At 70.0% G+C, this 56,685-nt stretch carries 57 protein-coding genes and 1 pseudogene (2 of these 58 only partly in view); 23 read left to right on the plus strand and 35 right to left on the minus strand.

Translation table 11 applies throughout. The features are described from left to right. Positions 1–730, minus strand: partial view of a succinyldiaminopimelate transaminase gene (gene dapC / locus BLT23_RS26050; RefSeq protein ID WP_218133903.1) — the 5' portion only. It extends 362 nt beyond the left edge of the window; 730 of the gene's 1,092 nt are visible here — the first part of the coding sequence; its start codon is at positions 728–730; its stop codon lies off the left edge, out of view. A 2-nt stretch (positions 731–732) separates the two neighbouring features. Further along, a complete protein-coding gene (fdxA, locus tag BLT23_RS40180; protein ID WP_218133895.1) occupies positions 733–1,059 on the minus strand; it encodes a ferredoxin in 327 nt (108 codons plus the stop codon). A 200-nt stretch (positions 1,060–1,259) separates the two neighbouring features. On the opposite strand from fdxA, the gene BLT23_RS26060 reads away from it, so the two are divergent. Beyond that, positions 1,260–1,934 carry a GNAT family N-acetyltransferase gene (locus BLT23_RS26060; RefSeq protein WP_425434415.1) on the plus strand — a complete coding sequence of 225 codons (675 nt, stop codon included), beginning with the start codon at positions 1,260–1,262 and terminating at the stop codon, positions 1,932–1,934. Here BLT23_RS26060 and BLT23_RS26065 read toward each other — a convergent pair. The 9 genes from BLT23_RS26065 to typA form a co-directional block, all read right to left on the minus strand. Further along, positions 1,910–2,341, minus strand: a complete 432-nt coding sequence (locus BLT23_RS26065) for a hypothetical protein (protein WP_090053317.1) — start codon at positions 2,339–2,341, stop codon at positions 1,910–1,912. The two genes, BLT23_RS26060 and BLT23_RS26065, sit on opposite strands and share 25 nt — an antisense overlap. Then, the gene (gene mshB / locus BLT23_RS26070) at positions 2,338–3,168 is read right to left on the minus strand and encodes an N-acetyl-1-D-myo-inositol-2-amino-2-deoxy-alpha-D-glucopyranoside deacetylase (RefSeq protein WP_090053321.1); all 831 of its coding nucleotides are present in this window, start codon (positions 3,166–3,168) and stop codon (positions 2,338–2,340) included. The genes BLT23_RS26065 and mshB overlap by 4 nt, the downstream gene beginning before the upstream one ends. 153 nt (positions 3,169–3,321) lie before the next feature. After that, on the minus strand, positions 3,322–4,314 hold the full coding sequence (locus BLT23_RS26075) for an ABC transporter ATP-binding protein (RefSeq protein WP_090053324.1): 993 nt from the start codon (positions 4,312–4,314) through the stop codon (positions 3,322–3,324). Beyond that, on the minus strand, positions 4,311–5,474 hold the full coding sequence (locus BLT23_RS26080) for an ABC transporter ATP-binding protein (RefSeq protein WP_176946929.1): 1,164 nt from the start codon (positions 5,472–5,474) through the stop codon (positions 4,311–4,313). The genes BLT23_RS26075 and BLT23_RS26080 overlap by 4 nt, the downstream gene beginning before the upstream one ends. Before the next feature lies 1 nt (position 5,475). Further along, positions 5,476–6,408 carry an ABC transporter permease gene (locus tag BLT23_RS26085; RefSeq protein ID WP_245744178.1) on the minus strand — a complete coding sequence of 311 codons (933 nt, stop codon included), beginning with the start codon at positions 6,406–6,408 and terminating at the stop codon, positions 5,476–5,478. Then, positions 6,401–7,399, minus strand: coding sequence for an ABC transporter permease (locus BLT23_RS26090; protein WP_090053327.1), 999 nt, complete (start codon positions 7,397–7,399; stop codon positions 6,401–6,403). Before BLT23_RS26090 ends, BLT23_RS26085 begins: the two co-directional genes overlap by 8 nt. A 95-nt stretch (positions 7,400–7,494) precedes the next feature. Further along, entirely contained in the window at positions 7,495–9,273 is a 1,779-nt protein-coding gene (locus BLT23_RS26095; RefSeq protein ID WP_090053828.1) for an ABC transporter family substrate-binding protein, read from the minus strand. 301 nt (positions 9,274–9,574) lie between these two features. Continuing rightward, positions 9,575–11,239: an ABC transporter family substrate-binding protein gene (locus tag BLT23_RS26100; protein ID WP_090053330.1), complete on the minus strand. Its 1,665-nt coding sequence runs from the start codon at positions 11,237–11,239 to the stop codon at positions 9,575–9,577. A gap of 280 nt (positions 11,240–11,519) precedes the next feature. Next, complete coding sequence (gene typA / locus BLT23_RS26105) at positions 11,520–13,415, minus strand: translational GTPase TypA (protein WP_090053333.1); 1,896 nt, start codon at positions 13,413–13,415, stop codon at positions 11,520–11,522. Between the two features lie 168 nt (positions 13,416–13,583). Between typA and BLT23_RS40185 the strand changes: the two genes are divergently transcribed. Further along, complete coding sequence (locus tag BLT23_RS40185) at positions 13,584–13,736, plus strand: hypothetical protein (RefSeq protein WP_218133908.1); 153 nt, start codon at positions 13,584–13,586, stop codon at positions 13,734–13,736. A gap of 227 nt (positions 13,737–13,963) precedes the next feature. Here the strand turns inward: BLT23_RS40185 and BLT23_RS26110 are convergent, their stop codons facing one another. Then, a complete protein-coding gene (locus BLT23_RS26110; RefSeq protein ID WP_090053336.1) occupies positions 13,964–14,266 on the minus strand; it encodes a YciI family protein in 303 nt (100 codons plus the stop codon). Between the two features lie 171 nt (positions 14,267–14,437). On the opposite strand from BLT23_RS26110, the gene trpS reads away from it, so the two are divergent. Then, positions 14,438–15,361 carry a tryptophan--tRNA ligase gene (trpS, locus tag BLT23_RS26115; RefSeq protein WP_090053340.1) on the plus strand — a complete coding sequence of 308 codons (924 nt, stop codon included), beginning with the start codon at positions 14,438–14,440 and terminating at the stop codon, positions 15,359–15,361. On the opposite strand, the gene BLT23_RS40975 is transcribed toward trpS, so the two are convergent. Genes BLT23_RS40975 through BLT23_RS26130 form a run of 3 tightly spaced genes read right to left on the minus strand, consistent with a single transcriptional unit; the run spans position 15,354 to position 18,082 of the window. Next, positions 15,354–16,127 (minus strand): (deoxy)nucleoside triphosphate pyrophosphohydrolase, encoded by a 774-nt coding sequence (locus BLT23_RS40975; RefSeq protein WP_176946930.1) that lies wholly within the window; start codon positions 16,125–16,127, stop codon positions 15,354–15,356. The genes trpS and BLT23_RS40975 overlap by 8 nt on opposite strands. A 9-nt stretch (positions 16,128–16,136) precedes the next feature. Beyond that, positions 16,137–17,396 (minus strand): sensor histidine kinase, encoded by a 1,260-nt coding sequence (locus BLT23_RS26125; RefSeq protein ID WP_090053343.1) that lies wholly within the window; start codon positions 17,394–17,396, stop codon positions 16,137–16,139. Next, a complete protein-coding gene (locus tag BLT23_RS26130) occupies positions 17,393–18,082 on the minus strand; it encodes a response regulator transcription factor (protein WP_090053345.1) in 690 nt (229 codons plus the stop codon). Before BLT23_RS26130 ends, BLT23_RS26125 begins: the two co-directional genes overlap by 4 nt. Positions 18,083–18,328: 246 nt before the next feature. Between BLT23_RS26130 and BLT23_RS26135 the strand changes: the two genes are divergently transcribed. The 3 genes from BLT23_RS26135 to BLT23_RS26145 are packed head-to-tail and all read left to right on the plus strand — an operon-like array spanning position 18,329 to position 21,185. Then, positions 18,329–19,387 (plus strand): LolA family protein, encoded by a 1,059-nt coding sequence (locus tag BLT23_RS26135; protein WP_090053348.1) that lies wholly within the window; start codon positions 18,329–18,331, stop codon positions 19,385–19,387. After that, positions 19,384–20,388 (plus strand): ABC transporter ATP-binding protein, encoded by a 1,005-nt coding sequence (locus BLT23_RS26140; protein WP_090053350.1) that lies wholly within the window; start codon positions 19,384–19,386, stop codon positions 20,386–20,388. The genes BLT23_RS26135 and BLT23_RS26140 overlap by 4 nt, the downstream gene beginning before the upstream one ends. Continuing rightward, positions 20,385–21,185, plus strand: coding sequence for an ABC transporter permease (locus BLT23_RS26145; protein ID WP_090053352.1), 801 nt, complete (start codon positions 20,385–20,387; stop codon positions 21,183–21,185). Before BLT23_RS26140 ends, BLT23_RS26145 begins: the two co-directional genes overlap by 4 nt. 195 nt (positions 21,186–21,380) lie before the next feature. Here the strand turns inward: BLT23_RS26145 and BLT23_RS26150 are convergent, their stop codons facing one another. The 4 genes from BLT23_RS26150 to BLT23_RS26165 form a co-directional block, all read right to left on the minus strand. Continuing rightward, positions 21,381–22,136, minus strand: a complete 756-nt coding sequence (locus BLT23_RS26150; protein WP_425434412.1) for an SDR family oxidoreductase — start codon at positions 22,134–22,136, stop codon at positions 21,381–21,383. 11 nt (positions 22,137–22,147) lie between these two features. Further along, positions 22,148–23,101 (minus strand): ABC transporter ATP-binding protein, encoded by a 954-nt coding sequence (locus BLT23_RS26155; RefSeq protein ID WP_090053357.1) that lies wholly within the window; start codon positions 23,099–23,101, stop codon positions 22,148–22,150. Beyond that, a complete protein-coding gene (locus tag BLT23_RS26160) occupies positions 23,101–24,654 on the minus strand; it encodes an ABC transporter permease (protein ID WP_090053832.1) in 1,554 nt (517 codons plus the stop codon). The genes BLT23_RS26155 and BLT23_RS26160 overlap by 1 nt, the downstream gene beginning before the upstream one ends. Before the next feature lie 65 nt (positions 24,655–24,719). Next, entirely contained in the window at positions 24,720–25,724 is a 1,005-nt protein-coding gene (locus BLT23_RS26165; RefSeq protein ID WP_090053359.1) for a thiamine ABC transporter substrate-binding protein, read from the minus strand. 138 nt (positions 25,725–25,862) lie between these two features. On the opposite strand from BLT23_RS26165, the gene BLT23_RS26170 reads away from it, so the two are divergent. Beyond that, complete coding sequence (locus BLT23_RS26170) at positions 25,863–26,159, plus strand: 4a-hydroxytetrahydrobiopterin dehydratase (protein ID WP_090053361.1); 297 nt, start codon at positions 25,863–25,865, stop codon at positions 26,157–26,159. On the opposite strand, the gene BLT23_RS26175 is transcribed toward BLT23_RS26170, so the two are convergent. From BLT23_RS26175 to BLT23_RS42090, 5 genes and pseudogenes are all read right to left on the minus strand, one after another. Next, positions 26,149–27,348: a mannosyltransferase gene (locus BLT23_RS26175; protein WP_090053363.1), complete on the minus strand. Its 1,200-nt coding sequence runs from the start codon at positions 27,346–27,348 to the stop codon at positions 26,149–26,151. The genes BLT23_RS26170 and BLT23_RS26175 overlap by 11 nt on opposite strands. Positions 27,349–27,628: 280 nt before the next feature. Next, positions 27,629–27,784 carry a DUF6131 family protein gene (locus tag BLT23_RS40980; protein ID WP_089949693.1) on the minus strand — a complete coding sequence of 52 codons (156 nt, stop codon included), beginning with the start codon at positions 27,782–27,784 and terminating at the stop codon, positions 27,629–27,631. Between the two features lie 45 nt (positions 27,785–27,829). After that, a complete protein-coding gene (locus BLT23_RS26185) occupies positions 27,830–30,550 on the minus strand; it encodes an AfsR/SARP family transcriptional regulator (RefSeq protein ID WP_090053366.1) in 2,721 nt (906 codons plus the stop codon). Between the two features lie 35 nt (positions 30,551–30,585). Continuing rightward, a complete protein-coding gene (locus BLT23_RS26190; protein WP_090053368.1) occupies positions 30,586–31,722 on the minus strand; it encodes a Fic family protein in 1,137 nt (378 codons plus the stop codon). Between the two features lie 102 nt (positions 31,723–31,824). Beyond that, a pseudogene (locus BLT23_RS42090) lies at positions 31,825–31,911 on the minus strand (DUF933 domain-containing protein); the annotation flags it as partial. Positions 31,912–32,530: 619 nt separating this feature from the next. Here BLT23_RS42090 and BLT23_RS40190 point away from each other — a divergent pair. Continuing rightward, complete coding sequence (locus BLT23_RS40190) at positions 32,531–33,016, plus strand: hypothetical protein (RefSeq protein WP_143036046.1); 486 nt, start codon at positions 32,531–32,533, stop codon at positions 33,014–33,016. A gap of 176 nt (positions 33,017–33,192) precedes the next feature. Here BLT23_RS40190 and ychF read toward each other — a convergent pair whose 3' ends face one another. Next, positions 33,193–34,272 carry a redox-regulated ATPase YchF gene (gene ychF / locus BLT23_RS26205; protein ID WP_090053372.1) on the minus strand — a complete coding sequence of 360 codons (1,080 nt, stop codon included), beginning with the start codon at positions 34,270–34,272 and terminating at the stop codon, positions 33,193–33,195. 80 nt (positions 34,273–34,352) lie between these two features. On the opposite strand from ychF, the gene BLT23_RS26210 reads away from it, so the two are divergent. Beyond that, entirely contained in the window at positions 34,353–35,645 is a 1,293-nt protein-coding gene (locus tag BLT23_RS26210; protein WP_090053374.1) for a bifunctional transcriptional activator/DNA repair enzyme AdaA, read from the plus strand. Further along, positions 35,642–36,148: a methylated-DNA--[protein]-cysteine S-methyltransferase gene (locus BLT23_RS26215; protein ID WP_090053376.1), complete on the plus strand. Its 507-nt coding sequence runs from the start codon at positions 35,642–35,644 to the stop codon at positions 36,146–36,148. Before BLT23_RS26210 ends, BLT23_RS26215 begins: the two co-directional genes overlap by 4 nt. 227 nt (positions 36,149–36,375) lie before the next feature. On the opposite strand, the gene BLT23_RS42095 is transcribed toward BLT23_RS26215, so the two are convergent. From BLT23_RS42095 to BLT23_RS26225, 3 genes are all read right to left on the minus strand, one after another. After that, the gene (locus BLT23_RS42095) at positions 36,376–36,501 is read right to left on the minus strand and encodes a hypothetical protein (protein WP_281248896.1); all 126 of its coding nucleotides are present in this window, start codon (positions 36,499–36,501) and stop codon (positions 36,376–36,378) included. Positions 36,502–36,886: 385 nt separating this feature from the next. Beyond that, positions 36,887–39,763: an AAA family ATPase gene (locus BLT23_RS26220; protein ID WP_090053378.1), complete on the minus strand. Its 2,877-nt coding sequence runs from the start codon at positions 39,761–39,763 to the stop codon at positions 36,887–36,889. Next, the gene (locus BLT23_RS26225) at positions 39,760–40,899 is read right to left on the minus strand and encodes an exonuclease SbcCD subunit D (protein ID WP_090053380.1); all 1,140 of its coding nucleotides are present in this window, start codon (positions 40,897–40,899) and stop codon (positions 39,760–39,762) included. Before BLT23_RS26225 ends, BLT23_RS26220 begins: the two co-directional genes overlap by 4 nt. A 98-nt stretch (positions 40,900–40,997) precedes the next feature. Here BLT23_RS26225 and BLT23_RS26230 point away from each other — a divergent pair, with 98 nt between their 5' ends. Next, positions 40,998–41,909: a DNA recombination protein RmuC gene (locus BLT23_RS26230; protein WP_090053382.1), complete on the plus strand. Its 912-nt coding sequence runs from the start codon at positions 40,998–41,000 to the stop codon at positions 41,907–41,909. Positions 41,910–41,998: 89 nt separating this feature from the next. Beyond that, complete coding sequence (locus BLT23_RS26235) at positions 41,999–42,796, plus strand: DUF6542 domain-containing protein (protein ID WP_090053384.1); 798 nt, start codon at positions 41,999–42,001, stop codon at positions 42,794–42,796. A 57-nt stretch (positions 42,797–42,853) separates the two neighbouring features. Here the strand turns inward: BLT23_RS26235 and BLT23_RS26240 are convergent, their stop codons facing one another. Further along, positions 42,854–43,798: a 4-hydroxy-3-methylbut-2-enyl diphosphate reductase gene (locus tag BLT23_RS26240; RefSeq protein ID WP_090053386.1), complete on the minus strand. Its 945-nt coding sequence runs from the start codon at positions 43,796–43,798 to the stop codon at positions 42,854–42,856. 63 nt (positions 43,799–43,861) lie between these two features. Here BLT23_RS26240 and BLT23_RS26245 point away from each other — a divergent pair, with 63 nt between their 5' ends. From BLT23_RS26245 to BLT23_RS26275, 7 genes are all read left to right on the plus strand, one after another. Beyond that, the gene (locus BLT23_RS26245) at positions 43,862–44,410 is read left to right on the plus strand and encodes a lipid droplet-associated protein (RefSeq protein WP_090053388.1); all 549 of its coding nucleotides are present in this window, start codon (positions 43,862–43,864) and stop codon (positions 44,408–44,410) included. Then, positions 44,407–45,669, plus strand: a complete 1,263-nt coding sequence (gene xseA / locus BLT23_RS26250; RefSeq protein WP_090053390.1) for an exodeoxyribonuclease VII large subunit — start codon at positions 44,407–44,409, stop codon at positions 45,667–45,669. The genes BLT23_RS26245 and xseA overlap by 4 nt, the downstream gene beginning before the upstream one ends. Then, positions 45,659–46,003, plus strand: a complete 345-nt coding sequence (locus BLT23_RS26255; protein ID WP_090053392.1) for a hypothetical protein — start codon at positions 45,659–45,661, stop codon at positions 46,001–46,003. Before xseA ends, BLT23_RS26255 begins: the two co-directional genes overlap by 11 nt. Further along, positions 46,000–46,233 carry an exodeoxyribonuclease VII small subunit gene (locus tag BLT23_RS26260; RefSeq protein ID WP_090053395.1) on the plus strand — a complete coding sequence of 78 codons (234 nt, stop codon included), beginning with the start codon at positions 46,000–46,002 and terminating at the stop codon, positions 46,231–46,233. Before BLT23_RS26255 ends, BLT23_RS26260 begins: the two co-directional genes overlap by 4 nt. Before the next feature lie 65 nt (positions 46,234–46,298). Then, positions 46,299–47,339, plus strand: coding sequence for a class II fructose-bisphosphatase (gene glpX, locus BLT23_RS26265; RefSeq protein WP_090053398.1), 1,041 nt, complete (start codon positions 46,299–46,301; stop codon positions 47,337–47,339). Positions 47,340–47,471: 132 nt separating this feature from the next. Continuing rightward, a complete protein-coding gene (locus BLT23_RS26270; RefSeq protein WP_090053400.1) occupies positions 47,472–48,239 on the plus strand; it encodes a S1 family peptidase in 768 nt (255 codons plus the stop codon). Positions 48,240–48,374: 135 nt separating this feature from the next. Beyond that, the gene (locus tag BLT23_RS26275) at positions 48,375–48,899 is read left to right on the plus strand and encodes a L,D-transpeptidase (protein WP_245744179.1); all 525 of its coding nucleotides are present in this window, start codon (positions 48,375–48,377) and stop codon (positions 48,897–48,899) included. 15 nt (positions 48,900–48,914) lie between these two features. Here BLT23_RS26275 and BLT23_RS26280 read toward each other — a convergent pair whose 3' ends face one another. Further along, positions 48,915–49,856 (minus strand): Glu/Leu/Phe/Val dehydrogenase dimerization domain-containing protein, encoded by a 942-nt coding sequence (locus tag BLT23_RS26280; RefSeq protein ID WP_090053404.1) that lies wholly within the window; start codon positions 49,854–49,856, stop codon positions 48,915–48,917. A 109-nt stretch (positions 49,857–49,965) separates the two neighbouring features. On the opposite strand from BLT23_RS26280, the gene BLT23_RS26285 reads away from it, so the two are divergent. Then, entirely contained in the window at positions 49,966–50,427 is a 462-nt protein-coding gene (locus BLT23_RS26285) for an Lrp/AsnC family transcriptional regulator (protein WP_090053406.1), read from the plus strand. Positions 50,428–50,431: 4 nt separating this feature from the next. On the opposite strand, the gene BLT23_RS26290 is transcribed toward BLT23_RS26285, so the two are convergent. Continuing rightward, positions 50,432–51,400: an NAD(P)/FAD-dependent oxidoreductase gene (locus tag BLT23_RS26290; RefSeq protein WP_090053408.1), complete on the minus strand. Its 969-nt coding sequence runs from the start codon at positions 51,398–51,400 to the stop codon at positions 50,432–50,434. A gap of 61 nt (positions 51,401–51,461) precedes the next feature. On the opposite strand from BLT23_RS26290, the gene BLT23_RS26295 reads away from it, so the two are divergent. Then, on the plus strand, positions 51,462–52,856 hold the full coding sequence (locus tag BLT23_RS26295; protein WP_090053410.1) for a class II fumarate hydratase: 1,395 nt from the start codon (positions 51,462–51,464) through the stop codon (positions 52,854–52,856). Positions 52,857–52,892: 36 nt separating this feature from the next. On the opposite strand, the gene BLT23_RS26300 is transcribed toward BLT23_RS26295, so the two are convergent. Together BLT23_RS26300 and trhA are read right to left on the minus strand one after the other, a co-directional pair. After that, on the minus strand, positions 52,893–53,294 hold the full coding sequence (locus tag BLT23_RS26300; RefSeq protein ID WP_245744180.1) for an NUDIX hydrolase: 402 nt from the start codon (positions 53,292–53,294) through the stop codon (positions 52,893–52,895). A gap of 11 nt (positions 53,295–53,305) precedes the next feature. After that, a complete protein-coding gene (trhA, locus tag BLT23_RS26305) occupies positions 53,306–53,977 on the minus strand; it encodes a PAQR family membrane homeostasis protein TrhA (RefSeq protein ID WP_090053412.1) in 672 nt (223 codons plus the stop codon). A gap of 77 nt (positions 53,978–54,054) precedes the next feature. On the opposite strand from trhA, the gene BLT23_RS26310 reads away from it, so the two are divergent. After that, positions 54,055–54,837, plus strand: a complete 783-nt coding sequence (locus BLT23_RS26310; RefSeq protein ID WP_090053414.1) for an isoprenyl transferase — start codon at positions 54,055–54,057, stop codon at positions 54,835–54,837. A gap of 54 nt (positions 54,838–54,891) precedes the next feature. Here the strand turns inward: BLT23_RS26310 and BLT23_RS26315 are convergent, their stop codons facing one another. After that, entirely contained in the window at positions 54,892–55,167 is a 276-nt protein-coding gene (locus BLT23_RS26315) for a hypothetical protein (RefSeq protein WP_245744181.1), read from the minus strand. 90 nt (positions 55,168–55,257) lie between these two features. Beyond that, a complete protein-coding gene (locus BLT23_RS26320) occupies positions 55,258–55,560 on the minus strand; it encodes a hypothetical protein (protein WP_090053416.1) in 303 nt (100 codons plus the stop codon). Between the two features lie 213 nt (positions 55,561–55,773). Between BLT23_RS26320 and BLT23_RS26325 the strand changes: the two genes are divergently transcribed. Next, positions 55,774–56,685 carry the 5' portion of a DUF885 domain-containing protein gene (locus BLT23_RS26325; protein ID WP_090053419.1) on the plus strand. 339 nt of this gene lie beyond the right edge of the window, so only the first 912 of its 1,251 coding nucleotides appear in the window; it begins with the start codon at positions 55,774–55,776; its stop codon lies beyond the right edge, outside the window.

Raw genomic sequence — 56,685 nt, forward strand, 5'->3', positions numbered from 1 at the left:
GTCCCGCGACCAGTTCCGGGTCACCGGCGACGAACCCGGCGCGGTACCCGGCCAGCGACGACGACTTCGACAGCGAGTGCACGGCGAGGACGCCGTCGAAGGAGTCCACGACGGACGGGTGCAGCACGGACACGGGCGAGGAGCCCCAGGGCAGCGACAGGTAGCACTCGTCCGACGCGACGACGGCCCCGACCTCGCGGGCGGCCGCGACGGCGGCGCGCAGTTGCTCGGCCGACAGCACCCGGCCCGTCGGGTTGGACGGCGAGTTCAGCCACACCAGCTTCGTGCCGGCGGGCGGCGGCTCCCCGTCGGCGAGCCGCACGACGGTCGCCCCCGCCATCAGCGCGCCGACCTCGTAGGTCGGGTACGCCACGGACGGCACGGCGACGACGTCACCCGGCCCGACCCCGAGCAGGGTGGGCAGCCAGGCCACGAGCTCCTTGGAGCCGATGGTCGGCAGCACGGCCTCCGGTGCCAGCCCGGTGACCCCGTACCGGCGCTCCACCGCGGCGACGACGGCGGCGCGCAGCTCCGGGGTGCCGTGCGTCGTCGGGTAGCCGGGGACGTCCGCGACGGACGACAGCGCGGCCTGGATCACGGCGGGCACCGGGTCGACGGGCGTGCCGACCGAGAGGTCGACCACGCCGCCGGGGTGCGTGCGCGCCTTGGCGGCGTGGTCGGCCAGGGAGTCCCACGGGAAGTCGGGCAGCCCCGGGCCCCGGCGTCGGATGATCAATGCTCCGCGGCCTGCGGCGGGAGAGCCTTCACGAAGCTCGGGTCCGCGCTGACCTTGCCGACCTTGGACGCGCCACCGGGCGAGCCGAGCTCGTCGAAGAAGTCGACGTTCGCCTTGGTGTATTCCTTCCACTCGTCCGGGACGTCGTCCTCGTAGTAGATGGCTTCCACCGGGCACACCGGCTCGCACGCACCACAGTCCACGCACTCGTCGGGGTGGATGTAGAGCATCCGGTCGCCTTCGTAGATGCAGTCGACCGGGCACTCTTCGATGCACGCCTTGTCGAGCAGATCCACGCACGGCTGGGCGATCACATAAGTCACTGCGCTCTCCAACTTCATCTGGTCACACCGCGCAAGCCGGAGAGTACGCGGCACGTTCGAGTATCCCCCGGCCAGGTTTGCCTTAGCTGCACGGTGTGCCACGTCACAACACCCGGCCGGACAAACTCCCGACGACCGGACAGGATGAACGCGTGCACACCGTCGACCACCTGGAAACGCTCTGCGCGCGAGCATGGCCGGTGCCGGCAGAAGTTCCGCTAGGAGACTGGTTGATGCGCGCCGCCGACGGGTTCACCGGCCGCGCCAACAGCACCCTGACCTGCGGCGACCCCGGAGTTCCCATCCGGGAGGCGTTGGCGGCCGCCGAGAGGTTCGCGCTCCGGCACGGCATCGCGCCCACGGTCCACGTGGTCGTGGGCTCCGAGCACGAGCCCGCCATCGCGGACGCGGGCTGGCGGGTGAACCTCGACCACCCCGGCGGGGCGGAGTCGCAGGTGATGACCGGTCCGCTGGAGAAGTTCGCGTCCGGCGTGGCGGTCAGTCGTGATCTTCCCGGATGGTGGGACATGACGACCGGATCCGAGGTGACCGCCGCCCAGCGGCACGTGCTCGGCAGCGGCGGCAACGTCTGCTTCGCGAGCCTCACCGACAACGGGACCGTGGTCGCGGCCGTGCGCGGCGCCGTCGTCGAGGACGTCCTGCACGTCGCCCGCCTCGCCGTGCGGCCGTCACACCGCCGTCAGGGCCTCGCACGGCGGCTCATGGGCGAAGTGGCCGGCTGGGGCCTGGAGCGGGGCGCCACGACGTGCGCGTTGCAGGTCGCCGTGGACAACCAGGCGGCGATCGGGCTGTACGAGGAGCTCGGCTGCACCGAGCACCACCGCTACCGCTACTGGACGCCCGCGGGCTCGTAACGGCCGGGCCGGTTCGCGGCGTTGCGGGCCATCACGGCCCCCACGGCCACCGCACCCGTCAACGCGCCGCCCGCGAGCAGCAGCAGCCCGCGCCAGTCCTGCAACAGCACGATGGTCTCCCTCGTGCTGCCCGGCTCCATGTAGCCGAAGACCATCAGCGTGAGGAACCACACGATCAACGGCATCGCCGCCGACACGACGCTCTCGGACAGCGAAGCCGCCCACGACACCAGCAGCGGCGTCATGACGGCGGCCACCGCGATCACGACCGGGAACGGGAAGTCCCCCAGCTCCGGCAGCAACGTGCCGTCGAAGCGCAGGGGCAGGAACATCGTTTCGAGCACGGCGAGCACCGCTGCCTCGACGTTCAGGAGCAGCAGCAGGACCACTCGCGTGCCACCGGTCACCCGAGCCCTCCGAACAGGTCTGTCTCCGCCCCGGCCGCGGGGCCCTTGGCGATCACGTAGTACTCGGCGCCGACCAGCGGCTGCGCGATGTCGTTCGACAGCGCGTATCCGCCGTCCCACACACTGACCTGCGTCGAGTGTGCACGCAAAGCACGCCGCTTGGCCGTGAGGTGCTCGGACACGTCCACAACCGTTGTGATCTCTTCATCCGGCGTCACCGGCAGCTCACCGGGCTCCGGCAGCCGGAACGACTCCGGCACGTCCTCCAGCGCCGCCACACCCTCGTTCGTGGCGTCGCGGGACGTGACGGCGTAGAAGACCCGTTCGACCTCGGAGACCTTGGCGCAGGCGGCCATCGTGATCTCGTGCGCACGGATGTGGTCGGGGTGCCCGTACCCGCCGAACGCGTCGTAGCTCACGACCACCTGCGGCTTGACCTCGCGCAGGATCTCGGCCAGCTGCGCCGCCTGCTCCTCGACCTCGCCCTGGATGAACGCCCGCGGGTGCGCGTTGGACGGCACGTCGACCATGCCCGAGTCGCGCCACCTGCCGATGCCACCGAGGAACCGGTGGTCCGTCACCCCGAGCGCCGCACAGGCCGACCGCAGCTCGCCGACGCGGTACCCGCCGAGCTGGTCGGCCTCCGCGGCCGCGAGGCGGGCCAGTGCGGGCGGGATGATCTCGCCCTCCTCGCCCAGCGTGCAGGTGACGACGGTGACGTGCGCACCCGCCGAGGCGTAGCGCGCGATGGTGCCGCCGGTCCAGAGACTCTCGTCGTCCGGGTGGGCGTGCACGAAGAGCAACCGTGGTGGGGCAGTCAGCGTCACCGAATCAGAGTAAAGCTGTGCATATGGCCCCTGCTGCGCAGGGGCGGCGAAATCGCCGGTATGTCCGCCGGGAGTTCCGCACCGGTAAGCCGAAAGGCCGCGGCCCGTGGCGAACCACGGACCGCAGCCTCGGTGAAAAATAACGCGGAACCCTTACACCACAGCGCGTTCTTCGGCGAAGTGGCACGCGGACAGCGTTCCGTCCGGTCCGCCGCGCAGCTCCAGCTTCGGCTCCTCGGTGGCGCAGATGTCCTGCGCCTTCCAGCAGCGGGTGCGGAAGCGGCAGCCCGACGGCGGGTTCACCGGTGAGGGCACGTCGCCGGTCAGCACGATCCGCTGGCGCTTGCGCTCCTGCTTCGGGTCCGGCATGGGGACCGCGGACAGCAGCGCCTGCGTGTACGGGTGCATCGGCTTGGTGTAGATGGTCTCGCGCTCGCCCATCTCGATGATCTTGCCGAGGTACATGACCGCGACCCGGTCCGAGATGTGCCGGACGACCGAGAGGTCGTGCGCGACGAACAGGTACGCCAGGTCGAGGCGTTCCTGCAGCTCCTCCAGCAGGTTCACGACACCGGCCTGCACCGAGACGTCCAGCGCGGACACCGGTTCGTCCAGCACCAGGAACCGCGGGTTGAGCGCCAGTGCCCGCGCGATGCCGATGCGCTGCCGCTGACCGCCGGAGAACTCGTGCGGGTAGCGGTTGCGGTGCTCGGGGTTCAGGCCGACGAGCTCCAGCAGCTCGTTGACCCTGCGCTGCACGCCGCCCTCGAACCCGTGGATCTGCAGGGGCTCCGCGATGATGTCGTTGACCTGCCACTTGGGGTTCAGCGACGCGTACGGGTCCTGGAAGACGATCTGGATGTCCTTGCGCAACGGCCGCAGCTGCTTGGTGCTCATGGAGGTGAGCTCCCGGCCCTCGAACTTCACCGAGCCCGAGGTCGGCTTGTGCAGCTGCAGGATCGCGCGGCCGGTCGTCGACTTGCCGCAGCCGGACTCGCCGACCAGGCCCAGCGTCTCACCGGGGTGCAGCGTGAACGACACACCGGACACGGCCTGCACCGTGCCGACGTTGCGCGGGATGATCCCCTTGCCGCGCACGGGGAACTCCTTGACGAGGTCGGTGACCTCCAGCAGCGGAGCGGTCACTTCGCCTCCTCCTCGGACACCAGGGTGCCGTGCACGGCGGTCACTTCGAGCGACTCGTCGGGGTTGGCCTGCGCGAACGCGGCGGGGTTCTCGACGGTGCCGATCTCGTCGTGCAGGAACAGCTTCTGCGGCTGCTCGACGGTCGCGAGGTGCTCCCAGCGGTGACAGCGCGTCTTGTGGTTGACACCGGCCTCCTCGAGCTCCGGCTCCCACTCGTGGCACGTCTGGACGACGAGCGGGCAGCGCGGGGAGAACGAGCACCCCGTCGGCAGGTTCACGAGCGAGGGCGGTGCGCCCTTGATCGGCGTGAGCCGCTTGCCCAGGGTCGCCGGGTTCGGCACGGAGCCGAGGAGTCCGACGGTGTAGGGCATCCGCGGCTGTTCGAAGACGTCGTCGACGGGGCCGGACTCGACGACCGTGCCGCCGTACATGACCTGCACGCGGTTCACCATGCCCGCGACGACGCCGAGGTCGTGCGTGATCATGACGATCGCCGCGTCGGTCTCGGACTGCAGCCGCAGCATCGTGTCGAGGATCTGCGCCTGCACCGTCACGTCGAGCGCGGTGGTCGGCTCGTCGGCGATGATCACGCTCGGGTCGTTGATGATCGCCATCGCGATCACCACGCGCTGCCGCATGCCGCCGGAGAACTCGTGCGGGTACTGGGCCGCGCGCTTGTCCGGCTGCGGGATGCCGACCAGTTCCAGGGCCTCGACCGCCTTGGCCCACGCCGCCTTCTTGGACACGTCGTGGTGCGCCCGGTAGGTCTCGGCGAGCTGCCACCCCACGGTGTACACGGGGTTCAGCGACGTCATCGGGTCCTGGAAGATCATCGAGATGTGCTTGCTGCGGAACGGCTGCATCTGCTTGTAGGAGCGGCCGTTCAGCTCCTCACCGCGGTAGCGGATGGAGCCCTCGACGCGGGCGTTCTTGGGCAGCAGGCCCATGATCGCCATGGACGACACGGACTTGCCGGAGCCCGACTCGCCGACGATGCCCAGCACGTCGCCGGGGTTGAGGTCGAACGAGACGTTGCGCACGGCGCGGACGTCGCCGTCGTCGGTCGGGAACGTGACCGACAGGTCCTTCACCGAGAGCAGCGGCGCGGTGGTGTCACCGGAGGACAGGAAGTCCTCCGGCCGTTCGGAAACAGTGGTCATCTCAGGCACGCACCTTCGTCTGCCTCGGGTCGAACGCGTCGCGCAGGCCGTCACCGATGAAGTTGACGGCGAGCGAGAGCGACACGAGCACGATGAACGGACCCCAGAACAGCCACGGCCGGTTCAGGAACTGCCCGTAGTTCTCGAGCACGATCACGCCGAGCGAGGTGTCGGGAGGCTGGACGCCCAGGCCCAGGAACGACAGCGCCGCCTCGGTGAGGACGGCCGCCGCGATCGCCAGCGTCGCGTTGACCGTGATGCTGCCGATCATGTTCGGCACGAGGTGCTTGAAGATGATCCGCGGCGTCGAGGCACCGCAGGCGCGGGCCGCCTCGACGAACTCGCGCTCGGACAGCGAGAGCGTCTCACCGCGGGTGATGCGGGCGATCTGCATCCAGGCGAACGCGGCGAGCACCAGCGCGACGACGTACCAGCTGCCGGAGAACCCCTTGACGACGATCGCGGCGACCGCGATCTGGGGGATGATCAGCAGCAGGTCGACCAGGCGCATCAGCGCCGTGTCGACGATGCCGCGCAGGTAGCCCGCGAGCGCGCCGAAGGTCACGCCGATGGCGGTGGCGAGCGCGGCCACGATCAGTGCGATCTGCAGCGAGTAGCCGGTGCCGCGCATGAGCAGCGCCAGCATGTCCTTGCCGACCTGGGTGGTGCCGAGCGGGTGCTCGCCGCTCATCGGCAGGTACGACTTGCTGCTCACGTCCTCGTAGTCGTAGGTCCAGACGAACGGGCCGAGGAACGCGAAGAGGATCAGGAAGACGAAGACGCCGAGGCTCACCATCGCGAGCCGGTGGCGCAGGAAGCGCCGCAGGACGAGCTGGCCCTGCGTGCGGGTCTTGGCGGCGTCGAACTCGTGCGAGTCGGGCTGAGGAGCGCTCGCGACCACGCCACCCCCGGACGCCATGTTGATGTCAGCCAAGGCGAATCCTAGGGTCGAGGAAGCCGTACACGACGTCCGCCAGCAGGTTGAACAGCACGACCAGGGTGGCCGTGACGGCCAGCCAGCCCATCAGCATGGGCGGGTCGAACTGCCGCACGGAGTTGACGAGCAGCGTACCCATGCCGGACCAGCCGAAGACGGTCTCGGTGATGATCGCGCCGGACAGCACGGCGCCGAAGTTCAGCGAGAACAGCGTGGAGACAGGGATGAGGGCGTTGCGGAACGCGTGCTTGAAGATCACGCGGCTCTGCGAGATGCCCTTCGCCCTGGCGGTCCGCACGAAGTCGGAGTGCAGGATCTCGAGCATCGACGCGCGCTCGAACCGGCTGTAGGCCGCGAAGCTGATCAGCATCAGCGCGACGGTCGGCAGCAGGAACGTGCCGGTGTACTTGAAGATGACCTCGCCGAAGCTGCCGCTGAAGCCACCGGGCCGGGGGCCCGCGGTGGTGAGCCAGCGGTCCAGGCCCATCGACTCCAGGACGTTGTTGAACTGGATGCCGTAGTTCTTCACGATGACCGCGACGCAGAAGATCGGCATCGAGAACATCAGGAACGCGGTGCTGGTGGCGAGGTAGTCGAAGATCGAGTACTGGCGCACGGCGGCGAGCACGCCGACCGAGACGCCCAGCGTCAGAGCGAGGAGCTCGGCGCCGATGACGAGACGCCCGGTGGTCCACAGCGCGTCGGTGACGGCCGGGAAGACAGCTGTCTTGGCCTGGCCGAGGGCGATGCTCTGCCCCCAGTCGCCGGTCAGGAAGTCGGTGAGCCAGTCCCAGTAGCGCAGGGGGATCGGCTTGTCGAGGCCCAGGGAGATCTCCGCGGCCTTGATGTCGGCCTCGGTGACGCCGGGCCGGAACCGCATGTCAGCCAGGGGGTTGCCGGCTTTGGAGACGAGGTAGTAACAGGCGAAGCTGCCGATCAGCAGGATGGGTATGGAGATCAGCAGGCGCCGGATGATGTAGCGAATCACGGGCGGGCTCCTAGGGAACAACCCGGCCCGGGCGGGGCCGGACTCGTGGTCCGGCCCCGCCCGGGTTCAGGCGTTGCGCACTTCAGCTATGGCGATTACTTGGTCTGCCACTCGTTGGCGTTCCACAGCGCGCCGTAGTAGCTCTGGAAGTACACCCGGTCCAGGCCCTTGAAGGCCCACATGTTCGGCATCTGGAACAGCGGCAGCGACGCGTACGCGCCGGCCAGCGCCTCGTCGGCCTCGGCCCAGTACTTGAGCGAGTCGGAGATCGCGGTCTGCGAGACGGCCTGCTTCATGGCCTCGTCGGCCTTCGGCACCGTCAGGTTCTGCCAGTTCTGGCCACCGCCGGTCTCGTAGATCGACTTCTTGCTGCCCTTGAACGGCGAGCCGGACCACGCGAAGAGCGCGACGTCGTAGTCACCGTCGGAGACGCGCTGGTCGAGGAAGTTCGGGTCGGTGTCGTCCTTGACCTCGATGCCGGCTTCCTTGCACTGGCCCTGGATCAGCTCGACGGTCTGCTTGCGGCGCGGGATGTCGGTGTGGCTGATCCGGAAGGAGGCGCGGACGCCGTCCTTCGCGAACACGCCGTCGGCACCCTGCGTCCAGCCCGCCTCGGTGAGGATCTTCTTGGACTCGGCCGCGTCGCCCTTGGCCTTCTCGCCGTAGACGTCCTTGTAGCCCTCGTCGGTCGGGAAGAAGACCAGGCTGCCCATCGGCTTCGCGTCCGACTGCACCTCGGAGATCAGCTTGTCGATGATGTCCTGGCGCTTGATGCACATGAAGAACGCCTTGCGGATTTCTTCCTTCGACAGCACCGGGTGGCTCATCTGGATGTCCAGGTGCTCGAACGACAGGCCGGGGCCCGCGCCGAAGGTGACGCCCTGGGCGCTCAGGCTCTTGAGCTTGGTCGCCGCGTTGGCGTCCGGCTGCGCGAAGGAGTTGACGGCGAGCTCACCGTTCTCCAGCGCCTGCGCCTGCGCGACGGGGTCCGGGATCGCCTTCAGGATGATCTTGGCGGGACCACCGGGCTTGCCGACCCACTTGGGGTTGCGCTCGAGGGTCACCGACTGGTTCGGCTCGAAGCCGGTCAGCACGTAGGAGCCCGCACCGGGCATGAGCTCCTTGGTGAAGCCGTTCCACTTCTCGTTCCAGAAGTCGGCGGCCTTCTGGATCTCCGCCGGGTCGCTGTCCTTGGACAGCTTGGTGATGTCGGCGATGCCGGCGTTCTTCTCGAGGATGTGCGCCGGGAGGACGTCGCTGTTGAACATGTCCTCGTAGTCCGGGTACGGAGCGGTGAACGTGCCGACGAACGTCTGGTCGTCCTTGCACTCACCGGTCATCAGGTTGTACCCGGTCGTACCGGCGGCCTTGAAGAACTTGCCGCCGTCGGCCTTCTTGGCCGAGTCGCTCTGCGTGAACCACGCCATGTAGAAGTCGTCGCAGTCCCACGCTTCGCCGTCGGACCAGCTGACGCCCTTCTTGAGCTTCCACTCGACGACCTGGGGGTCCTTCGAGGTGACCTCGACACCCTCCATGACGTCCTTGTTCAGGATGACCTTGTTGTTGCCGTTCAGCAGGTGCGCACCAGGCTGCACGAGCGTCAACGCGAACGTGTTGTAGGACTGGTTGGCGTCCTCGGTCGCGTTGTTGTACGAGGTGAACGGCTTGTCGGTCGACACGACGACCTGGTCGCTCTGCTTCGTCTCCGGTGCGGTGTAGCCGTCCGCGGACTCACCGCGGGCGGTCGCCATCTCCGCGATGGAGGCGTCTCCCCCATCGGCGTCGCTCGTTCCGCCGCCACCACCGCAGGCACCCAGCACGAGAGACGCGCTGGCGACCAGCGCGATCGCCGGAATGGCTTTGGTTCTCCTCATCGACACGTGCCCTCCTAGCACTGGGCGGCCGTGGCCAGGTCGGCCGGCACGCCCATAACCGTGATGTGCCATACGCGCCCCGAACCGGCACATCGTGGGCAGCACCGTAGAAACCCGTTGAGGGGGCGGTCACTACCTGAGAGGGTGATCGTGACCCAATGGAAACGAGTTGTAGCAGGCCGCAATGGCCCGATTACCGGGCGCCAGCGTTCGTTGACCGGGCGAGAAGAATTCTGTCAACAACAGCGGCCGAAAGTAGCAACGCCCAAACGGTCCGCGCAACGGCTTTCTCACCCGTTGGCTACTTGTCCAGACGCCGCCATTCGGGCGCTCCGCTGAGCACGCCCGCCAGGGGTGCCCCGGCGTCGACTCCCGAAACCTCCGAGGGCAGAACGGCGAGCAGATCGACCACCTGGAACAGCGGCACGGCGACCGCCTGGGCCGCGATCAGCGGCTCGATCCTGGCCAGCGCGTCGGCCAGCAGGACCTTCCCGTTCAGCGCGGCCTCGACGTCCGCCTGGATCGCCGGGTCGCAGAACCCGGCCGCGTTCGCCGGGGCGGGCGTCGCGCCGTCCGGGGCGTCATCGGTGCAGCCGTAGGCGCTCGCGAGCCCGGCGGCCGAGTCGCCCGCGTCCACTCTGGGCACGACCGCGATGTCCACGTCGGACTCGGTGAGCTGCTTGCCGAACAGGTCCTCGGCGTTCGGCGTGACCACCTCGGAGTCGATGCCGCGTTCCGCGAGCTGCGTCCTCACCCGGTTCGCGAGGGTCACGTACGGCTCGACCTTCTCCGGCGCGGCGATGCGCAGCTTGAGCGCCTTGCCGCCCTTCTGCCACACGCCCTCGGTCCTCGCGTAGCCCGCCTCGGTGAGCAGGTGCTCGCTGGCGGCCGGGTCGAGCGTGTTGCCCGTGATCGTCGCCCGGTACCCGGCGCGGCTGGGCGGCACCACGTAGGAGTCGGCGCGGAACTGCGCGCTGGGCCCGCTCTGCGTGCCGGCCGCGATGAGCGCGTCCCGGTCGAGCGCGGCCACGACCGCCTTGCGGGTGGTGACGTCGGCGAGCTGCCTGCTCGCGGGCCGCAGCAGCACCTGCGCCACCTCGTTGCGCGGCACGGGCTTCGTCGTGAGGCCCTCGACGGTGCCCATCAGGTTGACGTCCGCGGCGTCGGCGCGCAGCAGCACGGCCTGGTTGTCCCCTTTGGACAGCGACTCGGCCATCGCGCTGTGCGTGGCCCTGCGGATGACGACCCGGTCGAGCGTGGTCGGCACCTCCCAGTACCGGTCGCTGCGCTCCAGGACGACCTCGCCGCGCGGCTCGTCGAGGCTGCGCACCTGGAACGGTCCCGCGGTGGCGGGGAAGCCGGTGGCGAGCACGTTCGACCAGGTGCCGGGCGCGTCCTTGAGCAGGTGCGCCGGCAGCAGGTTCGCGAAGAGGCTCCGCCAGCCGGGGAACGGCTTGCCGAACTCGACCTCGACGACCTTGCCGCCCTCGCGGGCGCTGATGTTGTTGATCAGCCGGTAACCTGCCGGATCCACAACGCCGGGCTCGGTGCGCATACGCTGCCAGAGGTAGTAGAAGTCCTCGGCCGCGATCGGCGCGCTGTCCGACCAGCTGGCGTCCTTGCGGATGGTGTAGGTGACGGTGAACGGCTCCGCCTCGGTGACCTTGGCGCTGACCATGAGGTTCCGGTCGAGCTGCGGCGTGCCGTCGCCGCCCGCGCGGAAGACCGAGGGCAGCAGCAGCGAGCCGAGCGCCGTCGTGATGGGGCTCTGCGCCGCGAGCGTGTGCGGGTTGTAGCCGCCCGCCACGTCGTCCACGCCGACGACGACCTCGGTGACCTTCGGTCCCGTCGTGGTGATGACGGGCGCCTCGGAGGCGGGGACCAGCGGCGGGGGCGGGGCGTTCGTGCACGCCGCGGCGGCGCCGCAGAGGACGGCGGCGGCCAGCAGTCCCCCAAGTCGCCTCATGGTCCTCACATTGCCAGAACGGTCGTGGTGGCGTTCGGGCAACCCAGGTTTTGTCACCCGCACCACTACGTCGGACGTGTGGTGCCGTGCCGGGGTTGCTCATCCAGTGAGTAGTACGGCTCACCTGGTCGAGTGGTTCGGCGTGAGGATCGGCTGATTCCACGAGGGTGAAACACCCACCGCGAGGTGGTTCGCCGTCTCACCTCGCCCGAAAGTCCCCGGCACGACGAAGGGCGGCCGGGCCGTCGGCCCGGCCGCCCTCCTCAGGCGTTTCGTCGGATCAGCCGCGCTGCTTGAGCCGCGAGCGCTCGCGGCCGCGCAGGTTGGCGTCCAGCGTGACCTTGCGGACGCGGATGACCTCCGGGGCCACCTCCACGCACTCGTCGGACGCGCAGAACTCCAGCGCCTCCTCCAGCGAGAGCTTGCGGGGGCGGGCCAGCGTCTCCATCACGTCGGCCGTGGAGGAGCGCATGTTCGTGAGCTTCTTCTCGCGGGTGATGTTGACGTCGAGGTCCTCGGCGCGCGGGTTCTCGCCCACGACCATGCCCTCGTACGCGTCGGCGCCCGGCTCGACGAAGAACGTGCCGCGGTCGGCCAGCTGGATCATCGCGTAGGCGGTGATGGAGCCGGTGCGGTCGGCGACCAGCGAGCCGTTGTGGCGGGTGCGGATCTCGCCCGCCCACGGGCCGTAGCCCTCGGAGACGGCGTTCGCGATGCCGGTGCCGCGGGTCTCGGTGAGGAACTCCGTGCGGAAGCCGATCAGGCCGCGCGACGGGACCACGTAGTCGAGCTTGATGCGGCCGGTGCCGTGGCCCGACATGTTCTCCATGCGGCCCTTGCGGTTCGCCAGCAGCTGCGTGACGGCGCCCAGGTGCTCCTCTGGGCAGTCGACGGACAGGCGCTCGAACGGCTCGTGGACCTTGCCGTCGACCACGTGCGTGACGACCTGGGGCTTGCCCACGGTCAGCTCGAAGCCCTCGCGGCGCATCTGCTCGACCAGGATGGCGAGCGCCAGCTCACCGCGGCCCTGCACCTCCCAGGTGTCCGGGCGCTCGGTCGGCAGGACCTTCACCGACACGTTGCCGACGAGCTCGGCGTCGAGGCGGGCCTTGAGCACGCGGGCGGTGAGCTTGGTGCCGCCGTTGCGACCGGCCAGCGGCGAGGTGTTCACACCGACGGTCATCGAGATGGCCGGCTGGTCGACCGTGATCCGCGGCAGCGCCTCGGGGTTCTCGGCGTCCGCCAGCGTGTCGCCGATGGTGATGTCCGGGATGCCGGCGATGGCGACCAGGTCACCCGCGCGGGCGAGCTCGGCCGGCTGGCGGTCGAGGGCCTCGGTGATCAGCAGCTCGGTGATGCGGACCTTGACGGGCTCGCCGTTCTCGCGGCACCACGCCACGGTCTCGCCCTTGCGCAGCGTGCCCCGGTGGATGCGGCACAGCGCGATGCGGCCGAGGAACGTCGAGGCGTCGAGGTTCGTGACCAGCGCCTGGAGCGGGCCGTCGACGTCGACGTGCGGGGCGGGGATGTGCTCGAGCAGCACCTGGAACAGGGTGTCGAGGTTCTCCTCGTCCGGCAGGCCGCCGTCCTCGGGCTGGGTCAGCGAGGCGCGACCGGCGCGGGCGGAGGCGTAGACGACCGGCAGGTCCAGCACGGAGTCGTCCGCGCCGACCTCGGTCGCGAGGTCCAGCAGCAGGTCGTGGGCTTCCTCGACGACCTCGGAGATCCGGGCGTCGGGGCGGTCGACCTTGTTGACCAGCAGGATCACCGGCAGACCGGCGGCCAGGGTCTTGCGCAGCACGAAGCGCGTCTGGGGCAGCGGGCCCTCGGACGCGTCGACCAGCAGGACGACGCCGTCGACCATGGACAGGGCCCGCTCGACCTCACCGCCGAAGTCGGCGTGGCCGGGGGTGTCGACGACGTTGATGATCACGTCGCCGTCCGGCGTGTGCCTGCGCACCGCCGTGTTCTTCGCGAGGATCGTGATGCCCTTCTCGCGCTCCAGCTCGCCCGAGTCCATGACCCGGTCGACGAGCTCGGCACGCGCGGAGAAGGCGCCGGACTGGCGCAGCATGGCGTCGACCAGGGTGGTCTTGCCGTGGTCGACGTGCGCAACGATCGCGACGTTTCGCAGGTCGGTGCGCGTCTGAAGGGCAGACGCGGTGGCCGTGGGCACGCAGAACTCCTATGAGCTTCGAAGGCGTTGGAGGGGCTCGCGCCGGAACACGTCGATGCGCACAGCCGTTTCGAATACTACCGGCCGGAGCGGCATTACCACACAGGTGTGCCCAGTGAAGTGAGCCTCACCTACTCTGGTGACAGGTGTCGGAGTGGAGAGCGACCTGTGGCGAAAAAGCTCAAGAAGAAGTGTTGCCGGTCCACGCCCCGATGCAAGCGCTGTCCGGTCCCGTTCCTGCTCAAGGAGCGTGACAAGGCCCGCAAGAAGGCAGCGAAGAAGGCCGCCAAGGCGGCCAAGAAGGCGCAGAAGAGCTCTTGAGCACGACGACCCGCCGGTGCCTGGACACGGCGCCGGGCCTGCTTGAGCTTCACTCGATGGAGCGCGCGCACGTCGATCGGCCCCGTTTCACGTGCGCAAGCTCACGCCGAAATCGCCGGTGCGGAGGCTCCCGCCGACGCGCACGACGCCATCAGGGCCGTCGTCACGGCACCGGGCAACCCGCACACCCGCCTGTCCGGCCTTCCCCGGCATCCAGCGCCGGAACGTCAGTGCTGGAGAACGGCTTCGTTCAGCTTCACCAGCTCCGGCGCCGTCCGGGTCGCCTCGAACTCGCAGATCTCGTACGTCACGAGCTTCTGCACGGCCCACGGGTCCGTGGCGAGCAGCGCCTCGAGCTTGCCCCTGGGCATGGGCCGCGTGATGATCACACCTCCCGTCCTCGGCACCTGACGCCCCGAAGCGAGGAAGAGACCCCGCTCGTACTGCTTCTCGACCCACTCGCGGTGGTCGGGGAGGGCGTAGTCGATCTGTTCCAGCGGCGCGGCGTACTTCAGCAGCACGATGAACATGCTTCGACGGTAGCCCTATACTCGCGAACGTGCGCACGATGAACTCCCGCTGGCAGGCCGCTCTCAGGCGGCCGTGACAGCAGTGCGCTGACGCGAACACAGGCCGCCCGGAAGGGCGGCTTTTCTGTGCGTTCACACCGGGCGGTCTCCACTCGAAGGGACCGTTCCACCATGATCCGCTTGTCCGCCATCACCCCCTCCGGCCAGGTCCACCTGGGCAACTACCTCGGCGCCCTGCGGACGTGGGCGCGTGAGGGCACCGCGGAGGACGTGTACTTCATCAGCGACCTGCACGCGATGACGTCCTCGCACAACCCGCAACGGCTGCGATCACTGACGCGCGAACAGCTCGCGGTGCTCGTCGCGGCCGGCATCGACCCCGCCAGCGTGTGCGTGCAGAGCGACCTGATCCGGGAGCTGGGAGCGCTCAACTGGGTGCTGGAGTGCACCTGCACCTACGGCGAGGCCGCGCGCATGATCCAGTTCAAGGAGAAGTCGCTCGGCCGCGACTCGGTGCGGCTCAGCCTGCTCACCTACCCGGTGCTGATGGCGGCGGACATCCTGTTGCAGGGCACCGCCGAGGTCCCGGTCGGCGAGGACCAGCTGCAGCACGTCGAGCTGGCCAGAGCTCTCGCCCGGCGGTTCAACCACGCCTACGGCGAGGCGTTCATCGTGCCGGCGGCGGTGGTGCCGAAGGTCGGTGCGCGGATCAAGGACCTGTCGGACCCGGCGCGGAAGATGGACAAGTCCGCACAGAGCTCCGCCGGTGTCGTGTTCGTGCTCGACGACCCCGATCTGGTGCGGCGCAAGGTGAAGCGGGCCGTCTCGTCGACGGAGGGCATCACGAACCTGACCGAGATCCTCTCCTCCTGCACCGGCAAGGAGCCGGAGGACTACGCGGGGCGGTTCGCCGAGCTGAAGAACGACGTGGCGGACGCCGTGGTCGAGGAGCTGCGCCCGGTGCGCGCCCGCACGCTGGAGCTGCTCGCCGACCCGGCCGAGCTGGACCGCATTCGCACGGCGGGCGCGGACCGGGCGCGCGAGCGGGCGCGGCACCGGCTGGCGGGGGCGTTGCGCCTGGCCGGGCTCAGCTGAGGAGCTCCTGAAGGGCGGGCACCAGCACCCGGTCCGCCGGCAGCCAGTCCACACCGGGCAGCTCGGCGGCGGTGAGCCACCGGACGGCGTTGTGCTCCAACGCCTCCGGCTCACCGCCGCCGAGCTGTGCCGCGAAGATCCGCAGCACCAGCTCACCTCGCAACGGCACGTCCGGCCCGACCTGGTCGCCGACCACGACGGAAACGCCCAGCTCCTCGACGCACTCGCGGGCGAGCGCCTCCTCCGGCCGTTCGCCGGACTCGACCCGTCCGCCCGGCAGTTCCCACTGCCCCGCATGGCTTTCCGGATAGGAGCGCTGCTGCGCGAGCAACCGTCCATCCCGGACGATCGCGGCACCGACGACCACCTCGCCGTCCCGCAGCTCCGCGCACCGCGCGGCGAGCAGCTCCGACCGCTTCCGCAGCACCCGCAACGCGATCGACCGCGCGACGGTGACGTCCGCGAACCGCCCGACGACCCCGCGCACGGTCTTCCAGCCGACCCGGTCGACCACCAGCGTCCCGGCCGCGGTGACGACGAGGTCCGTGTGCAGCTCCAGGAAGTCCCCCGCGGCCGACAGCCCGGACAGGTCCGCCCGCGTCACCTCCAGCCGCACGCCGAACGGCCCGGTGAGCACGTCCCCGAGCCCCAGCAGCGGCCCCGGGACCTTCACCCCGAACGCGCTGATCAGCGCGGTGTCCAGCAAGGCTCCGGCAACAACGGCAACAGGCGCGTCAACCAGTGCCGACGCTCGCAACTCTGGCACCGGAGTTGCCTACCAGGACGGCCAGCGGATCTCCAAACGCGCACCACCGGCGGGCGACTCGGCGGCCAGCACCGACCCGCCGCGGCGCCGCACGAGGTGCGCCACCAGCGCGAGCCCGAGCCCGAACCCGCCGGAGCTCCGCCCGCGGTCCTCCTCCACCCGGTAGAACCGGTCGAACACCTTGCCGCGGTGCTCGGCGGGAATCCCGTGCCCGTCGTCGTCCACGAGCAACCGCACGTCCCGCCCGACCGGCACGAGCGTCAGCGTGATCGTCGAGTACGCGTACCGCGCCGCGTTCCGCAACAGGTTGTCCAGCACCAGCTCGACCTCGGACCGCGTCGCCGACACCAGACAGGCCGCGGGCGGCGCGTTCAACCGCACCAGCAGCTCCGTGCCCAGCCGCGAGATGGCCGACTCCGCCTCCAGCACCAGGTCCACGGCCTCGGCCCGCGGCGGCGCCCCGGTGTCGGCCCGAGCCAGGATCAGCAACGCGTCCACCAGCGCGCTGAGCCGGATCGACTCCTCGACCACCGACTCCAGCACCTCGATCGAGAAGTCCGGGTCCGGGTGCGCCACCGCCACCTCGGCCTGCGCCCGCACCGAGGCGACCGGCGACCGCAGCTCGTGCGCCGCGTCCCCGGTGAACCGCCGCAACCGGTCGGTTGCCTCGTCCCGCCGCGCCAGCAACCCGTTCAACGCCTCCGCCAACGCGCGCAGCTCGTCCCGCGCGAGAGGCACCGGCAACCGCTCCCCGTGCGGCAGCTCCCCCGCCGCGACCCGCATCCGTTCGACGGGCCGCAACGACGACCGCACCGAAAGCCACGTGGCGATCCCGACCAGCCCGGCCACCAGCACAGCCGCGAACGCCAGCCACCGAGTCCCCAGCGTGTTGGCGTTCTCGTAGCCGAGCAACGTGCTCCCGTACACCTCCAGCCGAGGCGTCCCGTCCTCCGAGAACACGACCCGCCCCCGGAACCGGTGAGCGGACGCCCCCTCCACCCGCAACACCGGCTCCCCGGACCGCAACGCCCGGATGTCTTGAGCGGTCAGCGAAAGCGCGGGCAACCCGTCCACCGGAACCCCGGACACGTCCAGCACCCGGGGCGCCGCCTTGGCCAGCTCCTGGTCCACCGCCGAGATCTGGATCCGCCCGATCAACGCGGGCGCCAGCCCCGTGAACGCGACCAGGCACAACAACGCCACCCCGGTGGCCACCACGGTGATCCGGAACCGCAACGTCCGCCGCAGCCACCAGCGGCGAGGACTCACTTGTTCCCCAACGCACTGTCAAGGTCCGAAGTGGACGCGATGTACCCGTGCCCCCGGATGGTCCGCACGACCTCCCCGGCCCCCACAGCCTCCAGCTTGCGCCGCAAGTACCCGACGTACACCTCGACAGCATTGCGCGTGGCCGCCTGCTCGTCCCCCCAGACAGCCCGCAACAGCTCGTCCTTGGTGACAACAGACCCGGCCCGGGAAGCCAGCACGTCCAGCACCGCGTACTCCCGGGGCGACAGGGACACGTCCTGCCCGTCCCACCGAACCTCACGCAACCCGCGGTCGACAACGAGCTTCCCCAACGTCAACCGCCGCCGAGCCCCACCCCCACGCCGCAACAAAGCCCGGACCTGAGCCACCAGCACCACAAAGCTGAACGGCTTGACCAGATACCCGTCAGCCCCCAGATCCAGCCCGTCGGCCTGGTCGATCTCCCCGTCCTTGGCCGACACCATCAACACAGGCGTCCGAACCCCGTCGGCCCGCATCCGCTGCAACACCCGGTACCCGGACAGCCCGGGCAACATGATGTCCAGCAACACAACGTCGAACGCCCCGGTCAACGCCACCCGCAACGCGGTGGGGCCATCAGCCGCCGTGACGACTTCCATCCCCTCGGCGGCAAGCCCACGCTCCAACGCCCGACGCACGCCGACTTCGTCGTCCACGACCAGCACCCGAGGCTTCACCCCCACAGCATGCCGCCCCACCCACCCCGGCGCCCGCAACCCCTCAGCCGACTCTCAGCGAAGCCGAAGGCGAGGCGGGCCGCCCGCACGGCGACCACCCGCGCGGTGACCCCGTCCAGCCCGCCGAAACGATCACCTCACCCGCCAGACCCGCAGGTAGAACCGGTCTCAGCACCATCTCAGCAACCCACCCCCAAGCTGTAACCACAAGCCCTTGGAGGAGGGGACCAGAAGATGAACAAGCGAAAGGCGTCCCTGGCCGCGGCAGCGGCCGGTGTGGTCGCCGGTGCGGCAGGTCTCAGCCTGCTCGCCATGCCCGCAGGCGCAGGTCAGCCGCCGTCCCTGCCGGACGTCTCCCCGGAGTCGCTGGTCGAGCAGGTGCTCACGAGCAAGCCGGGTGCGTTCGGCGGCACGGTGGAGGTCGACAACCAGCTCGGCCTTCCCGCCATCGCCGAGATCCCGCAGCTCGCGGACGGCAAGCACAGTGCGAGGGTCTGGACGGACGGTGCCGGCAAGGTGCGGCTCGCCCTGCCGAACGGGCAGTCCGAGCAGACCATCGTGAGTGACGGCACGACCACGTGGTCCTGGAACTCCGTGACGAACAAGGTCACGAAGGCCGAGGGCAAGACCGAGCAGCCGGAGGAGGCCAAGGCGATCGACCCGGCCACCGCGGCCAAGGAGATCGTCGGGCTGACGAAGGAGTTCAGCGACATCAGCGTGGACGGCACCGCCCGTGTGGCGAACCGTGCCGCCTACGAGCTCGTGCTGACCCCCAAGGCCAGCGAGAAGACCCTGGTCCGCGAGGTGCGGATCGCGGTGGACTCCGAGCTGAAGATGCCGCTGCGGGTCGCCGTCCTGACGAACGGCACGGCCGAGCCGGCGGGCACCGTCGGGTTCCGGGAGATCAACGTGGGTCCGCAGGACCCGAAGCTGTTCGAGTTCACCCCGCCCGCCAACGCCGAGGTCACCACGCCGGAGGCCGAGAAGGGCGAGCGCGGTGAGCGGCCGGAGGCCGGGTTGGAGCAGGCTCTGCGGGGTGAGAACCCGCAGGTCTTCGGTTCCGGCTGGGACCTGGTCGTCGGGGCGCGGATCCCGGCGGACGCGATGACGCAGGTGCCCGCCGAGGCGCAGGGCCTGGTCGACCGGTTCACGAAGAAGGTCAGCGGCGGCTGGGGCAGCGGTCAGCTGTTCACGACGAAGATCGCGACGGTGCTGATCGCCGACGACGGCCGCGTCGTGGCCGGTGCCGTGCCCGAGCAGGTCCTGTTCGACACGATCGGACAGGTGAAGTGACCACCTCGACCAGCGCGCCGGTGACAGCGCGGAAGAAGGGTGCTGTCGCCGCGCGGACCAGGGGTCTGCGCAAGGAGTACGGGAGCACGGTCGCCGTGGACCGCGTGGACCTGGAGCTGCCGGAGGGGGCCGTGCTCGGCATGCTCGGCCCCAACGGGTCGGGCAAGACGACGACGATCCGGATGCTGCTCGGACTGGTCCGCCCCACGCAGGGGGAGATCGAGCTGCTCGGCAGGCCGCTTCCGGAGGGCGCCGAGCAGTCGCTGCCGCACGTGGGCGCGCTGGTCGAGGGTCCCGGGTTCCACCCGTTCCTGAGCGGGCGGGAGAACCTGGTCCGCTGTGCCGCGTTCGAGCCGCTGCTGCCGAAGAAGCAGATCAAGCAGGCCGTGGAGGACGCGCTCGAACGCGTCGGGCTCGCCCAGGCGGCCCACCGCAGGTACCGGGGGTACTCGCTCGGCATGAAGCAGCGTCTCGGCCTCGCCGCGGCGTTGCTCGTGCCGCGCAAGCTGGTCGTCCTGGACGAGCCGACGAACGGGCTCGACCCGGCGGGCACCCGCGAGATCCGCAGGATCATCGCGGAGCTGCACGAGGCGGGCAGCACCGTCCTCGTCTCCAGCCACCTGCTGAGCGAGGTCGAGGCGACGTGCACGCACGTCGCCGTCCTGCACCGCGGCACCGTCGTCGCCCAGGGCGAGCTGACCGAGCTGTTGCAGGCGGGCGGTTCGGCGCTGCAGGTCGTCACGCCGGACGTGGAGAGCGCGCTCAGCGCGTTGCGGCAGGCGAAGATCTCCGCGCGCCCGCTGAACGAGGGCCTGCGCGTCGAGCTCGCGGGGACGAGCGCGCCGCAGGTGATCGAGACGCTGGTCAAGGCGGGCGTCCAGGTCTTCGAGGCGACCCGCTGGAAGACGGGCCTGGAGGAGCTGTTCGCGCGGCTCACCGAGGCCGAGGAGGCCGAGCGCGGCATGAGCTCGGTGGACACCCTGGACGGGGGCTCGCGATGATCACGCGTCAGTTCGGTTCCGAGGTGCGCTGGATGCTGCGCAGGCCGCGGACGCTCATCGGGTTGCTCGGCCTGGCGCTGGTGCCGATCGTGATCAGCTTCGGCGTCTGGCTGGCCGGAGAGGAGAGCGGTGGTCCCGGGATCGCCGCGATCCTGGGCGGCAACGGCCTGGTCGTGCCGATCTTCACGCTGTTCATGTCGCTCAACCTGCTGCTGCCGCTGGTGGCGTCGATCTGGGCGGCGGACGGCCTCGCGGGCGAGGCGCAGCACGGCACGCTGCGCGGGCTGCTGGTCGCGCCGGTGTCCCGCGTGCGGCTGCTGTTCGTGAAGCTGTTCGGGCTCACCGCGATGTCGTTGCTCGCCGTCACGCTGATGGCGGTCGTCGGGATCATCGCCGGTACGGCGTTCCTCGGCACGGACGGCATGACCACGTTGTCCGGCACCACCTTGGGCACCGGCGAGGGTCTGCTGCGGATCGCGCTGTTCATCGTGCTGGTGACGTTCCAGATGGTGTCGATCGGCGCGGTGGCCCTCGCGGTCAGCGCGACGACGGAGCACCCGCTGGTCGTGCAGGCGGCCACGATGGTCTCGATCATCGTGTTCCAGGTGCTGGGCCAGTTCCCGGCGCTCGACTGGCTGCACCCGTTCCTGATCACGACCGGCTTCCCCGGCCTGATCGACGTGATGCGCGACCCGGTCCCGCTCGACCAGATCTGGGACAGCACCCTGCTCGCAGGCTGCTACCTGCTGATCGGCACGGGCCTGGCCGCGCTACGCCTCATCACGAAGGACAACTGACCCACCGCTCCCCCAGGCCGCACGCGGGGGCCCTTCGTACTGTCACATAGTACGAAGGGCCCCCGCGTGAGGTGGGCGGGAGCGGTGGGCGGGGAGCGGGGGCGGGGAGCGGTGGGCGGGGAGCGGTGGGCGGGGAGCGGTGGGCGGGGAGCGGTGGGCGGGGAGCGGTGGGCAGGGAGCGGTGGGCGGGGGCGGTCAGCGGCGGAAGCCGCCCTCGCTGTTGATCACCTGGCCGGTGATCCACGCGGCGTCGGGGGTGCAGAGCCAGGAGATCAGCCGGGCGGCGTCGTCCGGCCGGCCCCAGCGCTTCAGCGGCATCCGCTCGTGCACGAAGTCCGTCAGCTCCGGCCCGGCCCACCCGGTGTCGGTCGGGCCGGGGTTCACCGCGTTGACGGTGATGCCCCGGTCCGCGAGCTCGTGGGAGAGCGTCCCGACCACGGCGTGCAGTGCGCCCTTCGACGCCGCGTAGGCGATCTCGCCGGGCATCGGCCCGAGGTTCTGCCCGGACGTCAGGAACACGATCCGTCCGCCGTCCGGCCTGCTCCACTGCCTGGCAAACGCTTGCGCCAGCAGGATCGACGACCGCGCGTTCACCGCGTAGTGCCCGTCGAGCATCGCGGCGTCCAGCGAGCCCAGCGGCCCGTCTCCGCCCGACCGCGCGTGGTTGCACACCAGCACGTCGACCCGCCCGAACGCCTCGACCGCCGCGGCCATCAGCCGGTCCGGCGCGTCGGCCTCGGCCAGGTCCACGCCCAGCCCGCGAGCACCGAGCTCCGCCAGCACCTCGTCGACGTCGTCCGCGCCCCACGGCTGCGACGCGTCGTGCGCGGCGTGGTGCTGCACGAACAGCTCCGCGCCCAGCCCCGCGAGCCGGGACGCGATGGCGTAGCCGATCCCCTGCCGCCTGCTCACACCCGTGACCAGCGCGACCCGTCCGTCGAGTTGTCCCATGCCCGGCATCCCTACCCGACGCGCGCGACCCCGTCCAAGTCGATCGCGAGCCGCACCCGGTCACCGACCTCGGTCATCGGCCCCACGGCCTCGTACTCCGCGCCGCCGATCTCCACGAGCAGCCGCACGTGGTCACGCCGGTGCACCCGTTCCAGCACGGTGCCCTCCATCAGCCCGTCGGGGTCGACCCGCAGTGCCGTGGCACGCAGCCCGACCCGTTCCAGGTCCAGGCCGACGAACGACCCCGGCACGAACCTCGTGCACCCCAGGAACTTCGCGGTCTCCACGTCGACCGGCGCCGACCACACCTCGGCGGGCGGCCCGACCTGCACGACCCGGCCGCGCGACATGATCGCCACGCGGTCGGCCAGCGTGAACGCCTCGTCGTGGTCGTGCGTCACGACCAGCGCCGTCGTCGCCGCCTCCCGCAGCAGCCGCGCCAGGTCGACCGCGAGCTGCTCGCGCAGCACCCGGTCCAGCGCCGACAGCGGCTCGTCCAGCAGCAGCAACCGCGGCGACGGCGCCAGCGCCCTGGCCAGCGCCACCCGTTGCTGCTCACCGCCGGACAGCTGGGTCACCCGGCGCCCCGCGTACCCCTCCAGCCCGACCAGTTCCAGCAGCGACAGCACGCGCTTGTCGCGTTCCTCCCGGTCGACGCCGCGCATCCGCAGCCCGAACGCCACGTTGCCGGCGACCGTGCGGTGCGGGAACAGCTGCCCGTCCTGGAAGACCAGCCCGAACTCGCGGCGGTGCACCGGAACCCCTGCCAGGTCGGCCGAATCCCACGACACCACACCGGAAGTCGGCTTCTCCAGGCCCGCGATCGTGCGCAGCAGCGTCGACTTCCCGCAGCCGGACGGCCCGAGCAGCGCGACGACCTCGCCGTCGGCCACCGACAGCGACACGTCCGACACCGCCTCCGTCCGTCCATAGCGGACGGTGATCGAGTCCAGCTCCAGCGCCATCAGAACTCCCCGCTGCTCGGCACGCGCAACCGTTCGATCAGCAGCACGCACCCGACCGTCACGACCATCAGCAGCGCGCACGCCGCGTAGGCCATCTGGCTGTTCAACTCGCCGGGCCGCGACATCAGCCGCGCGATCACCACCGGCAGCGTCGGCGCGTCCGGCCTGGCGAGGAAGCTCGTCGCCCCGAACTCCCCCAGCGCCACCACGTAGCCGAACCCGGCCGCCGCCACCAGCGACCGCCCGACCAGCGGCAGGTCCACCTCGCGCCACACCCGCAGCGGCGAGGCGCCCAGCGTGGCCGCCGCCTGCCTCAGCCGTTCGTCGACGGCCCTCAGCACCGGCAGCACCATCCGCACGACCAGCGGCGTCACGACCAACGCCTGCGCCAGCGGCACCAGGTACGGCGAGGTGCGGAAGTCGCCCGGCAGCGCGTCCATCGTGATCAGGTAGCCGAAACCGACCGTCACCGCGGACACCCCGAGCGGCAGCATCAGCGCGGTGTCGAGCACCTCGGCGAACCGGCTGCCGGACCGCCGCAGCCCGACCAGCACCACCGCCGAGAACACCCCGACGACCAGCGCGACCAGCGTCGCGTCGAACGCCGTCCGCAACGAGTTCATCGCGGCGTCGAGCCCGGTCACGGCGAGCGTGCCGCGGTCGCCGCGGGTGGTCAGCGCCACGTACCCGGCGAAGCTCCATCCGTCCCGTGTGGACAGTGACCGCGTCACCAGCCCGACGACCGGCGTCAGCAGCGCCACCACGACGGCGACGGCGGCACCGACGACGTACCACTCGCCACCGGACGGCCGCCGCGCCAGCTCTTCCCTGCCGCGCAACGACAACGCGGTCTCACGGCGACGCCGGGCGAGCGCGCCCAGCACCAGCACCGCCAGCACGGCGAAGAACTGCAGCAACGACAGGGCCGCCGCACCGGACAGGTCGAACAGCTCGACCGTCCGCAGGTAGATCTCGGTCTCCAGGGTCCGGTAGCGCGACCCGCCGAGCACCAGCACCACGCCGAAGCTGGTGGCGCAGAACAGGAACACGACAGCGGCGGCGGACCCGATCGCGGGCGCCAGCGCCGGCAGCACGACGGACACGAACGCCCTCGGCCGAGACGCGCCGAGTGCCCGTGCCGCGTCCTCGGCCCGCCGGTCGGTGTGCGCCCACAGCCCGCCGACGGTCCGTGCGACCACGGCGACGTTGAAGAACGCGTTGGCCAGCACGATCGGCAGCACCCCGCCGTCGGGCCAGAACGTCCGGAAAGCCAGCCCCACCACCACGGTCGGCAGGACGAACGGCACCATCACGGCCGCACGCACGAAACCGAGCCCGCGCACCCGGCAACGCGCCAGCACGAACGCCACGGGCAGCCCGGCGACGACCGCCACGACCGTCGACGCCGCGGCCTGCCCGAGCGTGAAACCGACGAGCTCCCAGGTCTCCCCGGCGAACACCTCCCGCAGAACCCCGCCCTCGCGCAGCCCGAGCGACACGATCGCCAGCACGGGCCACGCGAAGAACAACCCGAGGAAGGCCAGCGGCAGCACCGCCGCCACCGACCACCCGGTGCGGGACGTCGGGAACAACCGCCGGGGTGGCTTCTGGGGTGACTTCAGCCCTGCACGAGCTTGCGCCACTGCTCGACCCACGCTTCGCGGTTGTCCTTCACCTTGTCCGCGGGGAGCGTCTGCGGGTTCTGCGGGAGCGGCGCGTCCTTGGCCCACGACTCGGGCAGCGCGACGCCCTCGCGGGACGGGTAGACGTACATCTGCTCCGGCACCTGGGCCTGGAACTTCTCGCCCAGCAGGAAGTCGAGGACCTTCCGCGCGTCGTCGGGGTTCTTGGCGCCGGACAGCACGCCCGCGTACTCGACCTGGCGGTAGCAGGTGTCCAGCACGGCCTTGGTCCTGCCCTCCTCCGCCGACGGCGACGACGCGTAGGACACGACGATCGGCCGGTCGCCCTTGGTGGCCGAGAACTCCTGGTTGTACGCCTCTTCCCAGCCGCTCACGACCTTGACGCCGTTGGCCTTGAGCTTGCCCCAGTACTCCTGCCAGCCGTCCTCGCCGAACTTCGCGATCGTGCCGAGCAGGAACGCGAGACCGGGCGACGACGTGGCCGGGTTCTCGACGACGAGCATGTCCTTGAACCGCGGGTCGACGAGGTCCTCGTACGACTTGGGCTCGTCCCCGCCGAGCTTGGTCGGGTCGATGTTGAGACACACGTCACCGACGTCGACCGCGTGCAGCCGGTTCGTGTCGTCGGCCTGGTAGCGCTGCGCGCCCTTCGACGCCTCCGGCGAGGCGTACTCGGCGAACACGCCCTCGCTCAGCGCCCGCGACGCGAACGTCGAGTCGACGCCGAACGCGACGTCGCCGATCGGGTTCGACTTGGTGAGCACCAGCTTGTTGGTGAGCTCACCCGCGTCCCCGCTCGCGAGCTGCTTCACCGTGATCCCCGAGGACTTCTGGAACTCCTCCAAGACCTCGGGCAGCACGGCGAACGAGTCGTGCGTCACCAGCGTGACCTCGCGCGCGGACGACGAGCTCGACGTCCCGCCCGAGCACCCGGCCAGCGCCACCGCGGCCGTCGCCAGGACAGCGAAGATCCTTCTCACGTCAAACCTCTCCCTACGCCGGTATGACCCGGATCAGGTGGACGGTCGAGGGCTTGCGAGCCCTCCTCTCAGCCCGGCGCTTCACCGGACTCCCGTGGCAAACGCGCAGCCTACGTGACTTGGTGGGACGATCGGGACATGGCCGAGCTGCTGAGCGACGATCAGTTGGACGACGTGCTGCCGAAACTGCCAGGGTGGACCGCCCAGGAGGCGGCCCTGGTGCGGACGGTCGAGCTGGAGAGCTACGCGCAGGCGATCATGGTCGTGAACCGGGTGGCGGAGATCGCCGAGAACGACAACCACCACCCGGACATCGACATCCGCTACAAGTCGCTGACGTTCCGGCTCAGCACCCACCACAAGGGCGGCATCACCGCCCTGGACGTGAGCCTCGCCGAGGAGATCGACGGCGTCCTGGACGCCCTCAGCTCGTGACGGACGCCTCGGCGGGCGCCTCGTCCGCGACCGCCCCGGTCTTGCGCCTGGCCGCCAGCCCGATGGCGACGAGCGTCAGCATCCCCGCCGCCGGATAGCCCCAGCCGAGCACGACGTAGTACCAGGGGCGCGGGAAGTCCCAGATGTTCGGCTGGGCGAGCAGCAGGAACGAGATCAGGTAGCCGCCGGTCAGCACCACCCACAGCCCGGCGGTGATCTTGCACAGCAGGTGTCCGCCCTCGTAGACGAGCCACAGCAGGGCGGGCACCATCCACACCCAGTGGTGGCTCCACGAGATCGGCGAGACCAGCAGGCCGAGCATCTGCACGCTGACGATCAACGCCAGCACGTCCTTGGTCTTGCTGACCGCGAACCACGTCAGCGCCGCCGCCACGAGCACGGCGACGATGTAGATGACACCGGTCTTGACGTCGTAGCCGACCGTCCGGCTCAACGCGCCGCGCATCGACTGGTTGATCGCACTGCCGACCGGCCCGACCCGGCTCGCGTCACCGAGCAGCGAGAACCAGAACTTGTCCGACTGCGCCGGCGAGATCGCCCAGCCGATGCCGTAGACCACGACGAAAGCGACGAACGACCACACAGCGGCCATCCACCGCCGCTGCAGCAGGAAGTACAGCCCGGAGATCGCGGGCGTCAGCTTGATGCCGGCCGTGAACCCCACCCCGGCGCCACCGACCCAGTTGCGCGCACTGGCGAGCGTGCCGATCAGGATCGCCGCCAGCACCAGGTTGATCTGCCCGTAGTTGAGCGTCGTGCGCACCGGCTCGATCCACAGCACCAGCGCCGTCCACAGCATCGCGCGCCGCGGGTCGCCCAGCTTCAGCAGCTTGAGGCTGGTGCGCACGATGAAGTACAGGCAGCCGAGGCAGATGAGCTGCCAGACCCACCGCGAGGCTTCCCACGGGATCCAGCTCATCGGCGTGAAGATCGCCGCCGCGAACGGCGGGTAGGTGAACGGCAGCGGGAACACGTCCGCGTACTGGTCGAGCCGCCACTCGTACAGGTCGCCCTGGAACAGGTGCGGCGACCCGTTGCGGTACACCAGCAGGTCGATCATGGTCATCTTCGTCTGGAAGGCGACCATGAACAGGTGCCCGATGACCGACAACGCCAGCAACCACGGTGCTACGGAGAGCACACGCGCTTCCACAGCACGAAGTTTCACGCGGAAAACGTTACCCGAGGGAACTTCCGGGGGTACTCAGACGTCAAGTAGTACGGGAGATCGCGTTAAGGGGAGTTTTTCCAGTCATGTCTGCTGATGTCATCGTTGCCGTTGTCGCTGCCTTGGGAATGCTGGCCGTCGCGTTCGGCGTCTTCGCCGCCGCCGCCCGCACCAAGAACAGCTTGTGATCTTGTACGCGTGATCTTGTGAGCACGCACGAAGGGGGAGCCTCCACTGTGGAGGCTCCCCCTTCGTAGTTCACTACCGGGGTGGCGCTGGATCAGAAGTAGTGCGCGCGCCCGCCGACCGGCTTGCCCACGGCACCCAGGACGGCGAGGATCGCGCCGATCACCAGGAGCACCACGCCGAGCGTCGTCAGGATGCTGATACCGGCCAGCCATCCGACGACGAGCAGAATCAGACCGAGGACGATCATGACACCTCCAGGTGGGGAATCCTGGACTGTGGATACCCGACATAGCTAGGTACAAACCTGGTCGAGTGAAGCAATCAGTTCCCGGACCTCGTCCACCTCAGCGGGACGCTGACTCTCGTAGAGGGGCAGCGCCTCGAGGGCCAGCTCACGGGCGCCCCTCCGATCGCCGGCCAGTGCCCGAGCCCTGGCCAGTTTCACGATGACCACGGCGAGTTCGTACGCGTCATGGATGCCACGGACGATGCGCACGGCCGTCTCGAAACTCTCCGTCGCTGGCACATGCTCGCCGCGTTCGAGGTAGATGTCACCGAACGTCTCGTACAGGGTGCTGAGCATCACCGAGCCGGGCTCGTTGATCTCGCCGAGCAACAGATGAGCCTCCTGGCAGAGCTCCAGCGCGCGGTCGTTCTCCCCCACCAGGTGACTCGCTCTGCCCAGGGCCGTCAGGTAGCTGAACTTCTCGTAGACGCGTTCCAAGCTGATGCCCAGCGAGTAGACGCCTTCCAGAACCTGCAAGCTCTCGGCGTATCTGCCCTGCGCCTCGTACATGAAGGCAAGCCCACGGGCAACGTGGACTTGACCATCGGTGTCCTGAAGCTCCTCGTCACAGCGCAGCGCTTCCCTCAGGTGACGTGTGGCAGCGTCGAAGTCCTGCCGCTTGAGGTGCAGTGACGCCAACGAACGGTTGAGACGTGACTCGCCGAACAGGCTGCCCTGCCGCCGAGCTGCGGCGAGCCCGCGCATCTGGACGTCCACTGACTCGTCCACATGGCCGCGCCGCCTGAGGTAGATGTGCATCGAGTAGGCGAAGGTCCAGAGGATGTCGTCCGCGCCGACCGCATCCATCTGCGTCGCCACCCCGAGAAGCACCTTCCGTTCGGTGTCGTACCACCTGTGAGCGGACTTGATGTCCGCGAGCGGCACCACCACCGTGTCCGGCGCGGGGGTGGGCAGCTCTGTCCAGCGGCCCAGCCCGTCGATCAACAACCTGGCCGCCCAGGTCGTGTGCAGGTAGTGGTCGAACATGCGCTCACGGGCTTCGGCCCGGCGCTCCTGCGGCAAGTCGGCGCTGCGTTCCACCGCGTAGTCGCGCAGCAGGTCGTGGAGGACGAACCGCCCGTCGGAAGTCTTCGTCACCAGGCTGCTCGTGACGAGCTCGTCCAGCACCTCTCGCGCGTCGGCCGGCGTCAGCGCGGCGAGGCTGGCCACAGCCGCGTCGGAGAAGTCGGGGCCGGGGTGGAGGCCCAACAGCACGAACACCTCGGCGGCGACCTCGCTCACGGATCTCAACGACCACGAGAACACCGCACGGATGTCCGTCGACGGGTCGTCGATGTCCAGCGCGTCGAGCCGCTCCTGCTCCAACTCGTCCGCGAGAGCGGCGAGCGGCTCCCCGTACGCCGCCCTGGCCGCGACGATGCCGAGTGCGAGCGGCAGTCCCGCACACCTCTCCACCAGCCGCGAGACCGCTTCCCGCTCCGCGGCGACACGTGCCTCGCCGATCCTCTCGACCAGCAGCTCGACAGCCGCCTGCCTGCCCAGCACGTCCAGCGTGATGAGCTGCTCACCGCCCCCAGCGACCAGTCCGGAGATGCGGGTGCGACTCGTGACGAGCATCAGACCGGCGGTTGCCCCGGACACCAGGGGCAGGACGTGGTCACCGTCTCTGGCATTGTCGAGCAGCACCAGCAGGCGGCGCTCCGCCACGGCGGACCGGTATGCCCCGAACAGCTCGGCACGACCCAGCGGAACGTCCTCCGCCGGCACGCCCAGCGCGATCAGGAAGTCGCGCGCCACCACCGCCGGGTCGAGCGACTCGGCGCCGGCGCCGAACCCGCGCAGGTTGACGTACAGCTGCCCGTCCGGAAACCGCTTCGCGACCTGATGCGCCCATTCGACGGCGAGCACGGTCTTCCCGACCCCACCGATCCCGTTGATCGCGGAGATGAGCACGGGCTCGCCCGGACGCGTCCTGAGCGTCTCCGTCAGCCGCGCCAACTCCTCCTCACGACCGACGAAGTGCGGATGAGGAGGCGGCAGCTGGCGCGGCACCACCCGAGCGGCCGGAACCTCACCGCGCAACACCTGCTCGTGCGCCTCCCTCAACCGCTGCCCCGGCTCACTGCCGACCTCGTCGAGCAGCTGCTTGCGCACGTCCCGGTAGACCGCGAGGGCCTCCGCCTGTTGCCCGGCGCGGTGCAGAGCGAGCATCAGCTGCGCCCAGAACGTCTCGTGCAGCGGGTGCTTCGCCACCAGCGACCGCAGCTCGGGCACCAGCACGTCCGTGGCGCCGTCCAGATCGGCGTCGATCCGGTGTTCCAGCGCGGTGAGCTGCTCCTCCACCAGCCGAGGCACGTCTTCGCGGTGCAGCGACTCCGACCTGACGTTGCCCAGTGCCGGACCACGCCACAGCTCCAGCGCGGCCCGGTGCTCCCCCCTCGCGACGAGGTCGCGGAACCGCGCGAGGTCGAGCTGACCGGGTTCGACGAAGGCCCCGTAGCCACGCGACGAGGTGCGGACGCAACCGGCCTCACCCAGCGCCTGCCGCAGCCGCAGCACCACTGTCTGCAACGTCTTGTGCGCGCGGGCCGGGGCCGGTGGCTCACCGTCCCAGACGCGCTCGACCAGTTCGTTGACCGGAATGAACTCGTTGGCGCGCAACAACAGCGTGGCCAGCAACACCCGTCCGCGCCCGGCCGGGACGGGCACGGGTCTGCCGTCGAGCAGCACCTCGAGCGGGCCGAGCACCCGGTACTCCACAGTCACACCGTGAACCTACCGAGGCCGTCAGCCGAGTTTCGTCAGGGCCGGTAGGGGTCGGTCAGTGTCAGCGGTGTCCTGGCCTCGTCCAAAGCCGCGGCCGGGAAAGCGGGGCCGACCGTGTAGAAACGGGCTCGGGTACGACCGACCGGTTTGAGGAAGCCCGCCGTGACCAGCTCGCGCAGATCCCGCTGAGCCCGCTGCAAGCCCAGGTCCTCCGCCCTTTCGTAACGCGTCCTGCGCACGCGCCCCGACATCGCCACGTCGTGCAGCGCCGACACCACCCGCTGCTCCAGTCCGCGTTCCTCGGCGAACTCGCCGAGCAGGACCCACACCCGGCTCGACCGGTCGAGCCGGCTGCGCACGGTCTGCGCCTGCTGGTGGTAGGCCGTGAGGTTGAACCGGACCCAGTCGGACACGTCCTGATCCGGGAGGTAGGTGGCGCCACGCCGCTGAAGTTCGCGGTAGTACTCCCAGGTGTTCCCCGGTCGGCCGAGCCACGCCTCGATCGAGGAGAACTCAGGAGCGAGCCCTCCCTCTCGCGCAATCATGAGTGTCTGCAGAGACCGGGACATCCTGCCGTTCCCGTCCGCCCAGGGATGGATGGAGACGAGGTGCAGGTGCGCCAACGCGGCTCGTACCAGCGGATGGCTGCCATCGTCCACGTTCAGCCACTCGACCAGTTCTCCCATCAACGCCGGCACGTCTTCTGCATCCGGCGCCGTGTAGACCGCAATGCTGGGATCACGGGCGTCCGTCACGTACACAGGACCGCGCCGCCATCGCCCGGCAGGCTTGCGCGGAGTGTGCCGGTGTCCCTGCAAAATCCAGTGGAGCGCGTTGAGGAACTCCACGCCGTACCGGAAGTCCGTGACGTCGTGGAGCGTCTGGATGTAAGTCATCATCCGCTGGTAGGCGAGTGTCTCGTCTCGATCCTCCTCGGAGACGTCCACATCACGCTCGCCGACCAAGAGGTCCTCGACGTCAACCGTCGACACCTTGAAGCCCTCGATCGAGTTGGAGGCCGCCACCGCGTCGGCGGTCAAGAACTTGCGCAACCCTTCGGTCCACTTGGTCGGAGTGGACCGGACCTGCAGACGCAAGGAGTCGCGAAGAGCGTCGATTTCCTCGAGGACGCGCCGGTCCTCGGTGTTGAGAGCAGGCGTGGGGAAGAGCACCCACCAAAGATAGATTGACGTAATCATTACGTCAATGCGTCAGATGCGGTCTGGCCAACATGTGGAAGGCTCCTCCGCCGGAGGGGCCTTCCAGGTCGGTCGTCAGACGTTGAGACGGAACTCCACCACGTCGCCGTCGACCATGACGTAGTCCTTGCCCTCCATGCGGACCTTGCCCGCCGCCTTCGCGTCGGCCTTCGCCCCCCCAGAGAGCGCTCACACAGCGTTCATCCCCGGTACGGATCCGTGAGCGTAAGCGGCGCGCGTGCCGCTTCGGTGCCGTCTCCGCTCGGGTCAACGATCATGTACCGCCTCCGGCAATCCGGCGTCGAGATCTCAGGTGGCAGATGCCCCGTCGACCTGACACACGGCCGCGCTGAGCAGGCGCGCACGAACGAGGACCGGTTCGACCAGCGCGTCGCCCACCCGTATCCGGGCGACCGGCCGGCTGCGCGTCCGACGAAGGGCCGGGGCCGAGTTGCGGTGTTCGGTGTTCGGCCGAAACCGAACAGGCCGGTTGAAAAGTCGAAGCGGAACTCCACCGAACTGCATCAGATCCAGGAATCAGTGATAACGATCGCGAAATCTTTCCGCTCGCCTTGACCCACTTCCTGTCGAGCGGAATCTCCGCCTCGATCGACGCGCATCGTTCGCCGTCGGGCCTGTTCCGGAGCGGGGCAGCTCTCTGCGCTCCGTTATTCTGAAGTGAAGCTTTCCACCATCTCAGCGGAGAGCTTCGCGTGATTTCTCAGGCCCTGGGAGAAGAAGAAAAATGCGCACACGTTCCGTAGCTCCAACACTCTGCGCTGTGATCGCACTGACGCTCGCGGGATGTGCGAGCGCAGCCGAATCACCCCGTACCGCGGAAACTCCGGCCCCCTCGGCCACGCCGACCGCGACGCTCTCAGCACCGGCCACCGCTGCTCAGGATGAAGCCGCACACGTTACTCCCGTCGAGGCATACCTCGACTGGCTCACCGCATCGCGGAAGCCAGACGCCGCTCGGGCGTGCGCTCTGATGTCTGCAGATCTGCGGAAACGCATGATTTCCGAGTTCGCCGCGACCCTCGGATCATCGTTCCCCGACTGCGAATCGATGATCGCAACAACCGCAGCCATGTACGCCGCTACAGGAGCCAGCGCCGACGTCGATGTGAAGGTGATGTCCGAGACAGCATCGGAGGCGACGCTGTTCTCCACATACATCGGAAGCGGCAAGTGCGGGACCATCCACCTCACGTCCACCAACGACGGCTGGATCCTCACGGAACAAAGCGAGGGATGCGCCCGCTAGTGCGGTGACCACAATCTCTTCACCGGGTTTCCCGACGCTCAGCAGGGCACCTCACGGCCCGTCTGACCGTCGGGAAACGCGGCAAACGCCGGTGGTCACCGTCTCGTCAACGAACCAGAGTCACGGGTCGAGGACCGGACGATCGTCGACCTGACGAAGCCCACCAGGCGCGCCACTCAGACGTTGAAGCGGAACTCCACCACGTCGCCGTCGACCATGACGTAGTCCTTGCCCTCCATGCGGACCTTGCCCGCCGCCTTCGCCTCGGCCTTCGACCCGGCCGCGACGAGGTCCTCGAACGAGACGACCTCGGCCTTGATGAAGCCCTTCTCGAAGTCCGTGTGGATCACGCCGGCGGCCTGCGGGGCGGTGGCGCCCTGCGGGATCGTCCAGGCGCGCGCCTCCTTCGGGCCCGCCGTCAGGTAGGTCTGCAGGCCGAGGGTGTGGAAGCCGGCGCGGGCCAGGGAGTGCAGGCCCGGCTCGTGCTGGCCGATCGACTCCAGCAGCTCGCGGGCGGACTCCTCGTCGAGCTCCAGCAGCTCCGACTCGACCTTCGCGTCGAGGAACACCGCGTCGGCCGGGGCCACCAGCTCGCGCAGCTCCTTCATGCGGGCCTCGTCGCTCAGGACGCCCTCGTCGGCGTTGAAGACGTAGAGGAACGGCTTGGTGGTGAGCAGCGACAGCTCGCGCAGCAGCTCGCCGTCCACTTCGGACTGCGCGGAGAACAGGGTGCGGCCGGAGTCGAGGATCTCCTTGGCCTTCTTCGCGTTCTCCAGGGCGGCGCGGCGGTCCTTCTGCATCCGCGCCTCCTTCTCGATCCTCGGGATGGCCTTCTCGAGGGTCTGGAGGTCGGCGAGGATCAGCTCGGTGTTGATCGTCTCGATGTCGCTCGACGGGTCGACGCGGCCGTCGACGTGCACGACGTCCGGGTCGTCGAAGACGCGGATGACCTGGCAGATGGCGTTCGCCTCGCGGATGTTCGCGAGGAACTTGTTGCCGAGGCCCTCGCCCTCCGACGCGCCCTTGACGATGCCCGCGATGTCGACGAACGACACGACGGCGGGCACCTCGCGCTCGGAGCCGAAGATCTCGGCGAGCTTGGTCAGGCGCGCGTCCGGCAGCGGCACGACGCCCACGTTCGGCTCGATGGTCGCGAACGGGTAGTTCGCGGCGAGCACGTCGTTGCGCGTCAGCGCATTGAACAGGGTGGACTTGCCGACGTTGGGCAGGCCGACGATACCGAGGGTCAAACTCACGGGGAGCGAGTCTACGGCAGGCCACGGTCGTGTCCGATTTCCGCGAGCCATCGCACGTTGCCGCTGGCAGGATCGATCGCATGGTCATCGACGAAGAACACGCGTACCGGGTGTGCTCCGCACGGGACGCCCGGTTCGACGGGGTCTTCATCCACGCGGTCCGCACGACCGGCATCTACTGCCGGCCGTCGTGCCCCGCGGTGACCCCCAAGCGCCGCAACAGCCGGTTCTTCCCGACTGCCGCCGCCGCGCAGTCCGCGGGCTTCCGCGCCTGCCGCCGGTGCCTGCCGGACGCCGTGCCGGGCTCGCCGGAGTGGAACCTGCGGGCCGACCTCGCGGGCCGGGCGATGCGCCTGATCAGCGACGGCATCGTCGAGCGCGACGGCGTGTCCGGGCTCGCGGCGAAGCTCGGCTACTCGGAACGGCACCTCACCCGCGTGCTCACCGCGGAGCTGGGTGCCGGGCCGTTGGCGCTGGCCAGGGCCCACCGCGCGCACGCGGCACGGCTGCTGATCGAGACGACCGAGCTGCCGTTCGCGGACATCGCGTTCGCGGCCGGTTTCGCGTCGGTGCGGCAGTTCAACGACACCATCCGCATGGTGTTCGCCTCGACGCCGTCCGAGATGCGCGGACGCGGCAAGGCGCCGGTCGGCACGCCCGGCCGGATCGTGCTGCGGCTGCCTTACCGCGCGCCGTTCGACGCGACCGGTCTGCTGCTGCACTTCCGCGCCCACGCGCTGCCGGGCGTCGAGGAGGTCACCGACGACTCCTACGCACGCACGATGTCGTTGCCGCACGGCGAGGCGACCGTGCGGCTGACGTTCCCCGCGGACCACGTCCTGTGCTCGCTGCGCCTCACCGACGTGCGCGACCTCGGCGCGGCGGTGTCGCGGGTGCGGCGGCTGCTGGACCTCGACGCCGACCCGGTCGCCATCGACACGGTCCTGGGCGCCGATCCGGTGATCGGGCCGCTGGTCCGCGAGGTGCCCGGCATCCGGGTGGCGGGGAGCATCGACGGCGCGGAGACGCTGCTGCGGCTCGTGGCGCCGTTCGAGGGCGTGCCGCTGCGGGTCCCGGACGGCGCGCTGACCCACCTGTACTCGGCGGGGGACCACCCCGTCGCCGAGGCCCTCGCGACCGGCAGACTCGTCGTCGACGTGGGCCGCTCGATCGAGGACCTGACCGAGGAGCTCGCCCACCTGGTCGGCGCGAGCGTCGCCGACGAGGTGGCCATGCGGGTGCTGGGCGCACCGGACGTGCTGGTGCTCCCCCGGTCGATGCACGACCAGGCTTCCGGCTGGAAGCCGGAGGAATGGCGACCATGGCGCTCCTACGCCGGAGCACACCTGACGAGGAAGGCAGCGACATCATGAGCATCGCGCACACGTCCACCGTGGACACCCCGGCGGGGCCGTTCACCGCGGTCGTCGCGCCGGACGGGGCGGTGCTGGCGAGCGGCTGGACCGGCGACATCGCCCTGCTGACGCCCCAGATCCACGCGTCGCTGATGCCGTCGGAGATCACCCCCAGGGCCGACCTCGGCGACGTCACCAAGGCCGTCGTCGCCTACCACGAGGGCGACCTGACCTCGATCGACACCGTCGAGGTGCGGCAGAGGTCGGGGCCGTTCCTGCAGCACGCGTGGGACGTGCTGCGCACCGTCCGTCCCGGCGAGCCCGTGACGTACAGCGAGTACGCGGAGCTGTCCGGCCGTCCCGCCGCCATCCGCGCCGCGGCCTCCGCCTGCGCCCGCAACTCGGCGGCGCTGTTCGTGCCGTGCCACCGGGTGATCCGGATCGGCGGCAACCTGGGCGGGTTCCGCTGGGGCCTCGACGTCAAGCGCTGGCTGCTCGCCCACGAGACCCCGACGCCCTGACGGCACTGAGCGCTGCACCAGAGGCTCTGTCCCACCGCTCGCCGCCCACCCGTCCGCGTGTCATCCGACCAGCGGTCGCCGCCTCCTCTGCGTGACGTGGCTTTAGTACGCGGGGGCCCCGCGTACTCGTGGACGGAACGTAGGGCCCCCGCGTACCCGGAGGGAAACACGAAAGAGAGTTGTTAGCGGGGCGGGGCGTTTACGGACAGCACTGCTGGAAGCATGCTTTAGCCGACGAGGTTGATCTCCGGTGCGTGGGCGGTCATCAGCTCCGTGCCGCACCGCTCGCACGACGTCGTGACCGGGTCCGTGCCGGACTGGAGGCGGCCCTCGACGTCCAGCCAGTCGTCCACGCCGCCGTCGCGGCACGTGCGGCAGCCCGACGCGGTGGTTCAGCTCCGCCCACGGCTGCGCGGTCAGCTCGGACGCCTGGACGTCCGGTTGCTCCCGGTCGGTGAAGGGCGCCCACCACGACGTGACGCGGCACCGCAGCCTGCGCTTGGTGCCCGCGTCGGTGGTGTCGAAGGCGCTGACGCGCAGCGGCGCCCGGTGTTCGGCGCCGCACATCCCGTACGGCACGCCGTGCCGCAGCTGCACCACGCGGCCGACGCGCTGGCAGACGAGGCAGTCGGCGGCGAAGCCGAGCCTGTTCGACCACACGAAGTGGGACGCCGGGGTGACCTCGACGCGGGCGGTGACTTCCACGTGGGACAGCACGCCGCCGAGGTTGGGCCGAAGTCAGGCCAGCGACATCTCGAGCGTCGAACCGGTGCGCGCCTTGCGGACCCGCAGCCGTGTCGGGATGCGTTGCCGCAGCTCCTCGACGTGCGAGACGAGGCCGACCACCCGGCCGCCCGCGCGCAGCTCGTCGAGGGTGTTCATGACGATGTCGAGGGTGTCCGAGTCGAGCGTGCCGAAGCCCTCGTCGACGAACAGGGTGTCGAGCAGCGCGCCGCCGGTCTCGTTCGCCACCACGTCGGCCAGGCCGAGGGCCAGCGACAGCGACGCGAGGAACGACTCGCCGCCCGACAGCGTCTTGGCCGGTCGCGAGCGGCCCGAGTAGTCGTCCAGCACGTCGAGGCTCAGGCCGCCGCGGGTGCCGCGGGCGCCAGCGGAGTCGGAGTGCACGAAGCTGTAGCGGCCCTGGCTCATCCGGTGCAGGCGGGCCGACGCGGCGACGGCGACCTCCTCCAGCCGCGCGGCCAGCACGTACGACCGCAGGGTCATCTTCTTCGAGTTCTGGCCGCGGCCGTTGATCACGTCCGTGAGCCCGTCCAGCTCGGCGTAGGCGGCTTCCAGCGGCTCCAGCGACTTCCACTCGGCCCGCAGGCGCGCGGCCAGCTCGCTCACCCGCTCCAGGGCCAGGCGGGCGCGGTCGAGGCGGGTCTGCGCGGAGGACGCGGCCGTGCGGGCGGCGGTGTACCGCGCTGTCACCTCGTCCAGGTCGACCTCGGTGTCCGGGTCGACGTCGGCGAGCTCCTCCAGCGTCGCGAGGGCCGAGGCGCGGGCGCGTTCCCACCTCGCGATCCGGTCGTCCAGCGCCTCCAGCTTGATCGCGGGGCGGTGCGCGGCCAGGGCGGCGTCCACGTCCGGGAAGCCCGCTTCGGCGGCCAGCGCGACGACGGACGCCTGCTGCTCCTCCACGCGGGCCAGTGCGGCGGCACGGGCGTTGCGGCGCTCGTCCAGTTCCACGAGCGCCTTCGCGAGGCGCAGCAGATGGTCGCGGCGGGTCAGGACGTCCTCGTGCTCGCCGCGTGCCTTGTCCAGGCGGGCGCCGCGTTCCTCCACGACCGCGACGAGCGAGGTGTGCTCGGTGCGCAGGCCGACCAGGTCCTGCTCGACCTTGCCCTTCTCCGTCTCGAGGTCGAGCTTCTCGGCTTCGAGGGCGACGAACTCGGTCTGCCGCTGCGACCGGGTGGCGGCCAGCTCCGCCGCCGCGCGGTACTCGGCCAGCACCACGGCCGGGTCGGCGGAGCCCAGCGCCTCCCAGCACGCCTGGATGCGCAGCTCGGCGGAGTGCGCCGCCCGTTCGGCCTCGGTGCGGCGGTCGAGGGCGGTCTGCTCGTCGCGGGCCGCCTCCTCCTCGTCCTTCGCGTCGACGCCGCCCAGCATCGGCTGGGCGGGGGCGGGGTGGCTGGGCGAGCCGCAGACGGCGCACGGCTTGCCGCGCTTGAGGGCAGCGGCCAGCTCGATGGCCATGTTCTCCAGGCGCTGCTGCCGGACCTGCTGCAACACGTCCTTGGCCTTCTGGTGGACGTCGATGGCCTGGTGCAGCTCGTCCCTGGCGCGCTCCAGCGCTTTCGCCGCGACCGGCAGCGCCTCGGCCGCGTCGGCGCGGACCTTCAGCGACTCCAGCCGGCCGGACGCCTCCACGGCGGCGTCGAGCTGGGCCCGGCACCGGGCGAGCCGCTCCGGCAGCACCTCCAGCTCGGCGCTCAGCACCAGCAGCCGCCGTTCGACCTGGTGGGACGAGTTCTTCAGCACCGACAGCTTGCGCACGTCGACCTGCTGGCGTTCGGCCTCGGCGGCCAGCTCGCCCAGCCCTCCCGCCTCCTCGCGGTAGCGCTCGGCGTCCTCCCGCAACGCCGACCCCTCGTAGCCCAGTGCCGCCAACGCCTCCGCGGCCTTGGCCTCGTCGCGGACGGCGAACTTGAACGTCTCCTGGAGCTTCGCGATCTCGGCGTGCGCGGGCACGACGGGACTCGCCCGGCGGGCCGCGTCACGTTCGGCGAACCAGGACGCCGAGTCGGCGGCCTCGACCCGTGCCAGCAGGTCGCGGGCCTCACGAACGCGGCGCAGCTGCTCGGCCTGCACGCGCGCCTGGGCCAGCAACGCGTCGGCCCCGTCGGCCACGCCCGCCGTCTCCTCGGCCAGCACCTCGGCCTCGCGGACGGCGCCGGTCAGCCGGTCCAGCACCGACTCCAGCCAGCCGGGCTCGTCGGACGGCTCCTCGGACGCGGCCTCGGCGACGCGGTGCAGCAGCTTCGCCGCGCCCTGACGGCGTTCCTCCAGCACCCGGCCCGCCGCGACCCGCTTGTCGCGGAACCACTTCTCGACGTCGAGGAAGCGCTCGGTGCCGAAGAGCTTCTCCAGCAGCACCTCGCGTTCGGCCGTGTCCGACCGCAGGAACTTCGCGAACTCCCCCTGCGGCAGCAGCACGACCTGGAAGAACTGCTCGTACGACATGCCCAGCAGGTCCTCGACCGCGCGCGCCACGTCGTCGATGCGGGTGATGCCCTCTCCCTCCCAGCCCTCCAGCCAGGTGAGCGAGCACTTCGCGGGCTGCGTGGTAAAGCCGCCGCCGCGCTTCTTCGGCCTGTCGAACTCCGGTGAGCGCACGATCCGGAACCGCCGCGACTGCACGGTCAGCTCCAGCTTCACCTCCGTGGGCGTCTCCGGGTCGGCGTACTCGCAGCGCAGCTTCTTCACGTCGCCGCGCGCGCCGGGGACCCGGCCGAACAGCGCGAACGCCACCGCGTCGAGCAGCGTCGTCTTGCCCGCTCCCGTGTCGCCGTGCAGCAGGAACAACCCGTCCGCGCCCAGCTCGTCGAAGTCGACCGACTCCGGGTTCGGGTAAGGCCCGAACGCCGTCAGCTCCAAGCGGTGCAGTCTCATTGCTCCTGCTCCCTCGCCACCGATGCGAACGCCTCGCGCAGCAACGACTTCTCCGCCTCGGTGGGCTCGGACCCGCGCGCGTCCGACACGAAGCAGCACGCCACCTCTTCGTCGGACCGGCCGCGCACCCGTTCCGCGTACGTCATGTCGTGCCGCGGCCCCTGCTCCGGCCGCCACTCCACGTGCACCGCGTGCTCGAACCGCTTCTGCAGCTGCCGCAACGCGTCCATCGGCCGCACCGCGTCCGTGAGCACCACGGACAGGAAGTGGTCTTCCAGCGGCTTGTGCGCCGGGTCCTCCAGCACGTCGGCGAGGGTGCCGGTGATGGCCGCCAGCCGCCGCGGCACCGGCAGGTCGCGCCGTTCGACGCCGACGAGCCCGCCCTCGTCCAGCTCCACCAGCCACACCGACTTGCGGTGCCGCGCCTCGGAGAACGAGTACGCCAGCGGGCTGCCCGAGTACCTCAGGTTCTCCGCGAGCGTCTGCGGCCCGTGCAGGTGCCCGAGCGCCACGTAGTCGACGCCGGAGAACACCTGCATCGACACGTCCTGCACGCCGCCCACCGCGATGGTGCGCTCCGACTCCGACGGCGCCCCGCCCGTGACGAACGCGTGCGCCAGCACCACGGACCGCGCCTGCCGCGATGCCAGGTCGGCGCGAATCCGCCGCATCGCCTCCGACAGCACGGGCGCGTGGCCCTTGTCCGGCACGCCGAGCGCGTGCCGCGCCGGCTCCGGTTCGAGGAACGGGATCCCGTACACCGCGACCGGCCCGTGCTCGTCCGCGAGCTCGACCGGCTTGTCCAGCAACGAGATCTGGGTGCGCAGGTGCAGCCCGCCCGCCGCGGCGAACTCGCCGAACACGCCGATCCGCGCCGCCGAGTCGTGGTTGCCGGGCGTGATCACGATCGTGGCCCCGGCCGCGCGGATCCTCATCAGCACCCGCGCGCACAACGACACCGCGTCCGCCGACGGCACCGCCCTGTCGTACAGGTCGCCGGAGATGACCACGACGTCGACCTTCTCGGAAGACACCAGGTCGGCGAGGCCGCTCAGCACCGACTCCTGCTCGACGAGCAGGTCGCGGCCGTGGAAGGTGCGCCCCACGTGCCAGTCGGAGGTGTGCAGGATCCGCATGGCACAACCGTAGAGACGGGGTCCGACAAAACTCCGGGAGGGTTCCCGGCGTGTCACCCGATCGAGTTCAACGCCGGTGGGGGAGCATCATCGGTGCCGTGACCGCAGTGATCATCACCGCCTCGCTCGTCCTGGTGCTCGTGAGCGCCGGGGCGCTGCTGTTCGTCTGGCGCCTCTACCAGGACAGCGTCCGCCGCACCGACGAGGCGCTCGCCGCCATCAGCGCCGAACGCGCGCGCTACGACGCCCAACAGGTGGCGTTGCAGCGCTACGAGGTCGCGTTCTCCAGCGTGTCCGGCCGCGGCGAACTGGGCGAGCAGGTGCTCGTCGAGACAGCGCGCGCCCTCGGCCTGAGGGAAAACCTCCACTACACGTTGCAGACAGACGTGGCGGGCGGCGGATCGGTCCGTCCGGACATGGTGCTGAACGTCGGCGGCGGCCGTCAGGTGCCGGTCGACTCGAAGATGTCGATGGCCACGTGGGCGGAAGCGGTCGAAACGGACGATCCGCAAGAACGTCAGGACGCGTTGCGCGTGCACGTCCGCAACATCCGGTCGCGCGCCGCCGAACTGGCGGGCAAGGGCTACCAGCGCTGGGCCGACGCCATCTACGGCACGATCATGTTCGTCCCCAACGACGGCGCGGTCGTCGCCGCCCTGGACACCGACCCCGAGCTGCTGCGCTGGCTGCTCGACCGCCGGGTGTTCCTGTGCGGCCCGACGGGCTTCGCGGTGATCGCGTCGGCGGCGATGTTCGCGGTGACCGAACGGGCCCTGGCCGACGACGTCGAGCAGGTCAGGCTCCAGGCGTCCCGCGCCAACCGGGCCGCCGACTCCGCGATCGAGGCCGTCAACCTCTCCACCACGCACCTGCAGCGCTTCCTCTCGGCCCGCCGCCGCGAGCTGGACGCCCTGGAGGGCTTCCGGGCGAGCGTGGAACCGCTCACAGAGGCGTCCGCGACCCCGTCACCCCTCCCCCTCGTCCGAAGGGCTGACGAACAGTCCGCGTAGAACGCACGGAGCGTGCCCGCAGGTTGCTTCTGCGTGAGAAACCAGCCGACTCACGAACACCTTTCGGCCGAACGGCTACCGTGTGCGGCGTGAGTGAGTTGCGCGAGCGTTCAGCAGCCTTCGATGACGACGTCGAAGACTACGACGCGGTTCCGTGGAACTACCGGGCCATCTTCGGCGAGTTCAAGGGAATCCCCTGGTGGGCTGCCATCCTGTGCGCCCTGGTCCCCGCGTTCATCGGCGCGTTCATCGACATCAGCTCCAGCAAGACCGTCGGCTGGACGTTCATCGCGGTGTTCTTCGCGGGCGCGCTGGCCGGCATCCTGCTGGTGCAGCGCCGCAGCCTGTTCGCACCGATGGTGCAACCGCCGCTGATCCTGGCCGCCACGGTGCCCACGCTCGTGCTCCTCACCGGCGGCGTCGCGAAGGGCGGCCTGTCGTCCATGGCGCTGGGCCTGGGCAAGCCGCTGATCGACAGCTTCCCGGTCATGGCCGTCACGACGGCCGTCACCGTGGCGCTCGGCATCCTCCGCATCGTGACGCAGAAGGACCCGAACCGGCCTTCGCGCGACGAGGTGCGGGAGGCCAAGGCGGAGATCAAGGAGCGCGGCAAGCCCGCTCGCAAGCCTCGCGAGCCGCGCGAAGGCCGCGAGACCCGTGAGCCCCGCGAGACCCGTGAGCCGCGGGAGCCCCGGGACTCCGCCGACGAGGACCGGCCGCGACGGCCCCGGCCCGCCTCGGAGCGCGCGGAGCGGGGCGAGGGTGCTTCCGGCCGCCGTCCCCGGTCCGAGGGTGCGTCCGGGCGCAGGCCCCGGCCGGACGGCGCCGGGCGAGGCGAGCGTCCCGCCGGACAGCGCAGGCCCCGGCCTCCGCGTGACGACCGCTGAGCATGCGAAACGGCCTGACGCGCACCGCGCGTCAGGCCGTTCGAAGCAGGTACCGCGTCAGCGCACCATGTCCTTGCGCAGCTCACGCGGGAGTGCGAAGGCGATCTTCTCGTTCGCCGTCGTGATCTCCTCGACCTCGCCGTAGCCCTGCGTCTCCAGGTACTTCAGCAGCTCCATCACCAGCAGGTCCGGCACCGAGGCGCCGGACGTGACGCCGACGGTCTCGACGCCGTCGAGCCACGCCGGGTCGACCTCCTTGGCGTAGTCGATGAGGTACGCGGCCTTGGCGCCGTGCTGCAGCGCGACCTCGACCAGGCGGACGGAGTTGGAGGAGTTCTTCGAGCCGACGACGAGCACCAGGTCGCACGACGGCGCCATCGTCTTCACCGCGGTCTGGCGGTTCGAGGTGGCGTAGCAGATGTCGTCGGAGGGCGGGTCCTGCAGCTCGGGGAAGCGGTCCTTGAGCTGGCGGACGCGCACCATCGTCTCGTCGACCGACAGCGTCGTCTGCGACAGCCAGACCACTTTGTTCGGGTCGCGCACCTCGACGGTCGCGGCGTCCTCGGCGGTGTCGACGAGCTTGACGTGCTCCGGCGCCTCGCCGGCGGTGCCCTCGACCTCCTCGTGGCCCTCGTGGCCGATCAGGAGGATGTCGTAGTCGTCCTTCGCGAACCGGACGGCTTCCTTGTGGACCTTCGTCACGAGCGGGCACGTCGCGTCGATGGTGCGCAACGAGCGCTGCTCGGCCTCGGCGTGGACGGCGGGTGAGACGCCGTGCGCCGAGAACACGACGAGCGCGCCCTCGGGGACCTCGTCGGTCTCGTTGACGAAGATCGCGCCACGATCGGACAGGGTCTCCACGACGTACTTGTTGTGGACGATCTCCTTGCGCACGTAGACGGGCGCGCCGTACTTCTCGAGGGCGAGCTCGACCGTCTCGACGGCACGATCAACGCCCGCGCAGTAACCACGCGGCTTCGCCAACAGGACTCGCTTGGGCATGCCTCCAGCCTACCCAGCTCCGTTCCTAGGCATTTCAGACGCGGTTGCGGCAGGCTAGGGGCCATGAAGCCACTGCCACTGGGTGTCCGCGTCGCCGCCGGCCTCGCCGCGACCGCCCTCGAACAGGCCCGCAAGCTGCCCCAGCAGCTCGCCGGACTCCCGTTGACGGTGGTCAGCGAGGCGATGCAGCTGTCCATGCGCGTCCAGCAGCAGGTGACCGAGCTCGCGATCAAGGGCGACGACGTCCTCTCCGGACTGCGCCCGGCCGAGGAGGAGCCCGCCTGGGCCACGTTCGACGAGGACGAGACTCCCGTCACGCCGCCGCGGAAAGTCACGCCCGTCACACCGTCCAGGGAGACCGCGGCGCAGGACACCGTTCAGGAGCCACTCGCGGACGACCCGTGGGAGGAAGAGGAACGCGCGATCGCGGACGTCCCGGAGTTCATGCCGTCCTACGACGAGCTGACGATCGCCCAGCTGCGCGCCCGCCTGCGCAACCTCGGCGTCGAGCAGCTGGAGGCACTGCTGCGCCACGAGAAGGCGCACGACGCACGTCCCGAGTTCGTCGGCATGCTGAACCGGCGGATCGCGACGGTCAAAGCGCAGTCGTGACGGACGCGAAATCCACGCCGGAGAACCCGTGGCCGGTGCGGACGGTCGCGCGCAAGCTGCTCGACTGGATCAACCGGCTCGGCGACGTGTGGGTCGAGGGCCAGGTCACGCAGCTCAACGCGCGCAGCTCCACGGCCTTCCTGACCCTGCGCGACCCGAGCGTCGACATGTCGATGTCGATCACCTGCGCCGCCTCGATGATCCGGGAGCTGCAGCTCACCGAGGGCAGCAGGGTGATCGTCCACGGCAAGATCAGCTTCTACCCGAACCGGGGCACGCTGTCGCTGCGGGCGGACGACATCCGCGCGGTCGGCGTCGGCGAGCTGCTGGCGCGCATCGAGCGGCTCCGCAAGCTGCTGCACGCGGAGGGCCTCTTCGACCCGCGCCGCAAGCGCAGGCCCCCGTTCCTGCCGAACAAGATCGGGCTGATCACCGGTCGCGCGTCGGCGGCGGAGCGGGACGTGCTGACGAACGCGCGGAACCGGTGGCCGGGAGCGCACTTCCGCGTCATCAACGTCGCGGTGCAGGGACCGATGGCGGTAACCCAGGTGATGACGGCCCTGTCCACTCTGGAGCGCGACCCGGAGTGCGACGTGATCATCATCGCCCGCGGCGGCGGCAGCGTGGAGGACCTGCTGCCGTTCTCCGACGAGGCGCTGTGCCGGGCCGTCTCGTCCTGCCGCACGCCGGTGCTGTCCGCGATCGGCCACGAACCGGACACCCCGCTGCTCGACCACGTCGCGGACCTGCGTTGTTCGACGCCCACCGACGCGGGCAAACGGGTGGTTCCCGATGTCGCCGAGGAGGGTGAACGGGTTCGGCAGATGCGCGACCGCGGCCGGCGTGCGCTGCACGGCTGGGTCGACCGCGAGCGCAGGCTGCTCGACTCGCTGCGCTCCCGACCAGTGCTTTCGGACCCGTACGGACCGCTGGAGCGCCGCTCGGAGGAGGTGCGGCGGCTGCGCGAGCAGGGCCGCAGGGCGGTGACGCAACGACTCGACCGCGAGGACGTCCACCTCTCCGGGACGAAAGCCCGCTTGACGACCCTCGGACCAGCCGCCACGCTGGCGCGCGGATACGCCGTTGTGCAACTCGTCACACCCGACGGGCCGGACGGCGTGCTGCGGTCTGTGACGGACGCGCCCAGCGGAACACAACTGCGGGTGCGAGTCGTTGACGGTGCGGTGCGGGCCACGGTGACAAGCCTGGACAAAGGCCCCAGAATCGATTCGGAAGGGGGAGGTACCGATGATGCGTGATGCCGTGTTCCTGCCCCTGGCCATGGAGGCGGCGGGTTCCTGCGGGTCGGGCCTGCGGACCAAGGTCGAGGCAGCGAACCGGGCCGCGGCGGAGTGCTGGACGGCGATGGTGGGCGACTGCGACACGCGGGGCCGCCGCACGCTGATCCTGACGTTGCACGACCTGAGCGAGGCCACCGCCGGAACCGTGCAGTACCGGCGCGTCGCGGAGGCCGAGGCGCTCATCGACGAGGCCGTGCGAGAAGGTGACGGTGAGGAGTTCGCGGAGGCGCTGGTCGGCTACGACCTCGCCGTCGCGACCGTGCTGAGCCGTCTGAGGAGTTCATCCGCGTGAGTTCGGAAGCCACCGGTGCGGAGACTGCGCTGGGTTACGAAGCCGCCCGCGACGAGCTGGTCGAGGTCGTCCGCAAGCTGGAGGCCGGCGGGCTGTCCCTTGAGGACTCGCTGGCGTTGTGGGAACGGGGCGAGGCGCTCGCCAAGACGTGTGAGCAGCATCTCGCCGGTGCGCGCGAGCGAATCGATGCAGCTCTCGCAGTCGTCGAGGAGGACGTTTCGCAGGCGTGATCCCGTGCAAGGATTCAGCTGCCGATCAAAATCCGGCACGCTGAGTAGTCGCATGGAGGCGCGCAATGGTGAACACCCCCGCGGAACGACGTCGCGAAGCCCCGGACCGGAACCTGGCGTTGGAGCTCGTGCGCGTCACCGAGGCGGCCGCGATGGCCGCGGGCCGGTGGGTGGGACGCGGCGACAAGAACGGCGGTGACGGCGCCGCGGTCGACGCGATGCGCAAGCTGATCCACACCGTCTCGATGCGCGGTGTCGTCGTGATCGGCGAGGGCGAGAAGGACGAGGCGCCCATGCTGTTCAACGGCGAGGAGGTCGGCAACGGCGAGGGCCCCGAGTGCGACGTCGCGGTCGACCCGGTCGACGGCACCACGCTGATGTCCAAGGGGATGCCGAACGCGCTGGCCGTGCTGGCCGTGGCCGAGCGCGGGGCGATGTTCGACCCGTCGGCCGTGTTCTACATGGAGAAGCTCGCGGTGGGCCCGGAGGCCGCGGACGTCATCGACATCACCGCGCCGATCGCGGAGAACATCCGCCGCGTCGCGAAGGCCAAGCACAGCGACGTCTCCGACGTGAACGTGTGCATCCTCGACCGCCCGCGGCACGAGAAGATCGTCCAGGAGGTGCGGCAGGCGGGCGCCCGCATCCACTTCATCTCCGACGGCGACGTGGCGGGCGCGATCGCCGCGGCACGGCCCACGTCCGGTGTGGACATGCTCGTCGGCATCGGCGGCACGCCGGAGGGCATCATCGCGGCGGCGGCGCTCAAGTGCGTCGGCGGCGCCATCCAGAGCCGGTTGTGGCCCAAGGACGACGAGGAGCGCGAGAAGGCGATCGGCGCGGGCCACGACCTGTCGCGCGTGCTCACCACGAACGACCTCGTGAGCGGTGACAACGTCTTCTTCTGCGCGACCGGCGTGACCGACGGCGACCTGCTGCGCGGCGTGCACTACCGGGCGGGCGGCTGCACGACGCAGTCGATCGTCATGCGGTCCAAGTCCGGCACCGTGCGCATGATCGACGGCTTCCACAGCCTCCACAAGCTGCGCGAGTACGCCTCCGTCGACTTCGACCTGCCGGAGGACGTGCAGCAGCCGCTGCCGTGATCGTCTCATTTCGCTGTGAACTGTGAACGCGCGGTGACCAGACGAGTGACCCTAGTGACGGCGTGACGCGCGTCCCTAGTTTCCGTCCTGACCCCGGCAACCCTGCGCCGGGTTCAGGAAAGGAACTCGACAATGAGGGCACGTTCGTTGTTCTCCGCCATCGCCGTGGCCGCGGGCGCCCTGCTCGCCTCGGCCACCGCGTCGGTTGCGGCTCCCCCCACCACCGACGGCGAGGTCGCGCCGATGATCGTGGGTGGCGGCAACGCCACGCAGGTCTACTCCTGGATGGTCTCCCTGCAGAGCACCTCCGGCAGCCACTTCTGCGGCGGCACCCTGATCAAGGCCAACTGGGTCGTCACCGCGAAGCACTGCGTCCAGGGCACGTCGGCCTCGTCGATCCGCACCCGGATCGGCACGACCAACCGCACCAGCGGCGGCACGACCACGGGTGCGTCCCGGGTCGTCACGCACCCGTCAGCCGACCTGGCGCTCGTGCAGCTCAGCACGTCGGTCAGCCAGGCGCCCGCTCCGGTGGCGTCGACGTCCGGCGCCGTCGGCACCGCCACCCGCATCATCGGCTGGGGCCAGACCTGCCCCGTCCGCGGCGGCTGCGGCGCCCCGGTCACCCTGCAGCAGCTCGACACGTCGATCGTGGCGGACAACCGCTGCTCCGGCATCAGCGCGGCGTCGGAGATCTGCACCAACAACACCGGTGGCAACAAGGGCGCCTGCTACGGCGACTCCGGTGGCCCGCAGGTGAAGTCCGTGAACGGCCGCTGGGAGCTCGTCGGGGCGACCAGCCGTTCCGGTGGTGGCTCGACCTGCGCCACCGCACCGTCGATCTACGTGGACGTCCCGTACTTCCGTTCGTGGATCAGCCAGTACGCCGGCACGGTCTGACCGGCTGAAGTCGTAAACCCTGCACCGAGGGCCCGTCTCCCAAACGTTATGGGAGGCGGGCCCTCGCTTTGCAACCCCGGCGATCCACCGGCCGTCTACATCGGCAAGGGATGGGGTCCAGCAAGGGGGTTCGTGATGCGGATGCTGCTCGCGGCGGTCGCGCTGATGTCGGTGGCGGGATGTGCGCAGGGGACGGTGCTCGCGGAAACTCCTTCTGCCGCACCACCTTCGTCCACCTCGTCGTCCGCTCCGCCGACGTCCTCGTCCACCCCTCCCCCGCCGCCCCCGCCTCCGCCGCCCGTCGTGAAGCCCACGCCGTGCAGCATCAGCGACGGCGCGTGCATCCAGCTCTCCACGAACCAGACGTGGATCGTGCGCGGCGACCAGATCACGTACGGTCCCGTGCCGATCACCCACGGCCGCAAGGGCTTCGAGACGCCGCTCGGTGACTTCCCGGTGCTGCGCAAGGTGAAGGACGAGTGGAGCCGCCCGTACAACGGCCCCATGCCGTGGTCGACGTACTTCACCCACAGCGGCATCGCGTTCCACGAGGGCTCGCTGACCGAGCCGTCGCACGGCTGCATCCACCTTGACCGACCGTCGGCGCAGCACTACTTCCAGAACCTGGCGATCGGCGACACCGTGCAGGTCGTCGCCTGAGCACCCGGCGGGCTGTCAGCGACCAGTGCCGAGCAGCTCGCGCACGGTCGTCTCGATGGCGTCGACCCGTTTCAACGCGGTCTCGTGGTCGACGCCGTCGTCCTCCCTGGCGAGGGTGTAGATCACGCCGCCCGCGCTGGCGATGTGGTCGGGCACCCACACGATCCCGCGTTCCGCCAGCAGATCGGCGACACCGTCGTCGGTCAGCTGGTTGTTCGCGGGTCCCACGACGAGCTTCACCTTCAGCCCCGCCGCGGTCTCGGGGCTCAGCACCCCGCCCACCGCCGCGGGGACGAGCACGTCGGCCTCGACCCGGTACGCCTCGTCCGGGTGGACCCAGCCGTACCGGTCCGTCCGCCTGTTCTCGTCCACATCGGACACCGTGACGTCCGCGGCCGTCAGTCCTTCCGCGACGAGCCGGCCGACCGCACCGAACCCGCTGACGACGACCTTCTTGCCCGCCAGGTCCTCGGTGCCGAAGACGTGGTTCGAGGCCGCCCTGAGCGCCGCCAGCACACCCCTGGCCGTGGGCCCGCTGGACGACCCGGTGCCACCGCGTTCCTCCGGCAAGCAGTAGACGAACGGCGTGATCTCGTTCAGCACCACCATGTCCTCAGGACCGGTCCCGACGTCCGGTGCCGCGCGGTAGGTGCCGCCGAACTCGTCCACGAGCTCGGCGTGGTCGAGCAGCACGTCCCTGCGCAGCTCCGGCGTGAGCGGCCGGTCCACGACGATGACGCTCTTGGCGCCCCCGTGCGGAACCCCCGCCGCGGCGCACTTGAGCGTCATGGCCTTCGACAACCTCAGCACGTCCGCGACGGCGTCGGTGATCTGCCCGTACGCCTTCATCCGGCACCCGCCGACCGCCGGTCCCGCCGCCGTCGAGTGCACAGCGACCATCGTGGTCATGCCCGACCGCTTCCCCGTGCGGACCACGAGACGTTCGTGTTCCCACATCTGCGTTCCTCCCGAACTTCCGTCATGCGCAAGCCCGGAAGTTAGGGTGATCACCAGGCAATAGGTGGCTTGGCCGAACTTAATTCGGCAGCGGACGTCAGGAGTGCTCGTGGACGAACTTGATTCGGCGATCGTGCGGGAACTGCAGCGCGATGCCCGGCAGTCGAACCGGGACATCGCGCGCAAGGTCGGCGTGGCACCGTCGACCTGCCTGGAGCGCACCCGGCTGCTGCGCGAGCGGGGCGTGATCCGCGGCTACCACGCCGACATCGCGGCGTCCGCGCTGAACCGGGGCGTGCAGGCGCTGGTGTCCGTGCAGGTACGCCCGCTGAGCCGCGCCGTGATCGACAACTTCAAGGCGTTCGCGGCCGGGTTGCCCGAGGTGCAGGCGGTGTTCGTGATGGCGGGCAACGACGACTTCGTGATCCACGTGGGCGCGCAGGACAACGAGCACCTGCACGCCTTCCTGGTCGACCGGCTGAGCCAGCGCAAGGAGATCGTCGGCTTCCGGACGTCGATCATCTTCCAGCACCTGGCGAAGCACGACCCCGAGCCGCTGCCGGACGCGTGATGCCTCAGCCCGCGTCGCTGGAGTGGCCGGGGAAGAGGTGCGCCGACGGGTTGAGCAGCACGGCGATGTTGTTGACCGCCGTGGCCGCCTCGCCGAAGCCGGTGGCGATGAGCTTGACCTTGCCGGGGTACTGCGCGACGTCGCCCGCCGCGTAGATCCTGTCGATCGCGGTCTTCATCGTGGTGTCGACGACGACCGCGCGGTGGTCGAGCTCCAGCCCCCACGACTCGATCGGCCCGAGGTCGGCCGTGAACCCGAGCGCCGCGACGACCGTCTGCGCCGGCAACGTCTTCACGTCCCCGCCCTTGACCTTGACGTCCACTTCGGACAGCGGCTGCCCGCGCAACGCGAGCACCTCGGCGTCGGTGATGATCTCGACCCCCAGCTCGCGCACCTGCCGCACCGTCGCCGCGTGAGCACGGAAGTTGGCCCTGCGGTGGACGATCGTGACGCCCGCGGCGATCGGGTGCAGCGCGAGCGCCCAGTCGAACGCCGAGTCGCCGCCACCGACGATCACGACGTGCTGCCCCTCGTGCTCGGCCAGCACGGGCACGAAGTGCACCATGCCGCGCCCCAGCCACCCTTCGCCCGCGGGCAGCGGACGCGGGTTGAACTCGCCCATGCCGGCCGTGATCAGCACGGCCTTGGTGTTGATCACCGACCCGTCCGCGAGCCCGATCCGCAGACCGTCCTCAGTGGACTCGCAGGTGCGCGCCTGCCGCCCCAGCAGGTAGGTGGGCTTGAACTGGGCGGCCTGCTCCACCAGCCCGCTGACGAGGTCGCGGCCGCGGATCGCGGGAAAGCCGGCCACGTCGAAAATCATCTTCTCCGGATACATCGCGGTGATCTGGCCGCCGGGTTCGGGCAGGGCGTCGACGACCGCGACGTCCATCTCCCGGAAGCCCGCGTAGTAAGCGGCGAACAACCCCGTGGGCCCCGCGCCCACGATGAGGAGGTCGACGTCACGCTGCATGTGAGGGCCCTTCTGCCAGTGGTGGGTGGCAGTGCTGTGATCGACGATAGAGACTCGTGGTATGTCTGAACAGGAGTACCGCGTCGAGCACGACACGATGGGTGAAGTCCGCGTTCCGGTCGACGCATTGTGGCGCGCGCAGACCCAACGCGCGGTCGAGAACTTCCCGATTTCCGGTCGAGGTCTCGAACGTGCCCAGATCAGGGCGCTCGGCCTGCTCAAGGGCGCGGCCGCCAGAGTGAACGCCCAGCTGGGCGTCCTGGAGGACGACGTGGCGGCGGCCATCGCCACCGCCGCCGACGAGGTGGCGGCCGGCCGCTGGGACGACCACTTCCCGGTCGACGTGTTCCAGACGGGCTCCGGAACGTCGTCGAACATGAACTCCAACGAGGTCATCGCCACCCTCGCCACCCGCACCCTGGGCCGCGACGTGCACCCGAACGACCACGTCAACGCCTCGCAGTCGTCCAACGACACCTTCCCGACAACCCTGCGCGTCGCCGCCACCGAGGCCGTCGTGACCGACGTGATCCCGGCGTTCGAGCACCTGCTGACCGTCCTGGAAACCCGCGCGGCCGAGTGGTCGGACCTGGTGAAGTCCGGCCGGACGCACCTGATGGACGCGGTCCCCGTGACGCTGGGCCAGGAAGCAGGCGCCTGGGCGTCCCAGGTCCGCTACTCCGTGGAGCGCCTCCAAGCGTCCATCCCCCGCCTGGCCGAGCTCCCGATCGGCGGCACGGCGGTGGGCTCCGGCCTGAACGCCCCGCAGGACTTCGGCCGCTTGGTGGCCGCCGAACTGGCCACCGCCACCAACCTCCCGCTCACCGAGGCCCGCGACCACTTCGAGGCCCAGGCCACCCAGGACGGGGTGGTCGAGATCTCCGGCCAGCTCCGCGCCTCGGCCGTGGCCCTGTTCAAGATCGCCAACGACCTCCGCTGGCTGGGCTCCGGCCCCCGGACCGGCCTCGGCGAACTGGCCCTTCCAGACCTCCAGCCGGGCAGCTCGATCATGCCGGGCAAGGTCAACCCGGTCATCTCGGAAGCCACGATGATGGTGGTGGCCCAGGTGATCGGCAACGACGCGGCCGTGGCCTTCGCAGGCTCCCAGGGCAACTTCCAGCTGAACGTGATGCTCCCGGTCATCGCCCGCAACGTCCTGGAGTCCTCCCGCCTCCTCGCAGCCGTGGCCCGCCTCCTCGCCGACAAGGTGCTGGCAGGCACCACCCCCGCCGTGGACCGGATGCGCGAGTACGCCGAGTCGTCGCCGTCGATCGTGACGCCGCTGAACCGGTACCTCGGATATGAGGAGGCGGCTTCGATCGCGAAGCAGTCTTTGAAGGAGCGGAAGACGATCCGCGAGGTCGTTCTGGAGCGCGGGCACGTGCCTTCGAAGTTGAGCGAGGAGCAGCTGGACTCTGCTTTGGACGTGCTGCACATGGCTCGCGGCGGGCGGTGAGCGTCTTCCCGGTGCCGGGTTCGCCCGGCACCGGCCTCACGCGAGCAGGTTCACGCCGTCATGGGCGCGGGTCTGCACAGCCATCTCGAACGCGTCCGCGACGCGCACCGCGAAGACCGGCGCCATCGCCTCGCGCACTTCACCCAAGGTCATCCAGCGGACTTCCGCGGCTTCGTCGGTCTCCCGGCACGGCTCGCTCAGCAGCGTGCAACGAAAGACGAGCGCGACGACACCGCGGGTCAGGTTCTGGTAGACCCCGGTGAGCCGGTCGACGCGGACCTCCGCGCCGGTCTCCTCCAAGACCTCCCGGCGCGTGCCTTCCTCGAAGGTCTCGCCGGGTTCGAGCACGCCGCCCGGCGGTTCCCAGTGGCCGTTGTCGCGTCTGCGGACGACGAGAACGTCGTCCGCGTCGTTCACGACGACCCCGGCCACGCTCACCGAATGCACGGTCAGGAGTACATCGCCAGCCAGATGGCGATGTAGTGGCAGATCGCCGCCACCACGGTCGCCGCGTGGAAGAACTCGTGGAACCCGAACACGCCGGGCCACGGGTTCGGCCACCTGGTCGCGTAGAAGACGGCCCCGACCGTGTACAGCACCCCGCCCACCAGCAGCAGCACCAGGGCGGCCACGCCGGCGTGCTCCAGCAGTTCGGGCAGCACGAAGACGGCGACCCAGCCGAGGGCGATGTAGATCGGTACGCCGACCCAGCGCGGGGCGTGGGGCCAGGCCAGTTTCATGGTCACGCCGAGCAGGGCGCCGATCCACACGACCAGGAGCACGACGCGGCCTGTGTCGGGGTTCATCGCCAGGAGCGCGAACGGGGTGTAGGTGCCCGCGATGAACACGAAGATCATCGAGTGGTCGAGGCGTTTCATCCACGTGCGGACGCGGGTGGATTTCCACGTGACGCGGTGGTAGACCGCCGAGACGCCGAAGAGGCCGAGGACGGTCAGGCCGTAGACGGTCGTGGCGAGCGCTGCTCGGGCGGACACTGTGGACGCGGCGAGGGCGATCAGCGTGGCACCCGTCGCCACCGAGGCGATGAAGGACCAGAGGTGCAGCCACCCACGAAGGCGCGGCCGCAGTCCTGGTTGTGGGGGAACGGTCGCATTGGTCACAGGACCCTAGGTTACGCCACCGTAGGTTTCCGGCCACGGATCAGTGATGAAATCCGCACGGCGTACGCTCTTCCGGCGTGGCACTCCGCACGCGTGTGAAAGACGTCGTCATCCACCTCTACGAGTGGATTCTCCGGCGCGAGCTGAGCGAGACGACGCAGGTGCCCAAGCACGTGGGCGTGGTCCTCGACGGCAACCGCAGGTGGGCCAGGGAGGCCGGGTTCACCGACGTGGCGGACGGGCACCGGGCCGGGGCTCGCAAGATCCTCGAGCTGCTCGAGTGGTGCGGTGACGCCGAGGTCGAGGTCGTCACGCTCTGGATGCTCAGCACCGACAACCTGAACCGCGACAGCTCCGAGCTCGCGCCGCTGCTCGACATCATCGCCGACATCACCGACGAGCTGGCCGCGGACGGCAACCCGTGGCGGGTGCGGCACGTCGGCGCCATCGACATGTTGCCCGCCGAGCACGCCGAGCGGCTCACCAACGCGGCCAACAAGACGAAGAACCGGACGGGCATCCAGGTCAACGTCGCCGTCGCGTACGGGGGGCGGCAGGAGATCGCGGACGCCGTGCGGAAGCTCCTCCAGGCGCACGCCGAGCGGGGCGGCACCATCGAGGAGCTGGCGGAGGTGCTCGACGTCGACCACATCGCGGAGCACCTCTACACGTCCGGGCAGCCCGACCCCGACCTGATCATCCGCACGTCCGGTGAGCAGCGGCTTTCCGGGTTCATGCTCTGGCAGTCCGCGCACTCGGAGTTCTGGTTCTGCGAGGCGTACTGGCCCGGTTTCCGGCGCACGGACTTCCTGCGGGCCATGCGCGAGTACTCCAAGCGCCACCGCCGTTACGGCGGCTGAACACGCCGGAGGGGCGCCCACCGCGAGGTGAGCGCCCCTGCCGTGTGAGAAACGTCAGCCTTCGACGTTGACGTCGTCACCGTCCACGACGCCACCCGCGGCGCAGGTGTCGGTGAGGCTCGGCGAGTTGACCGGCACGGCCGCACCCAGGACGCCGACGTTGTTGCCGCAGACGCCGACGGTGGCGTTGACGTTGTTGCCGTTCAGCACGCTCAGCAGCGAACCATTCACCTGTTCGAAACCGCCGGGCGCCGCGGACGCCATGCCGGTGGCACCGAACATCATCAGGCCGGCCGTCGCCACCGCGGCGACGCACACCTTCTTCAACACTTCTTCTCCTCGTGAACGGTGCTACTAACAGAACGTTTCAGGGACGCCACGAAATGGCGTCCCTGAAACGGGGATCATCCGAAAGTGAAATCAGCCGTCGACGTTGACGTCGTCGCCGTCCACGATTCCGCCGGCCGCACAGGTGCCGGTGAAGCTCGGGGAGTTGATCGGCACGGCGGCGCCCAGGACGCCGACGTTGTTGCCGCAGGCGCCGACGGTGGCGTTGACGTTGTTGCCGTTCAGCACGCTCAGCAGCGAGCCGTTGGTCTGGTGGAAGCCGTAGTAGTGGTGGTCGCCCTCTTCTCCTGCCATGGCGGCCGGGGCGAACGCGAGCGACAGAGCAGCGGCGGCGGCGACCACCGCGAGCGTCTTCTTCACGTCATTCTCCTTCATGTCGGGTCATCCCCGTCATTTCCGGAGTCTTCGGGGATCTCCGGAGCGGTGGGGTCTCCAGGCGGAAACGCTATCCGCACCGAACTCGATCAGCCGCTCCATTACCCCCATTGTGTGACGGCATGATCAGAACAATCCCCGATCAGGTGGCGAGCCATTTCCCGATCGGTCGGCCTCGAACCGCTGTGGTAGAAGCTCTACGCTCTTCGGCTTGTGGAGGTTGACGAGCTGGTTCGCGGATACCTGGTGCTCGGGCTGCGGCTCGGGCGCCTGGTGCCCGGGTTCGTCGACTCGTTCACCGGCGACCCCGCGCTGCGCCGGGCCGTGGACAACGAGCCGCGGCTGCACCCGAGGGCCCTGCGCGACCACGCGCGGCAGCTGCGCCGCGAGCTTCCCGGCAGCGATCTCGCTGACCAGCGCAAACAGTTTCTCGACGCCCATCTGCGGGCGATGGAGTGCACGGCGCGCAAGCTCGACGGCGAGCGGATCGGGTTCGTCGACGAGGTCCAGCGGTACTTCCAGGTCCGCGTCCGCCCCGGCGACGAGGACGCGTACGCGCAGGCCCACCGCAGGCTGGACGCGGCGCTGGAGGGTCCCGGCACGCTCGCGGACCGGCTGACGGCCTTCCGGGCGGCCGACGAGGTGCCCCCGCAGCGGCTCCTGGGAGCCGTCCAGGCCGTCTCCAGCGCGTTGCGGGACCGGGTGCGGCAGAAGTTCGCGCTGCCCGAGCAGGAGATCGTCGAGTACCGGGTCGTCACGAACAAGCCGTGGAGCGGCTTCAACTACTACCTCGGCCACTTCCGCAGCCAGGTCGCGGTCAACGCCGACCTGGGCCACCGCATGTCGAACCTGCCGCACCTGGTCGCGCACGAGTCCTACCCCGGCCACCACACCGAGCACTGCCGCAAGGACGCGGGCCTGATCGCCAGGCGCGGGTACGCCGAGCAGTCGATCTTCCTGATCAACACGCCGCAGTGCCTGGTGGCGGAGGGCATGGCCGACCTCGGGCTGCACGCGGCGGTCGGGCAGGGCTGGGGAGTGTGGACGGAGCGGATCTTCCGCGACCTCGGGTTGCGAATGGACGGCGAACTGTCCGAAAAGGTCGAGTCGGCCACGGCGGGTCTG

Source organism: Lentzea fradiae, from assembly GCF_900100955.1.
Lineage (GTDB): Bacteria > Actinomycetota > Actinomycetes > Mycobacteriales > Pseudonocardiaceae > Lentzea > Lentzea fradiae.

Bases quoted from the DNA above. Each gene is read 5' to 3' on its own strand.
- BLT23_RS26080 (WP_176946929.1), bottom strand. From the start codon at position 5,474: ATGACCACTGTTTCCGAACGGCCGGAGGACTTCCTGTCCTCCGGTGAC.
- BLT23_RS26095 (WP_090053828.1), bottom strand. From the start codon at position 9,273: ATGAGGAGAACCAAAGCCATTCCGGCGATCGCGCTGGTCGCCAGCGCG.
- BLT23_RS26100 (WP_090053330.1), bottom strand. From the start codon at position 11,239: ATGAGGCGACTTGGGGGACTGCTGGCCGCCGCCGTCCTCTGCGGCGCC.
- BLT23_RS26110 (WP_090053336.1), bottom strand. From the start codon at position 14,266: ATGTTCATCGTGCTGCTGAAGTACGCCGCGCCGCTGGAACAGATCGAC.
- trpS (WP_090053340.1), top strand. From the start codon at position 14,438: ATGATCCGCTTGTCCGCCATCACCCCCTCCGGCCAGGTCCACCTGGGC.
- BLT23_RS26135 (WP_090053348.1), top strand. From the start codon at position 18,329: ATGAACAAGCGAAAGGCGTCCCTGGCCGCGGCAGCGGCCGGTGTGGTC.
- BLT23_RS26145 (WP_090053352.1), top strand. From the start codon at position 20,385: ATGATCACGCGTCAGTTCGGTTCCGAGGTGCGCTGGATGCTGCGCAGG.
- BLT23_RS26150 (WP_425434412.1), bottom strand. From the start codon at position 22,136: ATGGGACAACTCGACGGACGGGTCGCGCTGGTCACGGGTGTGAGCAGG.
- BLT23_RS26155 (WP_090053357.1), bottom strand. From the start codon at position 23,101: ATGGCGCTGGAGCTGGACTCGATCACCGTCCGCTATGGACGGACGGAG.
- BLT23_RS26170 (WP_090053361.1), top strand. From the start codon at position 25,863: ATGGCCGAGCTGCTGAGCGACGATCAGTTGGACGACGTGCTGCCGAAA.
- BLT23_RS40980 (WP_089949693.1), bottom strand. From the start codon at position 27,784: ATGATCGTCCTCGGTCTGATTCTGCTCGTCGTCGGATGGCTGGCCGGT.
- BLT23_RS26210 (WP_090053374.1), top strand. From the start codon at position 34,353: ATGGTCATCGACGAAGAACACGCGTACCGGGTGTGCTCCGCACGGGAC.
- BLT23_RS26215 (WP_090053376.1), top strand. From the start codon at position 35,642: ATGAGCATCGCGCACACGTCCACCGTGGACACCCCGGCGGGGCCGTTC.
- BLT23_RS26220 (WP_090053378.1), bottom strand. From the start codon at position 39,763: ATGAGACTGCACCGCTTGGAGCTGACGGCGTTCGGGCCTTACCCGAAC.
- BLT23_RS26225 (WP_090053380.1), bottom strand. From the start codon at position 40,899: ATGCGGATCCTGCACACCTCCGACTGGCACGTGGGGCGCACCTTCCAC.
- BLT23_RS26240 (WP_090053386.1), bottom strand. From the start codon at position 43,798: ATGCCCAAGCGAGTCCTGTTGGCGAAGCCGCGTGGTTACTGCGCGGGC.
- BLT23_RS26245 (WP_090053388.1), top strand. From the start codon at position 43,862: ATGAAGCCACTGCCACTGGGTGTCCGCGTCGCCGCCGGCCTCGCCGCG.
- BLT23_RS26255 (WP_090053392.1), top strand. From the start codon at position 45,659: ATGATGCGTGATGCCGTGTTCCTGCCCCTGGCCATGGAGGCGGCGGGT.
- glpX (WP_090053398.1), top strand. From the start codon at position 46,299: ATGGTGAACACCCCCGCGGAACGACGTCGCGAAGCCCCGGACCGGAAC.
- BLT23_RS26270 (WP_090053400.1), top strand. From the start codon at position 47,472: ATGAGGGCACGTTCGTTGTTCTCCGCCATCGCCGTGGCCGCGGGCGCC.
- BLT23_RS26275 (WP_245744179.1), top strand. From the start codon at position 48,375: ATGCGGATGCTGCTCGCGGCGGTCGCGCTGATGTCGGTGGCGGGATGT.
- BLT23_RS26280 (WP_090053404.1), bottom strand. From the start codon at position 49,856: ATGTGGGAACACGAACGTCTCGTGGTCCGCACGGGGAAGCGGTCGGGC.
- BLT23_RS26290 (WP_090053408.1), bottom strand. From the start codon at position 51,400: ATGCAGCGTGACGTCGACCTCCTCATCGTGGGCGCGGGGCCCACGGGG.
- BLT23_RS26295 (WP_090053410.1), top strand. From the start codon at position 51,462: ATGTCTGAACAGGAGTACCGCGTCGAGCACGACACGATGGGTGAAGTC.
- BLT23_RS26320 (WP_090053416.1), bottom strand. From the start codon at position 55,560: ATGAAGGAGAATGACGTGAAGAAGACGCTCGCGGTGGTCGCCGCCGCC.